Source organism: Streptomyces sp. NPDC045967, from assembly GCF_056430495.1.
In genome coordinates, this window is record NZ_JBWKLE010000004.1 from 338,396 (window position 1) to 396,066 (window position 57,671).

General features: G+C 70.3%; 50 protein-coding genes, 2 tRNA genes and 1 pseudogene (2 of these 53 running past the window's edge). 21 read left to right on the forward strand and 32 right to left on the reverse strand.

What is annotated here, in order from left to right; all coding sequences use genetic code 11:
• From AC07FY_RS11575 to pknB, 4 genes are all read left to right on the forward strand, one after another.
• On the forward strand, positions 1 to 1,374 hold the 3' portion of the coding sequence (locus AC07FY_RS11575; protein WP_479003998.1) for a PP2C family protein-serine/threonine phosphatase. 87 nt of this gene lie to the left of the window's left edge; the window shows 1,374 of its 1,461 coding nt (coding positions 88-1,461); its start codon lies off the left edge, out of view; the stop codon is at positions 1,372 to 1,374.
• 31 nt (positions 1,375 to 1,405) lie between these two features.
• Positions 1,406 to 2,842 (forward strand): FtsW/RodA/SpoVE family cell cycle protein, encoded by a 1,437-nt coding sequence (locus AC07FY_RS11580; protein WP_479004001.1) that lies wholly within the window; start codon positions 1,406 to 1,408, stop codon positions 2,840 to 2,842.
• Positions 2,839 to 4,302, forward strand: a complete 1,464-nt coding sequence (locus AC07FY_RS11585) for a peptidoglycan D,D-transpeptidase FtsI family protein (RefSeq protein WP_479004004.1) — start codon at positions 2,839 to 2,841, stop codon at positions 4,300 to 4,302. Before AC07FY_RS11580 ends, AC07FY_RS11585 begins: the two co-directional genes overlap by 4 nt.
• Positions 4,303 to 4,500: 198 nt before the next feature.
• Positions 4,501 to 6,537: a Stk1 family PASTA domain-containing Ser/Thr kinase gene (gene pknB / locus AC07FY_RS11590; protein WP_479004007.1), complete on the forward strand. Its 2,037-nt coding sequence runs from the start codon at positions 4,501 to 4,503 to the stop codon at positions 6,535 to 6,537.
• A gap of 177 nt (positions 6,538 to 6,714) precedes the next feature.
• On the opposite strand, the gene AC07FY_RS11595 is transcribed toward pknB, so the two are convergent.
• From AC07FY_RS11595 to AC07FY_RS11620, 6 genes and pseudogenes are all read right to left on the reverse strand, one after another.
• A complete protein-coding gene (locus tag AC07FY_RS11595) occupies positions 6,715 to 7,452 on the reverse strand; it encodes a class E sortase (RefSeq protein WP_479004010.1) in 738 nt (245 codons plus the stop codon).
• A 12-nt stretch (positions 7,453 to 7,464) separates the two neighbouring features.
• Positions 7,465 to 8,151 (reverse strand): annotated as a pseudogene (locus AC07FY_RS11600) (class E sortase); the annotation flags it as partial.
• A 140-nt stretch (positions 8,152 to 8,291) separates the two neighbouring features.
• Complete coding sequence (locus AC07FY_RS11605; protein WP_479004013.1) at positions 8,292 to 8,930, reverse strand: aminodeoxychorismate/anthranilate synthase component II; 639 nt, start codon at positions 8,928 to 8,930, stop codon at positions 8,292 to 8,294.
• Positions 8,927 to 9,127, reverse strand: coding sequence for a hypothetical protein (locus tag AC07FY_RS11610; RefSeq protein ID WP_215145083.1), 201 nt, complete (start codon positions 9,125 to 9,127; stop codon positions 8,927 to 8,929). The genes AC07FY_RS11605 and AC07FY_RS11610 overlap by 4 nt, the downstream gene beginning before the upstream one ends.
• 65 nt (positions 9,128 to 9,192) lie before the next feature.
• Complete coding sequence (locus AC07FY_RS11615) at positions 9,193 to 10,011, reverse strand: class E sortase (RefSeq protein WP_479004016.1); 819 nt, start codon at positions 10,009 to 10,011, stop codon at positions 9,193 to 9,195.
• Positions 9,983 to 10,756 carry a DUF881 domain-containing protein gene (locus AC07FY_RS11620; RefSeq protein ID WP_479004019.1) on the reverse strand — a complete coding sequence of 258 codons (774 nt, stop codon included), beginning with the start codon at positions 10,754 to 10,756 and terminating at the stop codon, positions 9,983 to 9,985. The genes AC07FY_RS11615 and AC07FY_RS11620 overlap by 29 nt, the downstream gene beginning before the upstream one ends.
• Positions 10,757 to 10,847: 91 nt before the next feature.
• Between AC07FY_RS11620 and crgA the strand changes: the two genes are divergently transcribed.
• Positions 10,848 to 11,102, forward strand: a complete 255-nt coding sequence (crgA, locus tag AC07FY_RS11625) for a cell division protein CrgA (protein ID WP_479004022.1) — start codon at positions 10,848 to 10,850, stop codon at positions 11,100 to 11,102.
• Between the two features lie 115 nt (positions 11,103 to 11,217).
• On the opposite strand, the gene AC07FY_RS11630 is transcribed toward crgA, so the two are convergent.
• Both AC07FY_RS11630 and AC07FY_RS11635 read right to left on the reverse strand, forming a co-directional pair.
• The gene (locus AC07FY_RS11630) at positions 11,218 to 12,093 is read right to left on the reverse strand and encodes a rhomboid family intramembrane serine protease (protein ID WP_479004025.1); all 876 of its coding nucleotides are present in this window, start codon (positions 12,091 to 12,093) and stop codon (positions 11,218 to 11,220) included.
• 119 nt (positions 12,094 to 12,212) lie between these two features.
• Positions 12,213 to 12,740, reverse strand: coding sequence for a peptidylprolyl isomerase (locus tag AC07FY_RS11635; protein ID WP_479004542.1), 528 nt, complete (start codon positions 12,738 to 12,740; stop codon positions 12,213 to 12,215).
• Between the two features lie 175 nt (positions 12,741 to 12,915).
• Here AC07FY_RS11635 and AC07FY_RS11640 point away from each other — a divergent pair, with 175 nt between their 5' ends.
• Complete coding sequence (locus tag AC07FY_RS11640; protein ID WP_479004028.1) at positions 12,916 to 13,605, forward strand: DUF5324 family protein; 690 nt, start codon at positions 12,916 to 12,918, stop codon at positions 13,603 to 13,605.
• Between the two features lie 85 nt (positions 13,606 to 13,690).
• On the opposite strand, the gene AC07FY_RS11645 is transcribed toward AC07FY_RS11640, so the two are convergent.
• Positions 13,691 to 14,266, reverse strand: coding sequence for a LysM peptidoglycan-binding domain-containing protein (locus AC07FY_RS11645; RefSeq protein WP_479004031.1), 576 nt, complete (start codon positions 14,264 to 14,266; stop codon positions 13,691 to 13,693).
• A gap of 196 nt (positions 14,267 to 14,462) precedes the next feature.
• Here AC07FY_RS11645 and AC07FY_RS11650 point away from each other — a divergent pair, with 196 nt between their 5' ends.
• On the forward strand, positions 14,463 to 14,987 hold the full coding sequence (locus AC07FY_RS11650) for a GNAT family N-acetyltransferase (protein ID WP_479004033.1): 525 nt from the start codon (positions 14,463 to 14,465) through the stop codon (positions 14,985 to 14,987).
• 84 nt (positions 14,988 to 15,071) lie between these two features.
• On the opposite strand, the gene AC07FY_RS11655 is transcribed toward AC07FY_RS11650, so the two are convergent.
• Positions 15,072 to 15,144 (reverse strand) — tRNA-Ala (locus AC07FY_RS11655).
• A gap of 161 nt (positions 15,145 to 15,305) precedes the next feature.
• On the opposite strand from AC07FY_RS11655, the gene AC07FY_RS11660 reads away from it, so the two are divergent.
• Positions 15,306 to 15,854, forward strand: coding sequence for a DNA-binding protein (locus AC07FY_RS11660; RefSeq protein ID WP_479004037.1), 549 nt, complete (start codon positions 15,306 to 15,308; stop codon positions 15,852 to 15,854).
• A gap of 49 nt (positions 15,855 to 15,903) precedes the next feature.
• Positions 15,904 to 17,109, forward strand: coding sequence for a serine/threonine-protein kinase (locus AC07FY_RS11665; protein ID WP_479004040.1), 1,206 nt, complete (start codon positions 15,904 to 15,906; stop codon positions 17,107 to 17,109).
• On the opposite strand, the gene AC07FY_RS11670 is transcribed toward AC07FY_RS11665, so the two are convergent.
• From AC07FY_RS11670 to dnaA, 11 genes are all read right to left on the reverse strand, one after another.
• Positions 17,096 to 18,421 (reverse strand): hypothetical protein, encoded by a 1,326-nt coding sequence (locus tag AC07FY_RS11670; protein ID WP_479004545.1) that lies wholly within the window; start codon positions 18,419 to 18,421, stop codon positions 17,096 to 17,098. The genes AC07FY_RS11665 and AC07FY_RS11670 overlap by 14 nt on opposite strands.
• Positions 18,422 to 18,542: 121 nt before the next feature.
• Positions 18,543 to 18,677: a DLW-39 family protein gene (locus AC07FY_RS11675; RefSeq protein WP_208809277.1), complete on the reverse strand. Its 135-nt coding sequence runs from the start codon at positions 18,675 to 18,677 to the stop codon at positions 18,543 to 18,545.
• A 145-nt stretch (positions 18,678 to 18,822) separates the two neighbouring features.
• Positions 18,823 to 18,896 (reverse strand) — tRNA-Ile (locus tag AC07FY_RS11680).
• A gap of 106 nt (positions 18,897 to 19,002) precedes the next feature.
• On the reverse strand, positions 19,003 to 19,626 hold the full coding sequence (locus AC07FY_RS11685; protein WP_479004042.1) for a DUF3566 domain-containing protein: 624 nt from the start codon (positions 19,624 to 19,626) through the stop codon (positions 19,003 to 19,005).
• Positions 19,627 to 19,629: 3 nt separating this feature from the next.
• Positions 19,630 to 22,236, reverse strand: coding sequence for a DNA gyrase subunit A (gene gyrA / locus AC07FY_RS11690; protein ID WP_479004045.1), 2,607 nt, complete (start codon positions 22,234 to 22,236; stop codon positions 19,630 to 19,632).
• Positions 22,237 to 22,276: 40 nt separating this feature from the next.
• Positions 22,277 to 24,298: a DNA topoisomerase (ATP-hydrolyzing) subunit B gene (gene gyrB / locus AC07FY_RS11695; RefSeq protein WP_479004548.1), complete on the reverse strand. Its 2,022-nt coding sequence runs from the start codon at positions 24,296 to 24,298 to the stop codon at positions 22,277 to 22,279.
• Positions 24,299 to 25,085: 787 nt separating this feature from the next.
• Positions 25,086 to 25,634 carry a DciA family protein gene (locus AC07FY_RS11700; protein ID WP_479004047.1) on the reverse strand — a complete coding sequence of 183 codons (549 nt, stop codon included), beginning with the start codon at positions 25,632 to 25,634 and terminating at the stop codon, positions 25,086 to 25,088.
• Entirely contained in the window at positions 25,631 to 26,767 is a 1,137-nt protein-coding gene (gene recF / locus AC07FY_RS11705; RefSeq protein ID WP_479004050.1) for a DNA replication/repair protein RecF, read from the reverse strand. The genes AC07FY_RS11700 and recF overlap by 4 nt, the downstream gene beginning before the upstream one ends.
• 82 nt (positions 26,768 to 26,849) lie before the next feature.
• Positions 26,850 to 27,725 (reverse strand): phosphogluconate dehydrogenase (NAD(+)-dependent, decarboxylating), encoded by an 876-nt coding sequence (gene gnd / locus AC07FY_RS11710; RefSeq protein WP_479004053.1) that lies wholly within the window; start codon positions 27,723 to 27,725, stop codon positions 26,850 to 26,852.
• 187 nt (positions 27,726 to 27,912) lie between these two features.
• Positions 27,913 to 29,043 carry a DNA polymerase III subunit beta gene (gene dnaN, locus AC07FY_RS11715; RefSeq protein ID WP_136210318.1) on the reverse strand — a complete coding sequence of 377 codons (1,131 nt, stop codon included), beginning with the start codon at positions 29,041 to 29,043 and terminating at the stop codon, positions 27,913 to 27,915.
• Positions 29,044 to 29,893: 850 nt separating this feature from the next.
• Positions 29,894 to 31,690 carry a chromosomal replication initiator protein DnaA gene (dnaA, locus tag AC07FY_RS11720; protein WP_479004057.1) on the reverse strand — a complete coding sequence of 599 codons (1,797 nt, stop codon included), beginning with the start codon at positions 31,688 to 31,690 and terminating at the stop codon, positions 29,894 to 29,896.
• Between the two features lie 357 nt (positions 31,691 to 32,047).
• Between dnaA and rpmH the strand changes: the two genes are divergently transcribed.
• The 9 genes from rpmH to AC07FY_RS11765 all read left to right on the forward strand — a co-directional run bounded on the left by rpmH (position 32,048) and on the right by AC07FY_RS11765 (position 38,521).
• Positions 32,048 to 32,185 (forward strand): 50S ribosomal protein L34, encoded by a 138-nt coding sequence (gene rpmH / locus AC07FY_RS11725; RefSeq protein ID WP_008741645.1) that lies wholly within the window; start codon positions 32,048 to 32,050, stop codon positions 32,183 to 32,185.
• 21 nt (positions 32,186 to 32,206) lie between these two features.
• Positions 32,207 to 32,581 (forward strand): ribonuclease P protein component, encoded by a 375-nt coding sequence (gene rnpA / locus AC07FY_RS11730; RefSeq protein ID WP_479004060.1) that lies wholly within the window; start codon positions 32,207 to 32,209, stop codon positions 32,579 to 32,581.
• Complete coding sequence (gene yidD, locus AC07FY_RS11735) at positions 32,578 to 32,859, forward strand: membrane protein insertion efficiency factor YidD (RefSeq protein WP_479004063.1); 282 nt, start codon at positions 32,578 to 32,580, stop codon at positions 32,857 to 32,859. Before rnpA ends, yidD begins: the two co-directional genes overlap by 4 nt.
• Positions 32,860 to 32,862: 3 nt before the next feature.
• Positions 32,863 to 33,969: a membrane protein insertase YidC gene (gene yidC, locus AC07FY_RS11740; RefSeq protein ID WP_479004065.1), complete on the forward strand. Its 1,107-nt coding sequence runs from the start codon at positions 32,863 to 32,865 to the stop codon at positions 33,967 to 33,969.
• Between the two features lie 15 nt (positions 33,970 to 33,984).
• Positions 33,985 to 34,497 carry a Jag family protein gene (locus AC07FY_RS11745; protein WP_479004068.1) on the forward strand — a complete coding sequence of 171 codons (513 nt, stop codon included), beginning with the start codon at positions 33,985 to 33,987 and terminating at the stop codon, positions 34,495 to 34,497.
• A 131-nt stretch (positions 34,498 to 34,628) separates the two neighbouring features.
• The gene (gene rsmG / locus AC07FY_RS11750; protein WP_479004070.1) at positions 34,629 to 35,345 is read left to right on the forward strand and encodes a 16S rRNA (guanine(527)-N(7))-methyltransferase RsmG; all 717 of its coding nucleotides are present in this window, start codon (positions 34,629 to 34,631) and stop codon (positions 35,343 to 35,345) included.
• A gap of 264 nt (positions 35,346 to 35,609) precedes the next feature.
• Positions 35,610 to 36,698, forward strand: a complete 1,089-nt coding sequence (locus tag AC07FY_RS11755; RefSeq protein WP_479004073.1) for a ParA family protein — start codon at positions 35,610 to 35,612, stop codon at positions 36,696 to 36,698.
• Positions 36,695 to 37,786, forward strand: coding sequence for a ParB/RepB/Spo0J family partition protein (locus tag AC07FY_RS11760; RefSeq protein ID WP_479004076.1), 1,092 nt, complete (start codon positions 36,695 to 36,697; stop codon positions 37,784 to 37,786). The genes AC07FY_RS11755 and AC07FY_RS11760 overlap by 4 nt, the downstream gene beginning before the upstream one ends.
• Before the next feature lie 117 nt (positions 37,787 to 37,903).
• Complete coding sequence (locus AC07FY_RS11765) at positions 37,904 to 38,521, forward strand: GNAT family N-acetyltransferase (RefSeq protein WP_479004079.1); 618 nt, start codon at positions 37,904 to 37,906, stop codon at positions 38,519 to 38,521.
• A 93-nt stretch (positions 38,522 to 38,614) separates the two neighbouring features.
• On the opposite strand, the gene trxA is transcribed toward AC07FY_RS11765, so the two are convergent.
• The 7 genes from trxA to AC07FY_RS11800 all read right to left on the reverse strand — a co-directional run bounded on the left by trxA (position 38,615) and on the right by AC07FY_RS11800 (position 48,099).
• Complete coding sequence (gene trxA, locus AC07FY_RS11770; RefSeq protein WP_479004082.1) at positions 38,615 to 38,956, reverse strand: thioredoxin; 342 nt, start codon at positions 38,954 to 38,956, stop codon at positions 38,615 to 38,617.
• A gap of 47 nt (positions 38,957 to 39,003) precedes the next feature.
• Positions 39,004 to 39,963, reverse strand: coding sequence for a thioredoxin-disulfide reductase (gene trxB, locus AC07FY_RS11775; RefSeq protein ID WP_479004085.1), 960 nt, complete (start codon positions 39,961 to 39,963; stop codon positions 39,004 to 39,006).
• Positions 39,964 to 40,086: 123 nt separating this feature from the next.
• Positions 40,087 to 41,019 (reverse strand): anti-sigma factor family protein, encoded by a 933-nt coding sequence (locus tag AC07FY_RS11780; protein WP_479004088.1) that lies wholly within the window; start codon positions 41,017 to 41,019, stop codon positions 40,087 to 40,089.
• Entirely contained in the window at positions 41,016 to 41,711 is a 696-nt protein-coding gene (sigM, locus tag AC07FY_RS11785; RefSeq protein WP_479004091.1) for an RNA polymerase sigma factor SigM, read from the reverse strand. The genes AC07FY_RS11780 and sigM overlap by 4 nt, the downstream gene beginning before the upstream one ends.
• 51 nt (positions 41,712 to 41,762) lie before the next feature.
• Complete coding sequence (locus AC07FY_RS11790) at positions 41,763 to 43,496, reverse strand: protein kinase family protein (RefSeq protein ID WP_479004093.1); 1,734 nt, start codon at positions 43,494 to 43,496, stop codon at positions 41,763 to 41,765.
• Positions 43,497 to 43,613: 117 nt separating this feature from the next.
• Entirely contained in the window at positions 43,614 to 45,788 is a 2,175-nt protein-coding gene (gene murJ / locus AC07FY_RS11795; protein ID WP_479004096.1) for a murein biosynthesis integral membrane protein MurJ, read from the reverse strand.
• Positions 45,789 to 45,834: 46 nt separating this feature from the next.
• Positions 45,835 to 48,099, reverse strand: coding sequence for a DUF6049 family protein (locus AC07FY_RS11800; protein WP_479004098.1), 2,265 nt, complete (start codon positions 48,097 to 48,099; stop codon positions 45,835 to 45,837).
• 185 nt (positions 48,100 to 48,284) lie between these two features.
• Between AC07FY_RS11800 and AC07FY_RS11805 the strand changes: the two genes are divergently transcribed.
• Positions 48,285 to 49,751: a CCA tRNA nucleotidyltransferase gene (locus AC07FY_RS11805; protein ID WP_479004101.1), complete on the forward strand. Its 1,467-nt coding sequence runs from the start codon at positions 48,285 to 48,287 to the stop codon at positions 49,749 to 49,751.
• Positions 49,752 to 49,826: 75 nt separating this feature from the next.
• On the opposite strand, the gene AC07FY_RS11810 is transcribed toward AC07FY_RS11805, so the two are convergent.
• The 3 genes from AC07FY_RS11810 to AC07FY_RS11820 all read right to left on the reverse strand — a co-directional run bounded on the left by AC07FY_RS11810 (position 49,827) and on the right by AC07FY_RS11820 (position 52,933).
• Positions 49,827 to 51,095, reverse strand: coding sequence for an MFS transporter (locus AC07FY_RS11810; protein WP_479004104.1), 1,269 nt, complete (start codon positions 51,093 to 51,095; stop codon positions 49,827 to 49,829).
• Positions 51,096 to 51,198: 103 nt separating this feature from the next.
• The gene (locus AC07FY_RS11815) at positions 51,199 to 52,281 is read right to left on the reverse strand and encodes an inositol-3-phosphate synthase (RefSeq protein ID WP_479004107.1); all 1,083 of its coding nucleotides are present in this window, start codon (positions 52,279 to 52,281) and stop codon (positions 51,199 to 51,201) included.
• A 49-nt stretch (positions 52,282 to 52,330) separates the two neighbouring features.
• Positions 52,331 to 52,933 (reverse strand): PadR family transcriptional regulator, encoded by a 603-nt coding sequence (locus AC07FY_RS11820; RefSeq protein ID WP_069921079.1) that lies wholly within the window; start codon positions 52,931 to 52,933, stop codon positions 52,331 to 52,333.
• Positions 52,934 to 53,229: 296 nt separating this feature from the next.
• Between AC07FY_RS11820 and AC07FY_RS11825 the strand changes: the two genes are divergently transcribed.
• Positions 53,230 to 55,830: a transglycosylase domain-containing protein gene (locus tag AC07FY_RS11825; RefSeq protein WP_479004112.1), complete on the forward strand. Its 2,601-nt coding sequence runs from the start codon at positions 53,230 to 53,232 to the stop codon at positions 55,828 to 55,830.
• A 79-nt stretch (positions 55,831 to 55,909) separates the two neighbouring features.
• A complete protein-coding gene (locus AC07FY_RS11830; protein ID WP_479004115.1) occupies positions 55,910 to 57,385 on the forward strand; it encodes a glycosyltransferase family 87 protein in 1,476 nt (491 codons plus the stop codon).
• A gap of 51 nt (positions 57,386 to 57,436) precedes the next feature.
• Here AC07FY_RS11830 and AC07FY_RS11835 read toward each other — a convergent pair whose 3' ends face one another.
• A protein-coding gene (locus AC07FY_RS11835) for an alanine racemase (protein ID WP_479004118.1) crosses the window boundary here: on the reverse strand, positions 57,437 to 57,671 show its final stretch. Its footprint extends 797 nt past the window's final position; only the last 235 of its 1,032 coding nucleotides appear in the window; its start codon lies beyond the right edge, outside the window; its stop codon occupies positions 57,437 to 57,439.

Here is a 57,671-nt window from a genome sequence, read left to right on the forward strand (position 1 = left end):
CTCCTCGCGATCGCCGACGGCATGGGAGGCCAGGCCGCCGGCGAGGTCGCGAGCTCCGAGGTGATCTCCACCCTGGTGCAGCTCGACGACGACGTCCCGGGCTCGGACCTGCTCACCTCCCTGGCGACGGCCGTGCAGCGCGCCAACGACCAGCTGCGCGTGATGGTCGAGGAGGACCCCCAGCTCGAGGGCATGGGCACGACGCTGACCGCCCTGCTGTGGACCGGCCAGCGCCTGGGTCTGGTCCACGTCGGCGACTCCCGCGCCTACCTGCTCCGCGACGGCGTCCTCACCCAGATCACCCAGGACCACACCTGGGTGCAGCGCCTGGTCGACGAGGGCCGGATCACCGAAGAGGAAGCCACCACCCACCCGCAGCGCTCCCTGCTGATGCGCGCGCTGGGCAGCGGCGACATCGTCGAACCCGACCTCTCCATCCGCGAGGTCCGTGCCGGCGACCGCTACCTCATCTGCTCCGACGGGCTCTCCGGCGTGGTCTCCCACCAGACCCTCGAAGAGACCCTCGCCGACTACCACGGCCCCCGCGAGACCGTGCAGTCGCTCATCCAGCTCGCCCTGCGCGGCGGCGGACCCGACAACATCACCTGCATCGTCGCCGACGTCCTCGACACCGACAGCGGGGACACCCTCGCCGCCCAGGTCAACGACACGCCCGTCGTCGTGGGCGCGGTCGCCGAGAACCAGCACCAGCTCTTCGACGGCGGCAACGCCATGCAGACCCCGGCCGGCCGCGCCTCGGGCCTCGGCCGCCAGGCCGCCCCGCCCGCCGGCGCCTTCGGCCCGCCCGGCAGCGGCGAGGCCGGCGGCTACGGGTACGCCGAGCAGGGCCAGGGCGGCGGCGGATACGGCAGCTTCGGCGAGGCCGAGGGCTACGACGGTGACGCCGAGTACGACGACACGTACGACCGCCCCCGCAGGCGCCGCAGCAAAGGGCGCAAGTGGGCCACCCGCACGCTGACCCTCCTGCTGGTCGTCGGCGTCGTCGGCGGCGGCCTCTACGCGGGCTGGCGCTGGACCCAGACCCAGTACTACGTCGGGGTCAAGGGCGAGCACGTCGCGCTCTTCCGCGGCATCAGCCAGAAGCTCGGGCCGCTGGAGCTCTCCACGGTGGAGAGCGACCGCCCCGACATCGAACTGAAGTACCTCCCGCCCTTCAAGCGCAAGCAGGTCGAGGCCACCATCAGCGAGGGCAGCCTCGACGGCGCCCGCGAGAAGCTGGACGACCTCGGCGTGCAGGTCTCGGCCTGCAAGAAGGACGAGGAGCGCCGGGGCGCCGAGGCGCAGAACCAGACACCCGGCGCCACTCTGACTCCCGCGGAGCAGCAAGTGGTCAGCCTGTGCGGAAAGCAGTAGACACCCGCGGGCGCAGGGGGCCTGCCACACCATGAGCGTTGTCACCAACACGACCACCATCGGCGCCATCGAGGCGCCGAGCCGGCGGAACACCGAGCTGATGCTGCTCGGTTTCGCCGTGGTCATCCCGATGTTCGCCTACGCCAACGTGGGCCTCGCGATCAACGGCAGCCTGCCGCCCGGCATGCTGCTCTACGGCCTGGGCCTCGGCGCCCTCGCCGGGATCGCGCACGTCGTCGTACGCCGCTACGCCAAGTACGCCGACCCGCTGCTGCTGCCGCTGGCGACGCTGCTCAACGGGCTGGGTCTGGTGCTGATCTGGCGGCTGGACCAGTCCGATCGGCTGCAGAACCTCGCCAAGCGCTCGTACGGCGCTTTCTCCCCCTCCGCGCCCAACCAAATGCTCTACACGGCGCTGGCCATCGCCCTGTTCGCGGGCGTCCTGCTCGTCCTCAAGGACCACCGCGTCCTGCAGCGCTTCACGTACATCTCCATGGTCGTCGCCCTGGTCCTGCTCCTTCTGCCGCTCGTCCCCGGCCTCGGCGCGGACGTCTTCGGCGCCAAGATCTGGATCCGCGTCGCCGGTTTCTCCATCCAGCCCGGCGAGTTCGCGAAGATCGTCCTCGCGGTGTTCTTCGCCGGCTACCTGATGGTCAAGCGTGACGCCCTGGCCCTGGCCTCCCGCCGGTTCATGGGCCTCTACCTGCCGCGCGGCCGCGACCTCGGCCCGATCCTGGTGATCTGGGCGATGAGCCTGCTCATCCTGATCTTCGAGAACGACCTCGGCTCCTCGCTGCTGTTCTTCGGCATGTTCGTGATCATGCTGTACGTGGCCACCGAGCGGACCAGCTGGATCGTCATCGGCCTCCTGATGTCGGTCGGTGGCGCCGTGGTGGTCGCCTCCTTCTCCAGCCACGTCGGGGCCCGGGTCAGCGCCTGGCTGGATCCCTTCGGCTGCTGGCAGCGGAACGGCGCCGATGCCGGTGCCTGTGAGCAGATCGCCCAGTCGATCATGAGCTTCGGCTCCGGCGGCGTCCTCGGCGCCGGATGGGGCCAGGGCAACTCCGACCTCATCGGCTTCGCCGCCAACTCCGACTTCATCTTCTCCACCGTCGGCGAGGAACTCGGCCTCACCGGCGTGATGGCCTTCCTGCTGCTCTACGGCCTGATCATCGAGCGGGGCGTCCGCACCGCCCTCGCCGCCCGCGACCCGTTCGGCAAGCTCTTCGCCATCGGCCTCTCCGGCGCCTTCGCCCTGCAGATCTTCGTCGTCGCCGGCGGGGTCATGGGCCTCATCCCGCTCACCGGCATGACGATGCCCTTCCTCGCGTCCGGCGGTTCCTCCGTCCTCGCGAACTGGATCCTCATCGCCGTGCTCATCCGGATCAGCGACACCGCACGCCGGCCCGCCCCGGCCCCCGCCCCGTCCCCCGACGCCGAGATGACCCAGGTGGTCCGCCCGTCATGAACAAGCCCCTGCGCCGCATCTCGCTGTTCTGCGGGCTGCTCGTCCTCGCGCTGCTGATCCGGACCAACTGGCTGCAGTACGTCCAGGCCGAGGAACTCAGCACCCGCAAGGAGAACCGCCGGGTCCAGATCGCCCAGTACGCCACCGAACGCGGCAACATCATCGTCGCGGGCAAGCCCATCACCGGCTCCGCGGTCACCGACGGCAGCGACTACAAGTTCAAGCGCACCTACGAGGAGGGCGCTCTGTGGGCGCCCGTCACCGGCTACGCCTCGCAGGCCTTCGGCTCCACGCAGCTGGAGTCGCTCGAGGACGGCATCCTCACCGGCAACGACGACCGGCTGTTCTTCGACCGCACCATCGGCATGTTCACGGGGGAGAAGAAGCAGGGCGGCAACGTCGTCACCACGCTCAACCCCGACGCCCAGAGGGCCGCCTTCAAGGCCCTGGGCAACAACAAGGGCGCGGCCGCCGCCATCGACCCGCGCACCGGCGCCGTCCTCGCGCTCGTCTCCACCCCGTCGTACGACCCCTCGCGCTTCGCCGGCAACTCCAAGGACGACGAGAAGGCGTGGGTCGAGCTCAAGGACAGCGAGGACAAGAACCTCGTCAACCGCGCCCTGCGCGAGACCTACCCGCCGGGCTCGACCTTCAAGGTCGTCACCGCGGCCGCCGCCCTGGAACACGGCGTGGTCAAGGAGATCAACGACCCGACGGACACCCCGGACCCCTACTTCCTGCCCGGCACGAAGACCGAGATGGTCAACCACGCCAGCGGCTGCAAGCAGGCGAGCCTCAACGAGGCCCTGCGCGTCTCGTGCAACTCCGTCTTCGCGAACCTCGGCGACAAGGTCACCCGCGACAAGATGGTGGAGACCGCCGAGAAGTTCGGCTTCAACAACGACAAGATCGACATTCCGGTCCGCGCCTTCGCCAGCGTCTACGACAAGAAGATGGGCAAGGACGGCAACGCCCAGAGCTCCATCGGGCAGTTCAACACCGCCGCCACCCCGCTGCAGATGGCCATGGTCACCGCCGCGATCGCCAACGACGGCAAGCTGATGAAGCCGTACATGGTCGACCAGCTCACCGCGCCCAACCTCGACATCATCGAGAAGCACACGCCGCAGGAGATGAGCCGCCCCCTCACCGCCGCCAACGCGCAGAAGGTGCAGGAGATGATGGTCAATGTCGTCGAGAAGGGCACCGGCACGAAGGCGCAGATCAAGGACGTGAAGGTCGGCGGCAAGACCGGCACCGCCCAGCACGGCGAGGGGAACAAGAAGCGCCCGTACGCCTGGTTCATCTCCTACGCCGAAGCCTCGGACGGCACCTCGCCCGTCGCGGTCGCCGTCGTCATCGAGGACAGCAACGCGGACCGCGAGGACATCAGCGGCGGCGGCCTCGCCGCCCCGGTCGCGAAGGCCGTCATGGAAGCGGTGCTGAAGACGCAGGGATGAGCCGCCGGACGGCGGACGGCCGCGGAGACGTGATCCGCGTCACCGCTCCCGGCGGGGTGCGCGCACACGGTACCGGTCCTGTATCAGCCTGTGGCCGCGAACCGATCACAGACGATCGGCCGGTAGCCTTTGCGCGAACAGCACACCGCCGGACCACACACAGGTGCGGTCGGGACTGACGGAGAGGGCTGCAACGTTATGGAAGAGCCGCGTCGCCTCGGCGGCCGGTACGAGCTGAGCCACGTGCTCGGCCGCGGTGGCATGGCCGAGGTCTACCTCGCCCACGACACCCGGCTCGGCCGTACCGTCGCCGTCAAGACCCTGCGCGCCGATCTCGCACGCGACCCGTCCTTCCAGGCCCGGTTCCGCCGTGAGGCCCAGTCGGCCGCGTCGCTGAACCACCCCGCGATCGTCGCCGTCTACGACACCGGCGAGGACTACGTCGACAACATCTCCATCCCGTACATCGTGATGGAGTACGTCGACGGCTCCACCCTGCGCGAGCTGCTGCACTCCGGGCGCAAGCTGCTGCCCGAGCGCACCCTGGAGATGACCATCGGCATCCTCCAGGCCCTCGAGTACTCGCACCGTGCCGGCATCGTGCACCGCGACATCAAGCCCGCCAACGTGATGCTGACCCGCACCGGCCAGGTCAAGGTCATGGACTTCGGCATCGCCCGCGCCATGGGCGACTCCGGCATGACGATGACGCAGACGGCCGCCGTCATCGGCACCGCCCAGTACCTCTCCCCGGAGCAGGCCAAGGGCGAGCAGGTCGACGCGCGCTCCGACCTCTACTCCGCGGGCTGCCTGCTCTACGAACTCCTCTGCGTCCGGCCGCCGTTCGTCGGCGACTCCCCCGTGGCCGTCGCCTACCAGCACGTACGGGAAGAACCGCAGCCGCCGTCGAACTTCGACCCCGAGATCACGCCCGAGATGGACGCGATCGTCCTGAAGGCGCTGGTCAAGGACCCGGACTACCGCTACCAGTCCGCGGACGAGATGCGCGCCGACATCGAGGCGTGCCTCGACGGCCAGCCCGTCGCCGCCACCGCCGCCATGGGCGCGGCCGGTTACGGCTACCCGCACGACCAGTCCCACGGCTACGGGCACCAGGGCTACGACCAGCCCACCACCGCCCTGCGCACCGCCGATTCCGGCCAGACCTCGATGATGCCGCCGATGCCCCCGGGCGACGGCGGCTACGGGTACGGCGACCAGAACCACGGCGGCTACGACCAGGGGCCGCACCGGCGCCAGAAGAAGAGCAAGGCGTCCACGATCCTGCTCGTGGCGGCCGGCGTCCTCGTCCTGGTCGGCGCGATCCTGATCGGCCGCTCCCTCTTCAGCGGCACGGCCGACAACCGGCCCAGCGTGCCCAAGTTCATCGGCTCCACCCTGGAGCAGGCGCAGCGCAGCGGCGAGAACGTCGGCCTCAGGGTCGTCAAGGGCGCCGAGGCGCCCTGCGCGGACCAGCCCAAGGGCAGCATCTGCAAGCAGGACCCGGTGCCCGACACGAAGGTCGCCAAGGACTCCACGGTCACGGTGACCATCTCCTCGGGTGCGCCCAAGGAGCCGGTCCCCAGTGTGCTGAACCTGACCTTCGAGGACGCCGAGAAGGCGCTGAAGGACAAGGGCTTCCAGGTCGACCGCAAGGCCCAGGAGTCCGGACGGGCCCCGGGCACGGTCCTGGACCAGGACCCGAAGGCGGGCGGCGAGGCGGAGCGGAACTCCGTCGTCACGCTGACGGTGGCCAAGGAGCAGTCCAAGGCGATCGTCCCGGACCTCAAGGGCAGGACCAAGGACGACGCCGAGAAGGACCTCAAGGCCGTCAACCTCAAGCTCGGCAGCGTGACCGAGGTCGACGCCCCCGGTGTCCCGCCGAAGACGATCATCGACCAGCAGCCCCAGCCGGGGTCGCAGCTGGAGGTGGGCAAGACGGTCAACGTGACCATCGCCAAGGCCGCGCAGCAGGTGCAGGTGCCGAACCTGCTGGGCAAGACGGTCGCCCAGGCCAGGGCGGAACTGGCGTCCAAGGGCCTGACCTTCGGCGCCGTGCTCTCCGGTCCCTCGGACGAGAACGCCCGCGTGCTGTCCTCGGACCCGCAGGCCGGCCGTCCCGTCCCCGCGGGCACGGTGGTCAATGTGGTCACCATGCAGAGCGGCCAGCAGGACGGCGGCAACAACAACGGCGGCGGTGGCAACCGCGGCTTCATCGGAGGGCTCGGCGGCTGACGCCCCCCTCGGAACGCGCACACGGCTCCGGCCCCTCTCCCCGGGAGAGGGGCCGGAGCCGTTTCCCCCCGGGGCTGCGCGGCCGTCTGGGCCCTCACGGGCGAGGCCCGGCCCCCGGGGGGCCCGGGCGGGCCGCGGCCGCCCCCAGAACCGTGTGGGAGGCCCCCACGGGCGCGGTCAGCGCAGCTCGGCCGGCGGGGTCCGCTCCGCGTCCACCTTCTGCGTCCGCACCAGCTCGCCCCAGACGACGTAGCGGTACTTCGAGGTGTACACCGGCGTGCACGTGGTCAGCGTGATGTAGCGGCCCGGGGCGGTCCTGCCCGACTGCTTCGGGACCGGGCTGATCACGTCCACGTTGTACTTGGAGGTCTGGCGCAGCTCGGCGAAGACCTTGTACACGTACCAGGTGTCCTTGGTCTCGAAGACGATCGGGTCGCCGCGGTGCAGCTTGTCGATGTCGTGGAACTTCGCGCCGTGGCCGTCCCGGTGCGCGGCCAGCGAGAAGTTGCCCTTCTCGTCCCACGGCAGGGCCGACTTCACCGGCTCCGTGTAGTAGCCCGCGACCCCGTCGTCCAGGGTCTGCGGGTCGGTGCCGCGCTTGACCAGCACCTCGGCGTCGCCCATCGCGGGCACGTGCAGGAAGCCGATGCCGTCCCCGGTGTCCAGCGCCCCCGGTTCCGCCGGCTTCTGCGGCCCGGGCGCCGCCAGCCACTGCCGGCGGACCTGGTCGCCGCGCGCCGACGCCTGCCGGTCCGCGAGCACGTTCGTCCACCACAGCGAGTAGGCCACGAACAGGGCCAGCACCAGCCCCAGCGTGATCAGGAACTCGCCCAGCAGGCTGAGGAACCCGGCGAGCGCACTGCGGCTGCCGGCGGGGGCGGGCGGCGCCGCGGCGCGGCGGCGGGCACGGGACACGGCTGGTTCGTCCTAACTGGTCAGAGCGGGCGGAGGACCGTCGCCGCGGGGGCGTTCATCGGTCATCCTGCCCCATACGATCATCCGGTAGGTGCTGGTGAACTCCGGCGTGCAGGTCGTCAGCGTGATGTACCGGCCGGGCGCGGTGAACCCCGATCCCTCGGGCACCGGCTTGATCACCCCCACGTTCGTGGGCGGTGTCTGCGCCAGCGTCGAGGTCGTCTCGTACGTGTAGTACGCGTCCCGCGTCTCCACCACGACGGGATCGCCGGGCACCAGCCGGTTGATGTAGCGGAAGGGCTCCCCGTGGGTGTTGCGGTGGCCCGCCACCGCGAAGTTGCCCTGCGGGTCCCCGGGCATCGCCGTCTTCAGCGCGCCCTCGCCGTAGTGCCCGACCATGCCCCGGTCCAGCACCTTCGGCTTGCTGATCCCCTCGGCCACCGGCACCTTCACGTCCAGCTTGGGGATGTGCAGGACGGCGAAGCCCTGCCCGGGCTCGAACGCCGTCACCGGCGGGGGCGCCGCCGCGCCGGGGTCCGTGCCCGCGTCCCGCTGCCAGGTCTGCTGGAGGGTGCCCGCGGCGCCGTCCGCCGCCCGGTCCGCGACGATGTTCGTGTACCAGAGCTGGTAGGCGACGAACAGCAGCATCACCAGGCCGGCCGTGATGAACAGCTCCCCGCCCAGCCGGCTCGCCACGACCAGCGGCCCGCCCGACGCCGGCCGCCTGCGCCGCCGGCCGCCGCGCCTGCGCGAGCCCCGGGCGCCCCGTTTCGCGGCCTCCTGCGCCGCCCTGCGCCGCGCGGCCCGGCCCTCGGTGGGCGCGGACTGCGCGAGGGCGGTCACGCGACGGCCTTGCCCACCACCGGGGCCAGCCCCACCGAGCGCTCCACGGCGCCCGCGTCACCGCACCGCACCAGCCAGTTCGCGAGCATCCGGTGGCCCCACTCGGTCAGCACCGACTCGGGGTGGAACTGCACCCCCTCGACGTCGTGGTCCCGGTGGCGCAGGCCCATGATGATGCCGTCCTCGGTCCGGGCCGTGACCTCCAGCTCGGCGGGCAGGGTCTGGGGCTCGGCGGCCAGCGAGTGGTAGCGGGTGGCCGTGAAGGGCGAGGGCAGGCCGGTGAACACGCCGACGCCCTCGTGGACCACGGGCGAGGTCTTGCCGTGCAGCAGCTCGGGCGCCCGGTCCACGACCCCGCCGTAGGCGACCGCCATCGACTGCATGCCGAGGCACACGCCGAAGACGGGTACGCCCGCCTCGGCGCAGTGCCTGACCATGTCGACGCAGACCCCCGCCTCCTCCGGCGTCCCGGGCCCGGGGGAGAGCAGCACGCCGTCGAAGCCGTCCTGCGCGTGGGAGAGCTCGACCTCGTCGTTGCGCAGCACCTCGCACTCGGCGCCGAGCTGGTAGAGGTACTGGACCAGGTTGAAGACAAAGCTGTCGTAGTTGTCCACGACCAGAATGCGCGCGCTCACGGAGTGGCTCCCGATCCCTCGTCCACCGTCACGTCGTTGAACGGCAGGAGCGGCTCGGCCCACGGGAAGACGTACTGGAACAGTACGAACACCACCGCGAGGACCAGTACGAGTGAGATCAGCGCGCGTACCCACGCGTTGCCCGGCAGGTGCCGCCAGATCCAGCCGTACATGCCGCCTGTTTCCTTTTCGTCCACGTTGGTTCCCCGTACCGCGGAGGCGGTACGCCAACAGACTAAAGCCAGCGGCCCGGCCGGGTGGGTCAGCTCGGCGAACCCTCCGGTCCGCCCCGCCCCACCGCGCGGGTGCCGGTCAGCTCCGCCCAGACGACCAGCCGGTGGCTGTGGCCCCACTCCGGGTCGCAGGTCGTCAGCGTGAGGTAGCGGCCGGGCAGCGTGAACGGCGACCTCCGGGGCACCGGGTCCACCACCCCGATGTCGGTGGGCAGGGTGCGCAGCGGCCCGCCGCGCACCGTGTACGTGTACCGGGTGGTCGCGTCCTTGAGGATCACCTCGTCCCCGGGGCGCAGCGCGGGGAAGTCCTTGAAGGGGTCGCCGTAGGTGCGCCGGTGGCCCGCCACCGAGAAGTTCCCGGTGGCGCCGAGCGCGGCGGTGCCGCGGTAGTGGCCCAGGCCCCTCTTCAGCAGCTCGGTGCCGGTGCCTTCCAGGACGGGCTTCTTCCAGTCCTTGCCGAAGCGCGGGACGTACATCTCGGCGAAGGGCCGGCCGGCGGGGTAGGGGGAGGGCTCGGGAGGCCCGGGGGCCCGGCCCGGCCCGGGCGCCGCCTCCGGGGCAGGCGCGGGGGGCTGGGCGGGTGCGGGACCGGGGGCGGATGCGGAACCGGGGGTCGCTGCGGGACCGGGGGCCGGTGCGCCGGCCGCAGCCCAGTCGTCGCGCAGCCGGGTCATCTCGCCGTCCATGGCGCGGTCGGCCTTCACCCCGGTCCACAGCAGGAGGTAGGCCACGAAGAGCACGATGAGGCTGCCCGCCGTCAGGCACAGCTCGCTGAACGTCCGTACCACCAGGCCCAGTACGACGTCGGGCCGCAATGCCTCAGGACGAGGGCTCCACCGGCTTCGCATAGTGGAGGTCCACTGTGCCGGAGTAGCCGGGCAGTGTCAGCGCCCGGTGCTCGTCGACTTTCCAGCCGAGCCCGTAGGCGTTCACGTACAGCTGGTAGTTCTGCAGGGCCGGCGAGGCGGCGAGGGCCTTGCGCAGCGCGCCCGGGTCGCCGACCGCCGAGACCTTGTAGGGCGGCGAGTACACCCGGCCCTGGAGGATCAGCGTGTTGCCGACGCACCGGACCGCGCTGGTGGAGATGAGCCGCTGGTCCATGACCTGGATGCCCTGCGCTCCGCCCTGCCAGAGCGCGTTCACCACGGCCTGGAGGTCCTGCTGGTGGATCACCAGGTCGTTGGGCTGCGGCTCGGGCACGTTGGGGATCCGGGCGGTGGCGCCGGGCGGGGCGTCGTTCAGGGTGACGCTCAGACCCTTGCCGGCGAGTTCCTCGGTGCCCGAGGCCACGCGCAGGGCGGCCAGCTTCGCGTCCTCGGCCTTGGTGCTGCCGTCGTCCCGCTCGGCGAGCGCGTCGACGCGGCGGCGCACCGGCCCGAGGCTCTCCTCGAGGCCGGCGTTGCTCTGACTGCGCTCCTCGATGAGATCGGTCAGTTTCAACAGGGACGCGTCGGTCCGGATGTTCGTACCCTTGGACGTGTTGAAACTGGTGACGAAGAGCAGCCCGGCCAGGGCGAAGACGGCGGCCGTCAGCAGCCGGACCGGTCTGGCACGGCGACGGGGACCCGCGGAGGAGTCGTCGGAATCGCTCAACGTACCCTTCTCCTTCAACGCCACAGGTCCACTACGCTAACGGACGCCCGGGGCAGGCAAGGTCCCCAGCGCATCGACAGGAGAGCCCCTCGTGCCGAAGTCACGTATCCGCAAGAAGGACGACTACACGCCGCCGCCCTCGCGGCAGCCGCAGTCGATCAGGCTGACCAACCGCAGCTGGGTCGCCCCGGTCATGCTGGCCCTGTTCCTGATCGGTCTCGCGTGGATCGTCGTCTTCTACGTGACCGAGACCCAGATGCCGATCGAATCGCTGGGCAATTGGAACATCGTGGTCGGTTTCGGCTTCATCGCTGCGGGATTCGGCGTCTCGACGCAGTGGAAGTAGCACTGATCCTGCCCGGATGAAAGCTCTCCCCATGAGTTATCCACAGCGTCATCCACACCTGAGGAAAAGACAGAAGATCTGTGGATAACTCTGTGGAGAGTTGACGCCGGTGTGATCAGGTGAGTTCCGCCGTCCGCAGCAGGACGACCGCTGCGACCAGCGCGAACACCACCGCGCAGGTCCCCCACTGGAGAAGCGTGCGGCGGCGGCCGGGGGTCGGCCGGAGCATGCCCGCGCCCACCAGGGCGCCGGTGACCAGACCTCCCACGTGCGCCTGCCAGGACACGCTGAGGCTGCCGCCCAGCGGTACGAAGGTCAGGACCAGCATGAGCACCACCATGACGATCACCGGCCGCATCTCGTAGCGCAGCCGCCGCGCCAGGACGGCGGTGGCGCCGAGCAGTCCGAAGACCGCGCCGGACGCGCCGAGGGTCGGGGTGTTCGGTTCGGTCAGCAGATAGACGAGGGCGCTGCCGCCGAGCCCCGAGAGCAGGTAGACGGCCAGATAGCGGGAGCGGCCCAGCGCCGCCTCCAGCGGGCCGCCGATCACCCACAGGCCGATCATGTTGCCGATGATGTGCCACCACTCGACGTGCAGGAACACCGAGGTCAGCAGGCGGTCGTACTGGCCGGTGGAGACGCCCTCGACGGGGGCGCCGAAGTACTCCACGTACCGTCCGAGCAGCTCCAGCCGCAGCACCACGGCCGGGGCCAGGAGACCGGCGAGGAACACGGCGGCGTTCAGCCCGATCAGGATCTTGGTGACCAGCTGGGGATCGGCGGTGACCACTCCGCCCGCGAGGGTGCGCGCCGCGTTCGCGCCCGGCCGGTGGCCGGTGCCGGAGCCCGTGCTGACGCATGCGGGGCACTGGAAGCCGACCGAGGCGCTGACCATGCACTCGGGGCAGATCGGGCGCTCGCAGCGGGTGCAGCTGATCCCCGTGGCGCGGTTCGGGTGGCGGTAGCAGCCCGGCAGACGGTCGGTGTCCATCGGTCCCCTCGATCGGCGGCGGGGGCGGGGACGCCCCGCCGGTCCGGTACGTATCCAGGACGGACGGGCAGGGCGGAAAGGTTCCCCGCCCGGCGCCGCGCACGGGCGGGCGGGCGGCGTCAGCGCTTCTCGATGACGACCGACTTGATGATCACGTCCTCCACCGGGCGCTCGGTGCGCGCGTTGGTGGGGATCGAGGCGATCTTGTCCACGACGGCCTGGCTGGCCTTGTCGGCGACCTCGCCGAAGATCGTGTGCTTGCGGGTCAGCCAGGCCGTGGGCGCGACCGTGATGAAGAACTGCGAGCCGTTGGTGCCCGGGCCGGCGTTGGCCATGGCGAGCAGGTAGGGCTTGGTGAAGGCCAGATCGGGGTGGAACTCGTCGGCGAACTGGTAACCCGGGCCGCCGGTGCCGTTGCCCAGCGGGTCACCGCCCTGGATCATGAAGCCGCTGATGACGCGGTGGAAGACGGTGCCGTCGTACAGCGGGTCCGTGGTCTTCTGGCCGTCGGTGGGACGGGTCCACTCGCGGGAACCGGTGGCCAGCTCGGTGAAGTTGCGCACGGTTTTCGGGGCGAAGTTCGGCAGCAGCTCGATCTCGATGTCGCCGTGGCTGGTCTTCAGGGTGGCGTAGAGCTTCTCGGCCACTGATCTGCCTTCCCTAGTCGTCATTGTCGGTTCAGATCCTCCCACGGGGGGAAGCAGTGGACGGAAATGCTCCACCCGTGTGCCCTGTCGTGCATGCCCGGGGGTGTGTTGCCAGGCATGATCCGACCAAGGGTGGAAAGGTGAACTGTGTCCGCCACCTAGAAGGAGGAATCCTGTGACCCGCAAGGACAGCGTGCTCGCGGCAGCGGAAAGCGCCCGGGAGACCGTGCGGCACGCGTCGGAAGTGGTGGCACCGTACGCTGGGACCGCCAAGGACGCCGTGGCCCACTATGCGCACGAGGCCAATGAGCTGCTCGCGCCGATGGTTTCGCAGGCGGCCAACGAGGCCGCCCGGCAGGCCCGGACGACCTATGACACCCACCTGCATCCCCGGATGAAGGCGGCGCGTGCACACGTGCCGCCGAACGTGGACCGGGCGGCGACCAACGCCGTGAAGCAGACCCGCCGGGCGGCGCGCCAGGCCGCCGACTACACGCAGCCGCGGATCGAGAGCGCGATCGCGGCGGCCACGCCCGTGGCCGAGGAGGCCGCCTCGCGGTCGGTGGCGGCGTTCGCGGCGCTGCGCGGCCAGGTGACCCCCAAGGAGATCCAGCGGCTGGTGCGGCGTCAGGAACGACGGGCGCGCTGCGGCCGGGCCCTGCGCGGGATCGCCGTGGCCGGTCTCCTGGCGGGCGCCGCCTACGCCGCGTGGAAGTGGTGGGACCAGCAGTCGAACCCGGACTGGCTCGTCGAGCCGCCGGCGGCCACCGAGGTTCCGGCGGGCGAGGCGGAGGCCAGCTTCGACGACGAGCTGGCGGCCAAGGAGCGCGAGGCGGACTCGGCGACGGACGACAAGCAGCTCTGACCGGCGGCACGTCGCGCACGGCGAGAAGGGCCCGGATCCCCTGGGATCCGGGCCCTTTCCGTGCGTCCGCCCTGCGGGCGGGGTCTCAGTGGGGGAGCGTCAGCACCATGCCCGGGCGGATGAGGTCGGGATTGGCGCCGATGACGCCCCGGTTCACGGCGTAGAGCTCGCGCCAGCGGGCCTCGTTGCCGAGCTCGCGGCGGGCGATCGCGGAAAGGGAGTCACCGGCCTTGACCGTGTAGGTGCGCTTCTCGGCGGCGGCCGCCGCCCTGGGGGCCGCCGCCTTGGGGGCCGCCGTCTCGGGGGCCGCCGCGGCTGCCCGCTCGGGCGCCGGCTTGGCCGTCGGCCTGGGCGCTGCCGGCACCGCCTTGTGCGCCGCGGACGCGGGCGTCGGGGTGTGTGCCGCGCCGGGCGCCGACGAGGCCGCCGCCCCGGGCTTGGGCAGCGGGGTGGGCTTGGGGGGCGCGGGCACTGCCTTGTGCGCGGCCGAGGCGGGGGTGGGCTTCACGGGGGTGGGCTTGGCCGGCGCGGTCGCCGCCGCCCGGGTGGCCGGGCCCGCGGAGCGCGACGCCGACCCCTGCTGCTCCACCTGCTCCCGGGTCTTCTCGGCGGCCTCGTGTGCCTTCTTCTTGTCGGACTTCAGGAAGTCGAAGAGTCCCATGTGCGTACGCCTCCGGCGTGGTCATACCCCCTGGGCGGCGCCTCGGGGCGCGACGCCTCCCCCCACTGTCGGCCACGGGACCGCGGGCGGCCCTGTGACGGGTCCGTCCGGGGGACCGGTGTTTCACGTGAAACATCCGCCGGCCGCGGGCGCCGACGCCCGTGGCGGGTTCTGGAGCGGCTGATAGCGTCCGGGCATGTCCGAGCTGATACCACCCACCCCCCGGCTGCACTCCTCCTGGCTCGCCGCCCGCGCGGAGTGGGGTGACGAGAGCCACCTGGACGGGGCGGGCCTCGACGCGGACGACGACGTGGACAGCCCCGAGGGCTTCGCCGCCTGGGTGGCGAAGGTGCACCGCCGCGCGGACCGCACGCTGCCGATCGAACAGGGCCGGGTCCACGCGACCTCCTGGTGGATCACCGAAGGCGACACCTACTTCGGCACGATAGACCTGCGCCACTACCTGAACGCGTTCCTCCTCGACGCCGGCGGCCACATCGGCTACAGCGTGCGACCCTCGGCACGGGGCCGCGGTCTGGCCGGCCGGGCCCTGGAATCGGTCCTGCACGAGGCGCGGGTCATGGGGATGGACCGGGTCCTGCTGACCTGCGACCCGGACAACACCGCCTCGGTGCGCACGATCGAGCGCGGCGGCGGTGTCCTCGAAGACGTCCGGGACACCCTTATCGGTCCCAAGCGCCGCTACTGGATCGACCTCTGACCGTCCCCGCCGAACGGGGTGCCCCCGGCATGGAAAAGACCCCCCTCGACTGCGATCACCGCAGGTCAAGGGGGGTCTTGCACGTGGAGCCTAGGAGATTCGAACTCCTGACATCTGCCTTGCAAAGGCAGCGCTCTACCAACTGAGCTAAGGCCCCATGGGTACGGACGTGCCCGTCCCCTTGCGGAGAGCGGGTGTTCCGCAGAACAGAGTACCGGGTGTACCCCCTCATCCCGCAAAATGATAGGGACTCCCGCCCCGCGACCACGCTCCGTAAGATGCTCGCGAGGTTCGCACCAGCGAAGGGGAGTCATGAGCGTGGACGCAGTACAGCAAGAGGCCACCGCCAGAGCCAGAGAGCTTCAGCGCAGTTGGTACGGGGAGCCGCTGGGAGCCCTCTTCCGCCGGCTCATAGATGACCTCGGCCTCAACCAGGCCCGCCTCGCTGCCGTCCTCGGACTGTCGGCGCCCATGCTGTCCCAGCTGATGAGCGGCCAGCGCGCCAAGATCGGTAACCCCGCCGTGGTGCAGCGCGTCCAGGCCCTCCAGGACCTCGCCGGCCAGGTGGCCGACGGCAGCGTCAGCGCCGCGGAGGCCACCGACCGGATGGACGAGATCAAGAAGACCCAGGGCGGCTCCGTCCTCAGCAACAGCGGCCAGACCCCGACCGGTTCGGGCGCACCCACCGTCAAGCGCGTGGTCCGCGAGATCCAGTCGCTGCTGCGCTCGGTGTCCGCGGCGGGCGACATCATCGACGCGGCGGACACGCTCGCCGTCAGCCATCCGGAACTGGCAGAGTTCCTCCGGGTCTACGGCGCGGGCCGCACCGGGGACGCGGTGGCCCACTACGAGGCCCACCAGAACTGACGCGCACGGAAGCGGTCGGTGGCAACGGGGGACGGGGGACGGCACAGCGATGGGTGAGGTCTTCGCCGGCCGGTACGAGCTGGTCGATCCGATCGGGCGCGGGGGCGCGGGCGCCGTGTGGCGCGCCTGGGACCACCGGCGACGCCGGTACGTCGCCGCCAAGGTGCTCCTCCAGAGCGACGCCCACACGCTGCTGAGGTTCGTCCGGGAACAGGCCCTGCGGATCGATCACCCGCACGTCCTGGCCCCCGCCAGCTGGGCGGCCGACGACGACAAGGTCCTGTTCACCATGGACCTGGTCGGCGGCGGCTCCCTCGGCCACGTGATCGGGGACTACGGTCCCCTCCCGCCCCGCTTCGTGTGCACGCTGCTCGACCAGCTCCTGTCGGGGCTGGCGGCGGTGCACGCGGAAGGCGTCGTCCACCGCGACATCAAACCGGCCAACATCCTGATGGAGGCCACCGGAACCGGGCGGCCGCACCTGCGGCTGTCCGATTTCGGCATCTCCATGCGCAAGGGCGAGCCCCGCCTGACCGAGACCGACCTGGTGGTCGGCACACCGGGCTACTTCGCCCCCGAGCAACTGATGGGCTCCGAGCCGGACTTCCCCGCGGACCTCTTCGCCGTCGGACTGGTCGCCCTCTATCTGCTCCAGGGCCGCAAGCCCGACTCCCGGCCCCTCGTGGAGCACTTCCTCGCGCACGGCACCCCCGGCGCACCGGAGGGCGTTCCCGCGCCGCTGTGGGAGGTCATCGCCGGCCTGCTGCAGCCCCGTCCCCACAGCCGGTTCAAGACCGCCACAGGGGCGCGCAAGGCCCTTGCCGAGGCCGTCGAGATGCTGCCCCCGCCGGCGCCGGACGAGGCCGTGGTGGAGGTGTTCGACCAACTCGGTCCGCTGCCCGCCGGATTCGGGCCCCAGGGTCCGTCCGCGACGCCCCACGGGCAGGCACACACGGAACCGGCCACACCCGCCGCGGCCACACCCGTCGCGACCCCGGCCGCCACGCCCCCGCCCGGACCCGCCCCCCTGGCCGCCTACGGACCGCCCGGGACGGGGAGTTTCCACCTCGCGCCGCCCGCACCACCGGCCGCCGCACCACTCGCCCCCGTCCCGGCCCCCATACCGGCTCCCGTCCCGGCCCCCGCGCGGACCGGTGGCGGCATCGCCCCGCCGCCGGCCGGGGTCCGTGCCGGGATGCTCGCCGCCGCGCTGCTCTGCTTCGCCGTCGGGGTGTGGGCCCTCACCCGGTTGTAGCGGCGCCCCGGCCCCGCCGGGCGAGCAGCGTCCAGCCGCCCAGGACGAGCAGCAGCAGCGTCCCGGTACCGAACCCCGCGCCCGCCACCACCCGCATCATCGAACCGTTCCTGGCCGCGGCGGCGGCCTCGGGGGCCGTGAGCCCCTCCTTCGCGGCGGCGCGCTCCTCGGGCCCGATCCCGAACCCGCCCGCGGCCAGCCCCTCGGCGTAGGCGGGCGGCTTCGCCGGGGAGCCGCTCACCTCCGCGCGCAGGGTCAGCGGCACGGGTGTGGCGTCCTCGGTGAACTCGGCGACCTTCGAGCCCATGGTCACCACGACGTAGTACCAGCCGGCGATCCCCACCGCGTGGACGCTCCTGTCGCTCGCGAAGCGGTTGCCGTAGGCGACGGGCGGGGTCTTCTCCAGCGTGGCTGCGGCCTGCTTGCCGTCGTAGGAGACGTCCTCGTACGCGACCAGGCCCCGGTAGGGACTGTAGAGCGAGACGGTGAGCCCGCTGGAGGCCGAGCCGTAACTCCTGGTCAGTCTGGCCGCGGACAGCTCGGCGCTCAGGCCCAGTTGCTGCCCCCAGTCCAGCGGCACCCGGTAGAAGCGGGTCTCCCCCGGGCGCAGTTCGTCGCGCCACACCCCGGCGCCCAGGGCGCGGGCGTCGTTGAATCCGGTCCCGCCGGTGCGGGCCACCGCGTCGGTGCCCGGCAGGACCGGGGGGCCCGAGGCCCAGCCGCTGGGGGCGGTGGTGGGTGTCGCGGAGCCCTGGCCGGGTTCGCGCTGCACCTTGAGCTCCATCGGCCACGGGCTCTGGTCGGAGCCCTTGGCCGACGTGCGGGTGACCTTCACGTAGTAGGTGCCGGCCGGTGCGCACTCGGTGTCCTCCGCGCCCCAGCGGACGCCCACGGCGCTGACGGGGACGGGGTCGTAGCCGAAACCCGCCCGCCCGGGGCGTCCGGGGCAGGGCCGGCCGGCGATGGTCATGACCTCCACCTCGATGCCGTCACCGGCCGTGACCTTGGCTCCCGGGCCGGGCCGGACCACGGCGGAGACGTAGACGTTGGACCGGTCCTGCCGCAGGGCCAGCCGGTAGACGCGCTCTCCCGGCGGCATCTCGTCCCGGTAGACACCGCCCGCTTCCAGGAGCGGGGCGTCCGCCGTGGAGGGCTTCCCCGTCACGGCCTTCGCCCCGTCCGCCACCCGGTAGGCCGGCGGCTCCGGCGCCGTCCCCGCCGCACGGGCGGGCCCCGCCGGGCCCGCCACCGCGGCCAGAACCGCCGCCCCCGCCACGGCCGCCCTCCGCACGCTCCTGCGCACCCGCCCCATCACGCCACCCCGAATGTGCTCGTGCAATCGAAATATTTGCATACCGCAATTTTTTGTCACAGAACAGCACAAAGCCCCGGCCGCAACGGCAGCCGGGGCTTCATGGGATCAGCCTGGGGTCTCACACACCGGAACCAGAGGGCACGGAGTCGGTTGCCTCCGTCCACAGGTCCTGCTCGGCGCGGTCCGCCTGGATCTGGCGGTACACGAGGAGCCCGCCGATGGCGGCCAGTGCGACCAGGAGCAGCTTCTTCACCGCGCGACCTCGTCTTTCGTTGACGTAGGGGACTTCTGGCAGCCAACAATACACACCGACCGATACCGATCGGTTATCTGGGAACCGGTCAACTGCCCCTACGCAGAAGACCCCCGGGCCTGGGGCCCGGGGGTCTTCCACACTGTGGGGCTAACAGGATTTGAACCTGTGGCCTCATCCTTATCAGGGATGCGCTCTAACCAACTGAGCTATAGCCCCATCCGCGCTGCGCGCTGACTCCTGAAGATTAGCGCACAGACCCGGGAGGTCCAAAATCGCCCGGGGCGAAGCCCCTACGGACCCTCCCGGGACACGTCTGCGCAGGTCATTCGTCCTCGGCGAGGGTGAGCTCCACACCGCCGACGAAGCCCGCCGACAGGTTGTAGATGAACGCGCCCAGCGTCGCCAGAGCCGTCGCCAGCACCACGTCGATCACCGCGATGACCGAGGTGAAGACCAGCACGCGCGGCAGCGACATGAACGACTGGAGGTCGAACCCGTTGCCCTCGTTCGAGCCGGTCGCCTCGCTGATCGTGCCGCCGACGGTCGAGAAGACGCCCATGGCGTCCATGACCATCCACAGCACCGCCGCCGCCACGATCGTGCAGATGCCGAGCGCGATCGACAGCAGGAAGCTGACCTTCATCACCGACCACGGGTCGGCCTTGGCCACCCGCAGCCGCGCCTTGCGCGTCCTCGGCGCCGTACGGACCACCGTACGGGCCTTGCGCTGCGCGGTGCCCGTCCCTCCGGCCCGCGGCGCCCCGGCGCCCGAGGGCGCCGGGTAGGACTGCGGCGGCTGGTACGGCTGCGCGGGGGCCGCGCCGGCCTGCGGCTGCTGCTGCGGTTCTCGGGTATCCGTCACAGTCCCCCCCTGGGAGTCCGCGGCAGGGCCACGGGCACCGTTCTTTCCAGTCTTGGCCGGTCCGGCGCCCGTGGCTCCACTCACGACTTACTCCTCGTGCTCCCCAGCCGGGGGCTGTGTGCCCTCGGCGGCCTCGGCGGCCTGTTCGTCGGCCACCTCGGTCTCGATCTCGTCGCCCACGACCTCGTCGGCTTCCTGACCGGCCTCGGCGTTGCGGGCGATGCCGACCACGGCATCGCGCTTCCCCAGGTTGATCAGCTGGACGCCCATGGTGTCACGGCCGGTCTCCCTGACTTCGTTGACTCGCGTACGAATCACACCACCGCCGAGGGTGATGGCGAGAATCTCGTCCGTTTCGTCCACCACGAGCGCCCCGACGAGCGACCCGCGGTCCTCCACGATCTTCGCCGCCTTGATGCCCAGCCCGCCACGACCCTGGACGCGGTACTCGTCGACCGGCGTCCGCTTGGCGTAGCCGCCGTCGGTGGCGGTGAAGACGAACGTACCCGGCCGCACCACGCTCATGGAGAGCAGCTCGTCCCCTTCACGGAAACTCATGCCCTTCACGCCCGAGGTGGCCCGGCCCATCGGGCGCAGCGCGTCGTCGGTCGCCGTGAAGCGGATCGACTGCGCCTTCTTGCTGATCAGCAGCAGGTCGTCCTCGGCGGACACCAGCTCGGCGCCGATCAGCTCGTCGTCGCTGCCGTCCTCGGTCTCCCGAAGGTTGATCGCGATGACACCGCCCGACCGCGGCGAGTCGTAGTCCTTCAGCGCCGTCTTCTTCACCAGGCCGCCCTTGGTGGCGAGGATCAGGTACGGCGCGGCCTCGTAGTCGCGGATGGCGAGGATCTGCGCGATCTTCTCGTCCGGCTGGAAGGCCATCAGGTTCGCCACGTGCTGCCCGCGCGCGTCCCGGCCGGCGTCGGGGAGCTCGTACGCCTTGGAGCGGTAGACCCGGCCCTTGTTCGTGAAGAACAGCAGCCAGTGGTGCGTGGTGGAGACGAAGAAGTGGTCGACCAGGTCGTCCTGCTTCAGCTTCGTGCCGCGCACGCCCTTGCCGCCGCGCTTCTGCGAGCGGTAGTCCTCGGTCTTCGTGCGCTTGACGTAGCCGCCGTGCGTGATGGTGACGACGATGTCCTCTTCGGCGATCAGGTCCTCCATGGACATGTCGCCGTCGAAGGGCACCAGCTTGGAACGCCGGTCGTCCCCGTACTTCTCGACGATGGCCGCCAGCTCCTCGCTGACGATGGAGCGCTGCTTCTCCGGCGAGGCGAGGATCGCGTTGTACTCGTTGATCTTCGCCTGGAGCTCGTCGTGCTCGGCGACGATCTTCTGCCGCTCCAGTGCCGCCAGGCGCCGCAGCTGCATCTCCAGGATCGCGTTCGCCTGGATCTCGTCGATCTCCAGCAGGCCCATCAGGCCCTCGCGCGCGATCTCGACGGTGTTGCTGCGCCGGATCAGCGCGATGACCTCGTCGATCGCGTCCAGCGCCTTGAGCAGGCCGCGCAGGATGTGCGCGCGCTCCTCCGCCTTGCGCAGGCGGAAGCGGGTACGCCGGACGATGACCTCGATCTGGTGCGTCACCCAGTGGCGGATGAAGGCGTCGATCGACAGCGTGCGCGGCACGCCGTCCACCAGAGCCAGCATGTTCGCGCCGAAGTTCGTCTGCAGGTCGGTGTGCTTGTACAGGTTGTTCAGCACGACCTTGGCGACGGCGTCGCGCTTGAGGACGATCACCAGGCGCTGGCCGGTGCGCGACGAGGTCTCGTCGCGGACGTCGGCGATGCCGCCGATCTTCCCGTCCTTCACCAGGTCCGCGATCTTCTGCGCGAGGTTGTCGGGGTTGGTCTGGTACGGAAGCTCCGTCACCACCAGGCACTGGCGGTTCTGGATCTCCTCGACCTCGACCACCGCGCGCATCGTGATGGAGCCGCGACCGGTCCGGTACGCCTCCTCGATGCCCTTGCGGCCCACGACCAGCGCACCGGAGGGGAAGTCCGGGCCCTTGATCCGCTCCAGGAGCGCGTCGAGCAGCTCCTCGTGCGTGGCCTCGGGGTGCTCCAGCGCCCACTGCGCGCCGGCCGCGACCTCGCGCAGGTTGTGCGGAGGGATGTTGGTGGCCATGCCGACCGCGATACCGGCGCTGCCGTTGACCAGCAGGTTCGGGAACCGGGCCGGCAGGACCGTCGGCTCCTGGTTGCGGCCGTCGTAGTTGTCCGTGAAGTCGACGGTCTCCTCGTCGATGTCCCGGAGCATCTCCATGGCCAGCGGCATCAGCTTGCACTCGGTGTAGCGCATGGCGGCCGCCGGGTCGTTGCCCGGGGAGCCGAAGTTGCCGTTGCTGTCCACCAGCGGCATGCGCATCGACCACGGCTGGGCCAGGCGGACCAGGGCATCGTAGATCGAGGAGTCGCCGTGCGGGTGGTAGGTGCCCATGACGTCACCGACGACGCGGGCGCACTTGTAGAAGCCCTTCTCGGGCCGGTAGCCGCCGTCGTACATCGCGTACAGCACGCGGCGGTGGACCGGCTTGAGGCCGTCCCGCACGTCGGGCAGGGCACGCGAGACGATGACGGACATCGCGTAGTCGAGGTAGGAGCGCTGCATCTCCGTCTCGAGCCCGACGGGCTCGATGCGCAGCACGGGCTGCTCCTCCGCGGGATTCTCGGCGGTGGGGGTGGTTTCGTCGGCCATTGCTGGTCAGAAATCCTTTCAGGCGGTCAGCTGAGCCGACTCAGATGTCGAGGAAGCGAACGTCCTTGGCGTTGCGCTGGATGAAGGAGCGCCGGGCCTCGACGTCCTCACCCATCAGCACCGAGAACAGGTCGTCGGCCTGCGCCGCGTCGTCCAGGGTGACCTGGCCGAGCACGCGGTGGTCCACGTCCATGGTGGTGACGCGCAGCTCCTCGGCGTTCATCTCGCCCAGACCCTTGAAGCGCTGGATCGAGTCTTCCCTGATCCGCTTGCCGTTCTGCTTGCCGAGCTCGACCAGGGCGTCGCGCTCGCGGTCCGAGTACGCGTACTCGAAGTCGTCGCGGCCCCACTTGATCTTGTAGAGCGGCGGGCGGGACAGGTACACGTGACCCGCCTCGACCAGCGGCCGCATGAAGCGGAACAGGAAGGTCAGCAGCAGGGTGTTGATGTGCTGGCCGTCGACGTCGGCGTCCGCCATCAGAATGATCTTGTGATAGCGGAGCTTCTCGATGTCGAAGTCCTCGTGCACACCCGTGCCGAAGGCACTGATCAGCGCCTGGACCTCGGTGTTCTGCAGGATCTTGTCGATGCGGGCCTTCTCGACGTTCAGGATCTTGCCGCGGATCGGCAGGATGGCCTGGTACATCGGGTTGCGGCCGGACTTCGCGCTGCCGCCGGCGGAGTCGCCCTCGACGATGAAGATCTCGCACTTCGTCGGGTCGTTCGACTGGCAGTCGGACAGCTTGCCCGGCAGCGAGGCGCTCTCCAGCAAGCCCTTGCGGCGGGTCAGGTCACGGGCCTTGCGGGCCGCGACGCGCGCGGTGGCCGCGTTGATCGACTTGCGGACGATGTCCGCCGCCTCGACCGGGTTCCGGTCGAACCAGTCGTTCAGGTGCTCGTGCACGACCTTCTGCACGAAGGTCTTGGCCTCCGTGTTGCCCAGCTTGGTCTTCGTCTGGCCCTCGAACTGCGGCTCGCCCAGCTTGATCGAGATGATCGCCGTCAGACCCTCGCGGATGTCCTCGCCAGCGAGGTTGTCGTCCTTCTCGCGCAGCAGCTTCTTGTCGCGCGCGTAGCGGTTGACCAGTCCGGTCAGCGCCGCGCGGAAGCCCTCCTCGTGGGTGCCGCCCTCGTGCGTGTGGATCGTGTTCGCGAAGGAGTAGACCCCCTCCGTGTACTGCGAGTTCCACTGCATCGCGATCTCGACCGAGAGCATCCGCTCCTTGTCCTCGGCCTCGACGTCGATGACGGTCGGGTGGATCATCTCGCCCTTGCGCGAGTTGAGGTACTTCACGAAGTCGACGATGCCGCCCTCGTAGTGGTACTTCACCGTGCGCGCCACGGGCTCGGACGCCTCGGCGTCCGGGTCGTCGGCACCGACCGTGGCCTTCGCCGAATCCCGCTCGTCGGTCAGCGTCAGGGTCAGGCCCTTGTTGAGGAAGGCCATCTCCTGGAAGCGCCGCGAGAGCGTCTCGAAGGAGTAGTCGGTCGTCTCGAAGACGTCGGGGTCGGCCCAGAACGTCACCGACGTGCCGTGCTCGTCGGTCGCCTCGTTCTTGGCGAGCGGGGCCGTCGGCACGCCCAGCTTGTAGTCCTGGGTCCAGCGGTAACCGTCCGTCTTGACCTCGACCGCGACCCTGGTCGACAGGGCGTTCACGACGGACACGCCGACGCCGTGCAGACCGCCGGAGACCGCGTAGCCGCCGCCCCCGAACTTGCCGCCGGCGTGCAGCACCGTGAGGACGACCTCGACCGCCGGCTTGCCCTCGGAGGGCACGATGCCGACCGGGATGCCGCGGCCGTTGTCGACCACACGCACCCCGCCGTCGGCCAGGATCGTCACGTCGATCGTGTCCGCGTGCCCGGCCATGGCCTCGTCGACGGAGTTGTCCACGACCTCCTGCACGAGGTGGTGCAGGCCACGTTCACCGGTCGAGCCGATGTACATACCCGGCCGCTTGCGGACCGCATCCAGGCCCTCGAGGACCTGGATGGCACTGGCGTCGTAATTCTTCTCGTTGGAGTCGCCGGAATCGGCCACGAAGCGCCCTTTCTGGCACAGCGCAGCCCGTACTCCGGACCAGCGTGTGCGCCGGAGGAGCGGCCGCGTCGATCTGCGTTGTCTGCTGATCCCGCGATCGGGCGGGATTCCCTCCAGTCTACCGGTACCACTGACATGAATGGGGGTTTGCCGGTACCTGAGTCCGCATGTGCCGCCCTGAACCTCCACCTTCCGACTCCCCATATCCGGGAAGGGGCTCAAAGAGGCTCACACGGGCATCCAGAGCTTCGGGCTGTCAACCTCCCACTACCGTGAGGGACACCACCCGCCACCGGCTCCCCACCCACCCCCGGACACCCCCCGGCCGGGCCCGCCGGGCCCGGGCTCCAAGGGGCGCGGGAGCCCCGGAGCCCCGGGAACCGGGAGGGCGGGAGACCGGTGAGCCCGGGGCATCCGGGACGCGGAGCCCGGGCACCGCGGTCGGGGCGGGTACGGGGCCGGTACGGGCCGGTCGCGCCAGGCCCGTGGGACGTGCGGAGGTCGGTGAGCGCGGGCCGTGACCTGAGTGCGGAGCCCGGCAACCGGACAGCCATGTGCGAAGGCCGGCCGGTGACGCGGAGGCGCGGGGCGACCGGTGACGCGGGGGCGCGGGGCGACCGGTGACGCGGGGGCGCGGGGCGACCGGTGACGCGGGGGCGCGGGGCGACCGGGCGCTGCGCTCGCACGGGAGTACCGGCCGAACCGGACGCTGCCGGAGGACAGTGACCGGGGGACCTGCCGCGGAGCCGGGCGGCCGGGGAGCCGGCCCGCCGCCGAACGGCCCGCCGCGGAGCCGGCGGCCGCCGGGTTATCCGTACGTGTCCCCCGGGCCCGTGCTGCCCGGGGCGCGCCACGGCCCGTAACCGCCCCCGCGCGCACGGCCGCCCCCCGGCCCCCGCACCTTGAGCAGCCGGACCGTCCCCTGTCCCAGGTCCGCGTTGAGCCGCGCCACGAGTTGCGGGGCCAGCAGCTTCAGCTGCGCCGCCCACGCCGAGGAGTCGCAGCGGACCGACAGCTCCCGGTCCTCGTACCGTTCCGGTTCGCAGTGCGCCGCGATCTCCGGGCCGACGATCTCCGGCCAGCGCTCCATCACGCCCGCCACCGCCATCGGCATCTCCCAGCCGCGCTCCGTGCGCAACCGGTCCAGCGCCGCCATCAGCGGCATCGGGTCCCGGCCGTCGGCCCGCGCGCCCGAGCGCAGCCCCGGACCCTGCTGCCGCTTCTTTCCGCCCGCCGCGTTCCCCCGCGCCCGCGCCTGCTCGCGCGCCGCCGCGAGCGCCTGCCGGGCCAGGTCCACTCCGGAGGGTTCCGGCGCCCTGCGGGCCTCGCCCCGCGGCGCCTTGTCCTGATCGTTCACAGCCGGGTCACCTCACCGCCGGACACCCCGAACCGCACCCCCGTCAGCACCCCGGGGACGTCATCGTCCACCGCGGCGGTCACCAGTACCTGCTCGCCGGGCGCCACGAGCTCGGCCAGCCGCTCCCGCCGCCGCACGTCCAGCTCGGCGAACACGTCGTCCAGGATCAGCACCGGCTCGGCGCCCTCGGAGCGCAGCAGCTCGTAGGAGGCCAGCCGCAGCGCCAGCGCGTACGACCACGACTCCCCGTGGCTGGCGTACCCCTTCGCCGGCAGCTCGCCGAGCCTCAGCAGCAGGTCGTCGCGGTGCGGGCCGACCAGGGTCACGCCCCGCTCGATCTCCTGCTTGCGCACCTGCGCGAGGGCCGCCAGCAGCACCTCGTAGACCGCCTCGCGGGTGCGCGCCGACCCGCTGTCCACCGGCTCACCCGCGGAGGACCGGTAGGCCAGCCCCAGCGGGCCGCCACCGGGCGCGAGCTGCTCGTACGCCTTGTCCGCCAGCGGCATCAGCGTCGCGATCAGGTCCAGCCGCTGGGTCAGCAACTCAGCCCCCACCCGCGCGAGGTGCTGGTCCCACACGTCCAGCGTCGACAAATCCATGGACCGGCCGCCGTGCCGGCGGGCCATCGCCGCCGACTTCAGCAGGGTGTTGCGCTGCTTCAGCACCCGCTCGTAGTCCGAGCGGACCGCCGCCATCCGCGGCGAGCGCGCGGTGACGAGCTCGTCCAGGAACCGGCGCCGCTCACCCGGGTCGCCCTTCACCAGCGCCAGGTCCTCGGGGGCGAACAGCACCGTCCGTACGATCCCCAGTACGTCCCTGGGCTTGACCTGCGAGGACCGGTTGATGCGGGCCCGGTTCGCCCGGCCCGGGTTCAGCTCCAGCTCCACCAGCTGCCGGCGCTCGCCCTGGGTGACGGCCGCCCGGATGACCGCCCGCTCCGCGCCCATCCGTACGAGCGGCGCGTCCGAGGAGACCCGGTGGCTGCCCAGCGTGGACAGGTAGCCGATCGCCTCGACCAGATTGGTCTTGCCCTGGCCGTTGGGGCCCACGAAGGCCGTGACGCCCGGGTCGAGGGCGACCTCGGCCCGGGCGTACGAGCGGAAGTCGGCCAGCGAGAGATGCGAAACGTGCATACGGCGCCGACCTCCCCCGGCTTCCTGCTGCTCTGTGTGGTGCTGTGTGCGGCCGCTACGGGCCGCACGGTGTCCGTTGCCGCTACTTCTTCTCGACCGCGTGGCCGCCGAACTGGTTGCGCAGCGCGGCGATCATCTTCATCTGCGGGGAGTCGTCCTGGCGCGAGGCGAACCGCGCGAACAGCGAGGCGGTGATCGCGGGCAGCGGCACGGCGTTGTCGATCGCCGCCTCCACCGTCCACCGGCCCTCGCCCGAGTCCTGGGCGAAGCCGCGCAGCTGCTCGAGGTGCTCGTCCTCGTCCAGGGCGTTCACCGCCAGGTCCAGCAGCCAGGAGCGGATGACCGTGCCCTCCTGCCAGGAGCGGAAGACCTCGCGGACGTCGGTGACCGAGTCGACCTTCTCCAGCAGCTCCCAGCCCTCGGCGTAGGCCTGCATCATGGCGTACTCGATGCCGTTGTGGACCATCTTCGCGAAGTGACCCGCACCGACCTTGCCGGCGTGCACGGCGCCGAAGTCGCCCTCGGGCTTGAGGGCGTCGAAGATCGGCTGCACGGTCGCGACGTGCTCCTTCTCCCCGCCGTACATGAGGGCGTAGCCGTTCTCCAGGCCCCAGACGCCGCCGGAGACGCCGCAGTCGACGAAGCCGATGCCCTTGGCCTTCAGCTCCTCGGCGTGCTTCTCGTCGTCCGTCCAGCGCGAGTTGCCGCCGTCGACCACGATGTCCCCCGGCGACAGCAGCTCGCCGAGCTCGTCGACCGTGGACTGGGTGGCCGCACCGGCCGGGACCATGACCCACACCACGCGGGGGGTCTGCAGACCGTCCACAAGCTCCCGCAGGCTGTGGACATCCGCCAGGTCCGGGTTGCGGTCGTATCCGATGACGGTGTGGCCTGCGCGGCGGATGCGCTCGCGCATGTTGCCGCCCATCTTGCCGAGACCGACGAGACCAAGCTCCATCAACTGATTCCTTAAGCGTTGTGGCCGTCTTTGCCGGGGCCTCCTGCTACCCGGAGGACATCCCAGGCCCCGAGCCTACGCCCGGCCGAGCGACCGGGCGCCATGGGGCGCGCCTGTTCCCGGAGTGGGGGAGAACGCGGTCAGGCCCGGCCTCGCGAGCCGCGAAACCGGGCCTGACCTGCGAACATCAACCGGAGAGGCGCACCGGCATGATCAGGTACTTGTACGCCTCGTCGGCCTCCGCGTCCACCGCGGGACGGCCGCTGAGCAGCGCGGGCTTGGTGGAGGTGGTGAAGCTGAGCTGCGCCGCGGGCGAATCGATCGCGCTCAGCCCGTCGAGCAGGAAGGTGGGGTTGAAGGCGATCGAGATGTCGTCGCCCTCCAGCTTGGCGTCGACGCGCTCCACAGCCTGTGCGTCGTCGGAGGAGCCGGCCTCCAGGATCAGCACGCCCTGCTCGAAGCTCAGGCGGACCGGGGTGTTGCGCTCCGCGACCAGCGCCACGCGCTTGACGGCCTCGACGAACGGGGCGGTCTCGATCACCGCGATGGAGTTGAACTCCGTCGGGAAGAGCGTGCGGTACTTCGGCAGGTCACCCTCGAGGAGGCGGGTGGTGGTGCGGCGGCCGGCGCCCTCGAAGCCGATCAGGCCCTCGCCGGCACCGGAGCCGGACAGGGCCAGGGTGACCGTGTCACCGCTGGTCAGGGACTTGGCGGTGTCCAGGAGGGTCTTCGCGGGCACCAGGGCCACGGCGGAGGCGTCCGGGTTCTCCGGCTTCCACAGGAACTCGCGGACCGCGAAGCGGTAGCGGTCGGTGGAGGCGAGCGTCACGCGGTCGCCCTCGATCTCGATGCGCACACCGGTCAGCACGGGGAGCGTGTCGTCGCGGCCGGCGGCGATGGCGACCTGGGCGGCGGCGGAGGCGAAGACCTCACCGGGCACGGTGCCGGTCGCGGTCGGCATCTGCGGCAGGGCCGGGTACTCCTCCACAGGCAGGGTGTGGAGTGTGAACCGCGAGGAGCCGCAGACCACGGTCGCCCGTACACCGTCTGTGGAAATCTCCACCGGGCGGTTGGGGAGGGCGCGGCAGATGTCGGCGAGCAGCCGGCCGGAGACCAGGACGGTGCCGTCCTCCTCGACGTCCGCCTCGACGGAGACGCGGGCCGAGACCTCGTAGTCGAAGCCGGAGAGGCTGAGGGTGCCGTCTTCGGCCTTCAGCAGCAGGCCCGCGAGAACGGGCACCGGCGGCCGGGCCGGGAGGCTGCGGGCAGCCCAGGCCACCGCCTCCGCGAGTACGTCGCGCTCCACCCGGATCTTCACCGGAACCGCCTCCTGCTGTTGCTCGCTCGTCTGCCGGCCTTCGTCGTCGGCTGGTCGATGGCTCGAGTGCCGGGGACCAGTCTGACGTACGGCGCCGACAGCCGTTGCGGCTGGCGGTCAAGTCGGTGGCACGGCGGCGGCGAGCCCGTCCACCGAGTTGTGCACAGGACCTGCTTGAAAACCGAAACCGGGCTCACTCTCTATGGGGGTAGTAGTAGGGCCTGTGGAAACGGTGGATAACCCTGTTCGCGCAGGTCAGATCCTGTTTTTTATCCCCACACCCTGTGGGTGGCACCGGTGGACAACACGGTGTCCCTGTGGAGAACGAAAAGTTCTGCACAGGCCGTCCCCAGGCGACCTCGACTACTCCACAGGTGTGTCCCCAGCTTTTCCCCAGTACTCCACAGCCCAAACGTCCACCTCCATGTGACCGCTTTCACTCGGGGCGGTGATGGGGGGTGGCATGTTGCCGAACAGTGGACAACGGTGTGGAGAAGGCGTCCGATCCTGTGCACAGGATCGGCGAACCTGTGGGTGGGCGGTGGACAACGCCGTGGACAGCGCTGTGGATGAATATTCTGTCCACAGCCTGTGGATGACGGTTGCGCACAATTCCACAGGGTGCTGACCTGCCCTGATGGATCCTCACCCGGCACCCCTGTGGACAGATTGTGGGCGACGGGGGCCGTCCCCAGGGTGTGGACGGCAGAAAGTCCGTGAATCTGTGGATGAGTTGCTCCTGCGGGGGCGTATTCGAACAAGTCAGGGGCGCGCGAACGAAGAAGGGCGCCCCCGGAGTGGACCGGGAGCGCCCTCTGACCGCGTGGGGAAGAGCCCGCGGAGAGCCGCCTCAGCCGTTCTTGATGCGGTTGGTGAGCTCGGTGACCTGGTTGTAGATGGAGCGGCGCTCGGCCATCAGAGCGCGGATCTTGCGGTCGGCGTGCATCACCGTGGTGTGGTCCCGCCCGCCGAACTGCGCCCCGATCTTGGGCAGGGACAGGTCGGTGAGCTCCCGGCACAGGTACATGGCGATCTGCCGCGCGGTGACCAGCACCCGGCTGCGGGAGGAGCCGCACAGGTCGTCCACCGTGAGCCCGAAGTAGTCCGCGGTGGCCGCCATGATGTCGGTCGCGGTGATCTCCGGAGCACTGTCCTCGCCGCCGGGAATCAGGTTCTTGAGGACGTCCTCGGTCAGACCCAGGTCGACCGGCTGCCGGTTGAGGCTCGCGAAGGCCGTCACCCGGATCAGGGCCCCCTCCAGCTCGCGGATGTTGCGCGAGATGCGGGAGGCGATGAACTCCAGTACCTCCGGAGGGGCGTTGAGCTGCTCTTGCACCGCCTTCTTGCGCAGGATCGCGATGCGGGTCTCCAGCTCGGGCGGCTGGACGTCGGTGATCAGGCCCCACTCGAAGCGGTTGCGCAGCCGGTCCTCCAGGGTGACGAGCTGCTTGGGCGGCCGGTCGGAGGAGAGGACGATCTGCTTGTTGGCGTTGTGGAGCGTGTTGAAGGTGTGGAAGAACTCCTCCTGTGTCGACTCCTTGCTCGCGAGGAACTGGATGTCGTCGACGAGCAGGATGTCCATCTCGCGGTAGCGCTTGCGGAACGCGTCGCCCTTGCCGTCGCGGATGGAGTTGATGAACTCGTTGGTGAACTCTTCGGAACTCACGTACCGCACGCGGGTGCCGGGGTACAGGCTCCGCGCGTAGTGCCCGATCGCGTGCAGCAGGTGCGTCTTGCCGAGCCCCGACTCCCCGTAGATGAAGAGCGGGTTGTACGCCTTCGCGGGCGCTTCGGCGACGGCCACCGCGGCGGCGTGCGCGAAGCGGTTGGAGGCGCCGATGACGAAGGTGTCGAACAGGTACTTGGGGTTCAGCCGGGCGGTCGGCTCGAGCGGGCCGGAGGTGGAGCCGCCGGACGGCGCGGGGGCGGCGGAGGACCGGCCGGGGGCCTGCCGGGGCGAGGGCTGCTCGTACTGGCGTGACGAGTGCGACGGGCGCTGCTGGGATTCGTACGGGGGCTGCTCGTACTGCTGCTGCTCGTACTTCTGCTCGTACTTCTGCTCGTAGGACCCCTGCTCGTAGGCCGGGGGCTCGGACTGCTGCAGGTAGCCCGGCTGCGGCGAGGCGTACGGATCGCGCTCGGGGAAACCGCCGAGGCGGGGCTGCTGCCAGCCGTAGTCGTCCTGCTGGCCGCCCCGGGGCCAGGCGCCGGGCTCCGAGCGCTGCTGCTGGTAGTCCGGGTAGGCCGGACGCGCGGTGGGGAGCTGGTCGTCGGAGGAGCCGCCCTGACCGCCGGAGCCGCCGGGCCGCTGGCCGGGGTAGGGCTCGTACGCGCCCTGCTGCTGCGTGGTCGGCCCCGGGGGCGAGGGCTCGCCGGCGGAGTCGTCCACGGTGATGGCGATCCGGATAGGGCGGCCGCACTCACGGCTGAGGGCGTCGCTGATCAAGGGCGCGAGGCGGCCCTCTAGCACGCGCTTGCCCCATTCGTTGGGGACGGCGAGCAGGGCCGTGTCGGCGACGAGTGCCAGGGGCTGGCAGCGTTCGACCCACTGCTTGTCCTTGGACTCGATCCCCGGCTGTCCCTCCCCGAGGAGCTTCTCGAGCACCCTTGGCCACACTGCGGCAAGATCGGCAGGTACGTCAGCCACAGAGCACGCTCTCTCACAGGGGGTCCCACGAATGTGTGGTTCTTTGGGACGGTCGGGACAAAAAATCCGGGATCAGACAACGGTAGTCAGGCCAGCGGGTACGGTTCAAGTCGTTGTCCACAGCCTGTGCACAGTGTGGGGCAGCGTCGGCTCGGTTTGACCGGATGGCGTAGCCGCGCGTACCGTAACGAGGTCGAGTTGTCGATGGCTGCTGCCGCCTGCCTACCGATGGGCGAAGATCACTGACCGTGATCGTTTAGCGGTGCCACTCGGGCGAACACGCGAGTTTCCTCGTGGGCGCACGGTGACAGCCAGGCGATGTCCCGCCACAACGATTTCATTCTCTGGAGCCCCCGAGTGAGCAAGCGCACCTTCCAGCCGAACAACCGCCGTCGTGCCAAGACCCACGGCTTCCGTCTGCGGATGCGGACCCGCGCCGGTCGCGCGATCCTCGCGAACCGTCGTGGCAAGGGCCGCGCCGCCCTTTCCGCGTAACAACACGCAGGTCGTGACGTCGTGCTGTCTCCCGAAAATCGGCTGAGGCGGCGCGAGGACTTCGCGAGCGCGGTACGCCGAGGGCGTCGGGCTGGTCGCCCGCTCCTCGTCGTCCACCTACGTACAAGCGGTGCAACGGACCCGCACGAGCCGGGGGAGATCGATCCCTCGACGCGTGCGGGTTTCGTCGTCAGCAAAGCTGTCGGCAACGCCGTCGTACGCAACCGGGTCAAGCGCCGTCTGCGCCATCTGGTCCGGGAGCGGCTGCCCCAGCTGCCCGCCGGTAGCCTGGTGGTGGTACGCGCGTTGCCCGGAGCGGCTGATGCCGGCCCCGAGGAACTGGCCCGGGACCTGGATGCCGCTCTGGCGCGGCTCCTGGGAGGCGTCGCCCGATGAAGTACCCGCTGCTCGCTTTGATCAAGCTGTACCAGTGGACGATCAGTCCGCTGCTCGGGCCGGTGTGCCGCTACTACCCGTCGTGCTCGCACTACGGGTACGCGGCCATCGACCGGCATGGTGCGGTGAAGGGGACGTTCCTCACCGCCTGGCGGATCCTGCGGTGCAATCCGTGGTCCCCGGGCGGCGTGGACCATGTCCCACCCCGTAAACGCCCGCGTTGGCACGAGCAGCTGCGCAGTGCGTTGCGTAGATCTCGCAATGCTCAAGGAGCCTGATTAGTGGACACGATTGCCAGTCTGTTCAGCTTTATCACCACACCCGTTTCGTGGATCATCGTCCAGTTCCACAAGCTGTACGGGGCGGTCTTCGGTGCGGACAGTGGGTGGGCCTGGGGCCTGTCCATCGTGTCCCTGGTGGTTTTGATCCGTATCTGCCTGATCCCGCTCTTCGTGAAGCAGATCAAGGCGACGCGCGGCATGCAGGCGCTCCAGCCGAAGATGAAGGCGATCCAGGAGCGCTACAAGAACGACAAGCAGCGTCAGTCCGAAGAGATGATGAAGCTGTACAAGGAGACGGGTACCAACCCGCTCTCCTCGTGCCTTCCCATCCTGGCGCAGTCCCCGTTCTTCTTCGCGCTCTACCACGTGCTGGCCAACATCGCCGACGGCAAGAAGATCGGCGCGATGGACCAGCAGCTGGTCGACAGCGCTCGTGAGGCCAAGATCTTCGGTGCGCCCATCGCCGCCAAGTTCATGGACAGCCCGGAGAAGGTCGAGGCGCTGGGCGCCACGCTGACGGACGTCCGGATCGTGACCGCCGTCATGATCGTCCTGATGTCGCTGTCGCAGTTCTACACCCAGCGTCAGCTGATGCAGAAGAACGTCGACCTGTCGGTGAAGACGCCGTTCATGCAGCAGCAGAAGATGCTGATGTACATCTTCCCCGTGATCTTCGCGGTCATGGGCATCAACTTCCCCGTCGGTGTCCTCGTCTACTGGATGACCACCAACGTGTGGACCATGGGCCAGCAGATGTACGTGATCAACCAGAACCCGACGCCGGGCAGCAAGGCCCAGGACCAGTACCTGACCCGCCTGCTCAAGCACGTCGGCTCGCACGGTGAGCTCAAGAGCCGGGGCAAGAAGAAGGTCGTCGCGGCGATCGTGGCCAAGGGTCCGGACCGCAACGACAACGAGCGCAAGTTCATCTCCGCCCTGACCAAGCAGGGGATGGCCGCCCAGGCGGACGGCTCGGTCGTCAAGAGTGTTGAAGCCACCGTCGACTCCGACGCGGCGAGCGGCGGTGTCGCCACGAAGCGGCAGCAGCCCAAGCGGCAGTCGAAGTCGAAGCGTCAGACACCCCCCAGCAAGTCCTCCAAGAAGTAAGAAGGAGTCCCTCCCGTGACGGAAGGCACCACCACCGCCGCCGCTGAGAGTGGCGACACCCTGACCCGCCTCGAGCAGGAGGGTGAGATCGCGGCCGACTACCTTGAGGGTCTGCTGGACATCGCCGACCTGGACGGCGACATCGACATGGACGTCGAGGCCGACCGGGCCGCGGTGTCGATCGTCAGTGACGCGGCGGGCCGCGACCTGCAGAAGCTCGTGGGCCGTGACGGTGAGGTTCTGGAGGCTCTGCAGGAGCTGACCCGCCTCGCCGTGCACCGGGAGACCGGGGACCGCAGCCGGCTGATGCTGGACATCGCCGGGTTCCGCGCGCGCAAGCGCGAGGAGCTGGCGGCGCTGGGCGCTCAGGCCGCGGCGGACGTGAAGGCGTCCGGTGAGCCCCTGAAGCTCGCCCCGATGACCCCCTTCGAGCGCAAGGTCGTCCACGACGCCGTGGCGGCGGCGGGTCTGCGCAGCGAATCCGAGGGCGAGGAGCCGAAGCGCTTCGTCGTCGTGCTCCCGGCCTGACCGGTAGCGAGAGTGTTCGGCCCCGTCTGTGTCGCAGACGGGGCCGAAGTTTGTCAGCCTGGCATGTGAACGACGCGCCATTTTGAAGACGTGGTTCTTCAGAACCATGCGGTACGGAAGGGACGGTCCCCGTGACCGAGGCAGCTGAGCTTCCCCCGGCGCCTGACGAGGCGCGCGCGGTGTTCGGTGAGTTTTTCCCGGAAGCTGTGCGCTATGCGGAGCTGCTGGCGGATGCGGGAGTGAAGCGGGGCCTGATCGGGCCGCGTGAGGTGCCGCGGCTGTGGGAGCGGCATCTGCTGAACTGCGCAGTGCTCTCGGAGGTGGTTCCCCAGGGAGTCACCGTGTGCGACGTGGGTTCGGGTGCGGGTCTGCCCGGTATCCCCCTGGCCCTGGTGCGGCGCGATTTGAAGATCACGCTGCTCGAGCCGCTGCTGCGCCGGACCACGTTCCTGCAGGAGGCGGTGGAGCTGCTGGGCCTGGACCACGTGACGGTGGTGCGCGGGCGGGCCGAGGAGGTCCTCGGGAAGGTCCAGCCGGTCCACGTGGTGACGGCGCGGGCGGTGGCTCCGCTGGACCGGCTGGCCGGCTGGGGTGTCCCCCTGCTGCGTCCCTACGGGGAGATGCTGGCACTCAAGGGTGACACCGCCGAGGAGGAGCTGGTGTCTGCGAAGACCGCACTGGCCAAGCTCGGTGTGGTGAAGACCTCGGTGCTGCATGTGGGCAAGGGCGTGGTGGATCCCCTGTCGACGGTGGTGCGGGTCGAGGTCGGGGAGAGCCCCGGTGGGGTGAGGTTCGCGGCCAAGCGGGCTAAGGCGGCCCGGACGTCGCGCACGCGCCGACGTCGCTGAAGCCCTGCTGCTCGGCCTCCGGCGGGCGATTTCGGCTGCGTTGGGCCCTATAGGTATGGATTTCGGAGTGTCGTAGCGGCCTGCCGTCCTCCCCCGGGCATCGTGTTTCACGTGAAACGTCGCTCTCTGCTGCACGGAATCATCAGCCGCGGTCGTGCGGCCACGTCCCCCCGCCTCCGCAAGGACGAGAGGGGGACGGAGTTGTCCACATCGGTGGATTCATCCACAGGAGTACGGGCCCCGCTGGTTCGCGAGCCCGGTGACATGGCAGGCTCTGTGCATCGCGAGCCTGATGTCGAGGAGAGTGACACCGTGCGGTCCGACGCCAACCTCGCGGGGCCGATGGCCGATCCGGTCCCCGGTCCCCGCTCTGAATCGGCGGGGGACGATGTTTCACGTGAAACATCGCCTCCTCCCCTTGTGGACAACGACACCCCCATCGGGCGAGCCGCCCAGCTGGCGGTCGAGGCGATGGGACGCGCCGGCGAGCGTCTGCCCCGTCCGGAGCAGACCCGGGTCATCGTGGTCGCCAACCAGAAGGGCGGCGTGGGCAAGACCACGACGACCGTGAACCTGGCGGCCTCGCTGGCACTGCACGGGGCGCGGGTCCTGGTGGTCGACCTCGACCCGCAGGGCAATGCCTCCACCGCTCTGGGTATCGACCACCACGCGGATGTGCCCTCCATCTACGACGTGCTGGTGGACAGCCGGCCGCTGCTGGAGGTCGTCCAGCCCGTCGTGGACGTGGAGGGGCTCTTCTGTGCCCCGGCCACGATCGACCTCGCGGGTGCGGAGATCGAGCTGGTCTCGCTGGTGGCCCGGGAGAGCCGCCTCCAGCGGGCGATCCAGGCGTACGAGCAGCCGCTCGACTACATCCTGATCGACTGCCCGCCCTCGCTGGGGCTGCTCACGGTCAACGCCCTGGTGGCGGGCGCGGAGGTACTCATCCCGATCCAGTGCGAGTACTACGCGCTGGAGGGGCTGGGACAGCTGTTGCGCAATGTCGATCTGGTGCGGGCGCATCTGAACCCGACGCTGCACGTGTCGACGATCCTGCTGACGATGTATGACGGCAGGACCCGGCTGGCCTCGCAGGTTGCGGACGAGGTGCGCAGTCACTTCGGCAAGGAGGTACTGCGGACGAGCATCCCGCGGTCGGTCCGTATCTCCGAGGCGCCGAGTTATGGACAGACGGTCCTCACGTACGATCCGGGGTCCAGCGGCTCGCTCTCCTACCTGGAGGCGGCACGGGAGATCGCGTTCCGTGGGGTTGGAATGCAGTACGACGCCCAGCAGGCCCATCTGGGCGCGGGTGGGAACAGCACGCAGAGTGTGGCGGAGGGGATCCAGTGAGCGAGCGACGTAGAGGTCTGGGGCGGGGGCTCGGTGCGCTGATTCCGGCGGCTCCGCAGGAGAAGTCACCGTCGGTGGCGGGCGGCGGTTCGACGTCACCGTCGGCGGTGCCGGTGCTGACCTCGGAGCGCGGGGTCGCGGCGGCGAAGCTGGCTTCGCTGACCCAGGCCGATGTTTCACGTGAAACATCGTTCGCGGCTCCGGCCGTGAGCGAGCCGGTGCCGGCGGTGCCCGAGGCGAACAAGGTCGCCGGGGCGTCCTTCGCGGAGCTTCCGATGGACGCGATCACGCCGAACCCGCGGCAGCCGCGCGAGGTGTTCGACGAGGACGCGCTGGCGGAGCTCGTCACCTCCATCCAGGAGGTGGGCCTGCTCCAGCCGGTGGTGGTACGTCAGTCGACACCCGGCCGCTACGAGCTGATCATGGGCGAGCGGCGTTGGCGGGCCTGCCGGGAGGCCGGCCTGGAGACCATTCCGGCGATCATTCGGGCGACGGACGACGAGAAGCTGCTGCTGGACGCGCTGCTGGAGAACCTGCACCGGGCTCAGCTCAATCCCCTGGAGGAGGCCGCGGCGTACGACCAGCTGCTCCAGGACTTCCACTGCACCCACGATCAGCTTGCGGACCGGATCGGGCGTTCGCGTCCCCAGGTGTCCAACACGCTGCGCCTGTTGAAGCTGTCGCCGTCGGTGCAGCGGCGGGTGGCGGCGGGTGTGCTGTCGGCAGGGCATGCACGGGCGCTGCTCTCGGTGGAGGATTCCGAGGAGCAGGACCGCCTGGCGCACCGGATCGTGGCCGAGGGCCTGTCGGTGCGTGCCGTGGAGGAGATCGTGACGCTGATGGCGTCGGAGCCCTCCAGTGCCGTGAAGCCGAAGGGCCCGCGTGCGGGGACCCGGGTGTCCCCGGCGCTCAATGAGCTGGCGACGCGGCTGTCGGACCGCTTCGAGACGCGGGTGAAGGTCGATCTGGGCCAGAAGAAGGGAAAGATCACCGTCGAGTTCGCCTCGATGGAGGATCTGGAGCGGATTCTGGGAACGCTGGCACCGGGCGAGGGCCGCGTGCTGGAACAGGGTGTGTCCGGGGAGTGATCCCAAGACCGCCGAGGGGCGGGCCGGGTCGGCGAGAGCCGGGCCGGTCCGCCCCTTTGTCGTCATGTCGCGGCGGCGCCTGTCGAAAGCGGGCGAGGCAGTGGTTACGATGCGTTCATGGGTCGTCGGCTGGTACCGCTCACGCTGGACAACCTCCAGGATCTGCCGCGTCGTTGCCGCTCCTGTGTCTTCTGGGAGCTCGATCCGGTCAGCGGTGAGGCCGCCGTGAAAGCGGGAACCTCCGAGTCGGAGAAAGAGGCGTGGATCTCCGCCGTCCTCCTGGAGTGGGGGTCGTGCGGCCGGGTGGTCTACGTGGACGACGTCCCGGTCGGGTTCGTGCTGTACGCACCCCCGGCCTACGTGCCGCGGGCGACCGCGTTCCCCACCAGTCCGGTGTCACCGGACGCCGTACAGCTGATCACCGCGTGGATCATGCCGGGGTACCAGGGGCAGGGACTGGGCCGGGTGATGGTCCAGACGGTGGCGAAGGATCTGCTGCGGAGGGGGTTCCGGGCCATCGAGGCGTTCGGGGACGCGCGGTGGGAGGGGCCGGCCTGCCTGCTTCCGGCCGACCACCTGCTGGCGGTCGGCTTCAAGACGGTACGGCCCCATCCCGCCCATCCGCGGTTGCGGTTGGAGCTGCGCTCCACGCTGTCCTGGAAGGAAGACGTGGAGCTGGCTCTGGACCGGCTGCTGGGTGCAGCGCGCAAGGAGCCGGCGCTGCGCCCGCTGTGAGCGGACAAGCGGACGGGGCCGCCCCCCGGGAGGGACGGCCCCGCTGCTCCGCCGACTGCCGCTGGAGGTATGTCCAGCGGAAGAGGTGGCTCGTCAGGCGGACTTGACCTGGACGAAGTCCGCGAGGTCGCGCAGGATGGCGGCCTTCGGCTTGGCGCCCACGATGGTCTTGGCGACCTCGCCGCCCTGGTACACGTTCAGGGTCGGGATGGACATGACGCCGTACTTGGCCGCCGTCGCCGGGTTTTCGTCGATGTTCAGCTTGACGATCTCGATCTGGTCGCCGTACTCGGCGGCGATGGCCTCGAGGGACGGCGCGATCTGGCGGCACGGTCCGCACCAGGCGGCCCAGAAGTCCACCAGTACGGGCTTGTCGCTCTTGAGGACCTCGGCGTCGAAGTCAGCGTCGGTCACGTTCTTGAGGGTGCCGGCCACAGCGGCCTCCTTCTTCCTGCGGGGTGTGGGTGGGCTGGTACGGGGGGTCAGACGGCCGCGTGGGCCTTCTCGGCGTCCGCGAGGGCGGCGAGGAAGCGCTCGGCGTCCAGGGCGGCGGAGCAGCCGGTGCCCGCGGCGGTGATCGCCTGGCGGTAGGTGTGGTCCACGACGTCGCCGGCGCCGAAGACACCCGTCACGTTCGTGCGGGTGGAGGGGGCGTCGACCTTGAGGTAGCCCTCGTCGTCGAGCTCCAGCTGGTCCTTGAACAGCTCGGTGCGCGGGTCGTGGCCGACGGCGATGAACAGGCCGGTCACGGGCAGCGCGGAGGTCTCGCCCGTCTTGGTGTTGCGCAGGGTGAGACCGGAGAGCTTCTGGTCGCCGTGGATCTCCGCTACCTCGCTGTCCCAGGCGAACTTGATCTTCGGGTCGGCGAAGGCGCGGTCCTGCATGGCCTTGGAAGCGCGCAGGCTGTCGCGACGGTGGACGATCGTGACGGACTTGGCGAACCGGGAGAGGAAGGTCGCTTCCTCGATCGCGGTGTCGCCGCCGCCGACGACGGCGATGTCGTGGTCCTTGAAGAAGAACCCGTCGCAGGTGGCGCACCAGGAGACGCCGCGGCCGGAGAGCGCGTCCTCGTTCGGCAGGCCCAGCTTGCGGTGCTGCGAGCCGGTGGTGACGATGACGGCCTTGGCGCGGTGCACGGTACCGGCGGTGTCGGTGACGGTTTTGATCTCACCGGTGAGGTCCACGGACACGATGTCGTCCGGGACGAGCTCGGCGCCGAACCGCTCGGCCTGGCCGCGCATGTTGTCCATGAGGTCGGGGCCCATGATGCCGTCCCGGAACCCGGGGAAGTTCTCCACCTCGGTGGTGTTCATCAGCGCGCCACCGGCGGTGACGGCGCCTTCGAAGACCAGGGGCTTGAGCGAAGCACGTGCGGTGTACAGGGCGGCGGTGTAGCCGGCCGGTCCGGATCCGATGATGATCACGTTTCGGACGTCGCTCACGGGTTTCTTCCTCGTCTCTGCGGACTGCGTACTGCCTACCGGGGGCCGGTGCGGACTCTCACCCCACCCAACGGATCCTACGGCGCGTGCATTCCCGGCCCGCCCCCTGCGGGGCACGATGTGTCAGCTTCGGGCATAGGTGTGCGCGAGCAGGACCTTCCCGGCGGTGTCCGGGGCGTTCTCGCACCCGCTGTCGACGAGGTAGGCGTCCACACGGGAGGCGTCGCCGGGATGGGGCAGGACCAGCAGGAGGACGGGAGTGCCCTGATAGCTGCCCCGTTCGACCGCGATCGGCGGATCCGGGCGGCCGGTCGCCTTCTGGGCGCAGGTCGGGACGGGGGCCGCCCTGCGGTCTTCGGGTGCGATCTTCGGGCCCGGGGAGGTGTTCTCCATCCCGTAGGTGTTGTTCTGCTCCTTCGGGGCGGTACCGGGCGTCTCGGCGGAGGCGAGGAGCCGGTGGACCGTGCCCTGGAGGCCCTGCGCGGTGTAGGAGCCGTCGGTGGCCGGGGGCTCGGCGGCGGAGCTCGCCGTGTCGCGGGCCGTCTGGGCGGGCGGACCGGCCGGGCCGCCGAACAGGAAGATACCCACAGCGCAGGCGGCTGCCCCGGTCAATGCCGCCAGAACGGCGACGCGACGGCGGGCACGGCGCCGACCCGGACCGGTGGGGCCGGCCGGGTGGCCGGCCGGCTGGGTACCCCGCCCTGATGTTTCACGTGAAACATCGCGGTTCGCGGGGCGGGGGCGGGCCGCTTCGAAGGAGCGCCCGCCCGGCTGGGAGGGGCGGGGCGAGGTGGAGTCGAGGAGGGCCTCGGCGGCCAGGGCCGCGTCGATGCGGCCGGCGATGTCGGCGGGCATCCGGGCGGGTCCGGGAAGGGTGCCGAGCAGCGCGCGGATCTCCTCCAGGGAGGTGAGCACGTCGGCGCACAGGGCGCAGTCGCCGAGATGGCGGCGGACTTCGGCGCTCCGCGCCGGGGAGAGGAGCCCTTCGGTCAGGTCGGAGATCTCCGAGACGTCCGGGTGCCGGATCGTGCCGGTCGTGCCGGTGCTGGGGCTCACGGTCGTCCACCTCCGCCCTTCACTGCGTCTGGGTCTGGATGCCTGGGTTCTGCCGCTGGTGGGACGGCTGTCCCCGGCGTCCGGTTCCTTCCCCGCTCAGTGGCGGTGTTATCCCCGGCATTCGAGCGCAGATGAGTGAGCATCGGGAGGAGTTTCGCCCGGCCACGGGCGCACCGGCTCTTCACGGTGCCGGTGGGCACGTCCAGGAGGTCGGCGGCCTCGGCGACGGGGTATCCCTGCATGTCGACGAGGACGAGAGCGGCCCGCTGCTCGGCCGGGAGGGTGTCGAGGGCGGCGAGGAGCTGGCGGTGGAGGTCCTGGCGCTCCGCCGGGGCCTCGGCGGACTCGTGCGGCTCGAGCAGGCGCTCCAGGCGCTCGGTGTCATCGAGCGGCGAGGTCTTGCGGGAGGCGGCCTTGCGGGCCCGGTCGAGGCAGGCGTTGACCGTGATGCGGTGGAGCCAGGTGGTGACGGCGGACTCCCCGCGGAAGGTGTGTGCGGCCCGGTAGGCGGACACGAGGGCGTCCTGCACCGCGTCGGCGGCCTCCTCCCGGTCACCGAGCGTCCGCAGCGCCACGGCCCAGAGCCGGTCCCGATGGCGCCGTACGAGTTCCCCGAACGCGTCGGCGTCCCCGGCGACGTGCCGGGCCAGGAGCTCCGCGTCGCCGACACCCTCGGCCCTCGCGTCGTGCATCACACCTCGCCTCCGCGGAGATCTGCGGCTCAGGGCTCTCGGGCAGGACGGTCAGGAAGCCCGGCCGAGAACCGTGATCTCGTCGATGCCTCCGCGGTAGCCCCCGTCGCCGTCCGAAGGCAGGTCCATGATGTGGATCAGTACATACCGGGTGCGGACGGGGGCCGCGAGGGTGGTCTCCAGCTTCTTCTGCGCGACTTCGGGCTGCGTGAGGTGCTGGGAGAAGGCGGACAGGGAGTCCGCACCGGCGGCTTCCTCGGGTGCTGCGAGCACCTGGACCTTCTGCCCGGCGACGTAGAGGTCCACGCTGACACCGGTGACGGTCTGGACGCTGCCGAGGTCCACCACGATCCCGGTGCCGTCCTTCCGGCCGGGCAGATTGCCGAAGTTCGAGAAGCTCCGGTACTGCGGGGTCACCCAACCCGGTTTCCCACTGCCGTCGATGGTCTTGGCGGCCAGTTCCGGCTTGACCTGGTCCTCGCTGCCTATGGCGAGCACCGTGGCCTGAGTCGGCTTCAACTGCCCGATCGACTCGTTCTTCACGCTCTCGTCGGTGTTGGTCCGGATGTCGTTGCTGGTTCCGTTGCTGCCCTTGCGGTTGACGCGGTCCAGGAGGGTGTCGGCCAGCTGCCAGCTGCCCAGGCCCAGAGCGGCGATCAGGAGGGCGGCCACACCCCACTTCAGGACACGGCCGGTACGGCTCTGCAGGGGCGGTGGCGGAGGCGCCACCGGCCGGGACTGGACGGCCGTCACCCCCGAAGAGGTGGGCCGGCCGTAGCTGCCCTGCTGGTAGGTGGTGTTCTGGTACTCGGGCGGAGCCGTGAACGCGGGCTCCGGGGGCCGGATGCGCGGCATCGCGGCGACGGCCTTGGCCAGCTCCTCGGGGGTGGTGCAGGCGGGTTCCTGCCGGGAGGCGGTGGCGCCGTCGTTGGCGAGGGCGCGCATGGCGAGCTCCCCCAGGCCCCGGTGGACTCCGGCACGGACCTGGTCGGGGGCGATCAGGCCGACGCCCTTGGGGAGGCCGGTGAGGCCGTAGGCGTCGTTCTCGTACGGCCAGCGCTGGGTGAGGGCGGCGTACAGCAGGGCGCCGATGGCCTCGGTGTCGGCCCGCTGCGGCGTCTCGCTGGTGATGCCCCGCAGGGCCGCGTTCACGGCGAGGCCGCGGATGCGGTACTGGCCCGTCGAGGTGCGCAGTATCGCGCTGGGCGTCAGCCGCAGGTGGGCGAGGCCTTCGCGGTGGGCCGCGGTCATCGCCTGGGAGACCTGGCTGACGAGCTGATAGGCCTCGTGGGGCTCCAGGGGGCCCGCGGCGAGGAGCGCGGTCAGTTCGGTGGCGTCGGGCAGCCATTCGTGGACGACGTAGACGAGGTCGTTCTCCTCCACGGCGTCGAGGACCTGGACGAAGCGGGGGTCGCCCAGCAAGGCGGAGGAGCGGGCGGCGGCGAGGACGGATCGTGCCCGGGGATGGTCGGCGGGCAGCAGGTGGACTCCGACGGCCCGGCGCAGCTTCTCGTCCATCGCACGCCAGCTGCTGAAGCCGTCCACACGGGTGACGCACTCTTCGAGCCGATAGCGTCTGGCGAGCTTGTGGCCGCTGTGGAGTTCGGGTGCGGCCGCGGGTGCCGCGCTCGTGCGATCGCCGTCCGTTTCGGTCATGGGTCCGTCCGCGGCTCGTCCGTTCTGGGTGTCCACCCCGTCGGCCGTGGCCTTGTCCGCTTTCGCGGCCAGCGGCTCGTCGCCACTGTTGTCGGCCACGTCGACGGCAGCCGTGCTACGTTCCGCCACCGTCGTTCCCGCCTCCCCATCCGTTGCGCGCTGTAGGCCAGTCTGCGAAGCCATGCCAATTGTGCCCACAGTCCGACGCTATGCACGACACACGAAGGGGGGCGACGGTTGTGCGCATCAGCGCCCCAGTCGTCCGCGGACCATCCCGACCATCGCGTTGAGCTCTTCGATCCGCATCCGCTTGGCGGCGATGAGGAACACGCCCGCCAGGGCGATTCCGCCGGCCACGAGGGAGGCAGCGGAGCCGGCGACTCCGGTACCGAGCCACCGGGTGACTCCGTAGGCGACGGCCCCGGCCACCGCGGCGGCGGGGACGCAGGCGCCGGTGAGACGGGCGTAGGTGCGCATGACGTGGGCACCGTCGAGGTCGCCGCCGAGGCGGGACTTCAGGCGGCGCCAGGCGACGCCCACACCGACGGCGTATCCGAGGCCGTAGGCGGCGGCCATGCCGACCACGGCCCACCGGGCGGGCAGCAGGAAGAAGGAGGCCGCGGAGCCCGCCGCGTTGACGGCCGCGACGATGACCGTGTTGTAGAAGGGCGTCCGGGTGTCCTCGTAGGCGTAGAAGCCGCGCAGGACGACGTACTGGACCGAGTACGGGATGAGTCCGAGGCCGAAGGCCATCAGGACGTAGCCGATGTTCTGCGCGCCGGCGCCGGAACCGGCGTAGAGCAGCGTGGCCATGGGCACGCCGAGGGCGAGGAATGCGAAGGAGCAGGGCACGATCGCGACGGCCGAGGTGCGCAGCCCGTAGGAGATGTCGTCGCGGACGGCGGCGGCGTCCCCGTCGTGCGCGGAGCGGGAGATGCGCGGCAGGACGGCCGTCATGACGGAGACGGTGATGATGGCCTGCGGCATCTGCCACAGCAGCAGTGCGTAGTTGTAGGCGGTGATGCCGGTGCCCGGGTGGCCCTGCTTCTCGGCGACGGATCCGGCCCACGTGGCGAGCTGGGTGACGACGACGAGCCCGATCTGGTTGGCCAGGACGAAGAAGAACGTCCACTTGGCCAGGCGGGCGGCCTTGCCCAGGCCGTGGCCCTTCCAGTCGAAGCGCAGGCGCGGCTTGAAGCCGGCGTCGCGCAGGTACGGCAGCATGGCGAGGGCCTGCACGGTGAGGCCCAGCAGGGTGCCGATGCCCAGGAGCCGGACGCCGTCGGCGGTGACGGTGGAGGCGTTGACGCCCGAGGTGGTGAAGCCGCCGAAGGCCCAGATGAAGGCGCCGAAGGTGGCGATGACGACGACGTTGTTGAGGACCGGGGTCCACATCATCGCGCCGAAGCGGCCGCGGGCGTTGAGGATCTGACCGAGGACCACGTGGACGCCCATGAAGAACATGGTGGGCAGGCAGTAGCGGGCGAAGGCGACCGCGACGTCCATCTGCTGGGGATCCGACGCGATCTTGGGCGACATCATCGTGATGAACACGGGTGCGGCCAGGACGCAGATGGTCGTGATGCCGGCCAGCAGGACGACGACGAGGGTCAGCAGCCGGTTGGCGTACGCCTGACCGCCGTCGCTGTCGTTCTTCATGGCCCGGACCAGCTGCGGGATGAAGACGGCGTTGAGGGCGCCGCCGCCGACCAGCACGTAGATCATCGTCGGCAGGGTGTTGGCGATCTGGTAGGTGTCGTTGAAGGTGCCCACGCCGATGGCACCGGCGATGACGAGCGTCCGCAGGAAGCCGGTGATACGGGAGACGATCGTGCCGGCGGCCATCAGCGCGCTGGACTTCAGCAGGCTGGAGGCGCGCCCGGCGGGCTTGGCCGGGGCCGGGGTGGCGACCGGGGCCTCCTCGACCGGGGTGCGGGGGGCCGCCTCCTGGTCCCGGTAGAGGTGCGCGAAGGCGTCGGGTTCGGCCTGCTCGTCCGCTGCCGTGCTGACGAGGGCGTCCACGCCGACGAACTGGGTCGTGTGGGCCTGGTCGCCGTACGGCAGGTGGCGCGAGGGACCGTCCGGCTCGGGCGGCGGGGTCTGCGCCCAGACCCGCGGATCGGGAGCGTAGGAGGGCGCCGTGGGCGCTCCGTAGAGCGGACCGGCCTCCTGGTACGTGCCGGGCGGCGGCGGGGGGTGCGCGGCCCTGTCGTAGAGGACCTCGGCGACGGGGTCCTGCGCGGACAGGTCCTGCGACCGGTACGGGTCGTAGTCGTAGGCGTCCTGGACATACGGGTCGCGGTCCGGCGCGGGCGCAGGCGCGGGAACCTGCCCCGGCACCTGGGCGCCCGGGGCAGAGCCCTGGGAGGGCGCGGGCCCACCAGTGTCCTGCGCGCGGTCACCCTCGTACGGCGCGTTCATCGAAACCCCACCTCATCGTCCCCAGGCCGACCGGCCACGGCATCGCTCAACGGTCCACTGTCTCACTCGTGCCGGACCCGTCCGCGCTTTGCGGTCCGGTGTCCGGGGACTCGTCACTCTGGTGCGTGCTCTCCTCGGCGGCCGCGCGTGCCGCGACCCGCTTGCGGCTGGCGTACATCTTGACGCCCGCGAGGACGAGCAGGAGCACCCCGCCGGCGATGACGAGCATGACGGTGGGGGTGACCTCGGTGGCGTCGACGGTGAACTTGCGTTCCTTGCCGTAGGGGACGCCGTTCTTGGTGAAGAGCTGCGCGGTGACCTCGACGGGGCCGCTCGCGGTGGCGTTCGCCGGGAACTTGATCGTCTGGGTGTGGTCCCCCTGCACGGTGACCTGCTGCTCCGCCTCGCCCTTGTCGCCGAACATCAGGCGGGTGGGGTTGGCCGACTTGACCCTCAGGACGAGGTTGTGGACGTCCTGGACGAGGCTGTTCTGGACGCTCACCGGGATGGTGGCGCTGTGGCCGGACAAGGTGGCGTCCGACTTGGGGATGATCTTGACCTTCTCGGTCAGGCCGATCAGGTACTCCTGGGCCTGGTCCCGGTAGAGGGCGGCCTCCGCGGGGCGGCCGCGCCAGGAGGTGGACATCTCCCGGTTCGTGGTGTTGCCGAAGGGGATCTCGACGCGGTCGGGTGCGGCGAGGATGACCTTGAAGTTGTCGAGGGTGCTCTGGGTGGTCCGGATCTTCTCGAAGGCGGTCACCGGGAGCTCCTGCTTGCGCAGCTCCTCGGGGTACAGCCCGGCGCCGGGCACCTGTGTGGCCGCCGCGGGGTCCGGCTTGGCGGCGGCCGCGGTCTCGAGGTCGCCGGGCTGGGACCAGCGGCCGGGCTGGAGGGCGCGGAGGGCGGCGGCCATCGTCTCCACCTGGCTGGCGGTGGGCATCCGCTGCGGGGTCACGACGAGGCTGCGCTGCTCGTCGGGCCTCTGGAGGTTCAGGGTGAGGGTGTGGGCGAGGAACCGCTGCACCGCGAGGGTGGAGTTCCCGGCGTTCAGCATGTCGCCCTCGAAGGCGGTGGAGAGTTCCGCGTCGGCGACGATGGCGGTGGCGCCCGCGCCGATGGGGCGGGCGGCCGAGGGGGTGTACCCGAGAGCGCCGCTCTCCGAGAGGCTGTCGCTGCGGGTGAGGATGTTGTGGGCGCCGGCCGAGGTGGCGACATTGACGATCGAAGGGTCGACGGCGCCTTCCACGGGCCAGGAGAAGTCGGTGGACGCCGGTACGTGCAGCACCGTCTCCACGGCCTGCTTGGCCTTGTCGGTGGCGGGCCGCAGCTGGCCCAGGGTGCCCGAGACGTCCTTGCCGCGGTGGGCGAGGGAGGCGAGGTCGGGATCGCCGAAGGGCAGGGCCACGACCTTCTTGCCCTGGACGGCCGCTTCCAGGGAGCTCAGCCACTGTTCGGCGACGGCCTTGTTCTTGCCCTGGACGGGCTTTCCACCGGGGACGCGGACCCGGTAGCCCTTGGTCATCGCGTCGACCGTGTACAGCAGGTCGGGATCGATGACCCAGGTGATGGGCAGCTCCTTGCCGAGAGCGACCATCCGTTCCAGCCGGCCCCCGGTCCTCAGCTCCTCGGCGAGGGAGTCGTCGAGGAAGACGGGGGTCTGGGTCTCGTCCGAGCCGGTCTCCGCCGTCACGTGCGTGGTGGAGATCAGCGGCCAGACGTAGGTGAGCTGGGCGCGCTTCGCGGCGGCCTCCGGCTGCCAGGGCAGGAAGGTGCGCTTGATGCCGAGGACCTGCTCGGACGGGCGGCTCTCGGTCACCCCGGACAGGGAGACGCCGAGCTGGTAGACGCCTTCCTTGTCCAGCTCCAGCTTGTTCACCGGCACCGTGAGCGTGAAGTCCTGGTTGACCTTCGACGGCAACGAGGCGATCTTCACGGCATGGGCCGGATCGATCTCCCCCGGGTCCGAGCCGGCTCGGAAACCGGTGCGGTCCGCCGCCTCCTCGATCGAGGACCGGTCGGCGAGCAGCGACCCCACCCGCAGGCCCACGTGCGCGTTGTTGATCGTCTCGGAGCCGTTGTTGACCACCGTGCCCGTGATGGTCAGGGTGTCGCCCTTGATCGGGGCGGCGGGGGTCATCGAGGTCAGCTGGACGTCGACGGAGGCCGCCTGTGCGGCCTGCGCCTCGGGGGCGGGAGAGTAGACCAGGGCGGCGAGGACGGGCGTCCCGGCGAGCAGGACCACCGTGCGCCGCAGCCAGCGGCGCCGGACAGGAGTGGGGGAGGCCCCCAGGGTGTCTGCCGCTTCGGCCACGCGCTAGCCCGTCCCTCGAAGTGTCAGTGGTCGTCGTCAATGCGTCCACGCATGGTAACGAGACCCGCTGTGCGCGAGTGCCGCCCCTTGCTCCACATGATCGGGTCAGCCCCGGGGCGGCCGTATACCGGGGTGGCGATAAAGGAGGAAGCCCGCGGTGAGCGGGACACGTACCCTTTTCTGTTGTGCCGAACGCCAACGAAGACAACCCCAGTGCCCTGAGTCAGGTGCAGCGCCGCGCGGTGAGTGAACTGCTGCGGGTCGCTCCTGTCGCCGACGAGCTCGGCCGCCGTTTCCAGGAGGCCGGCTTCCGCCTCGCCCTGGTCGGCGGGTCCGTCCGCGACGCGCTGCTCGGGCGTCTCGGCAACGACCTCGACTTCACCACCGACGCCCGCCCCGAGGACGTCCTGAAGATCGTCCGGCCGTGGGCGGACTCGGTGTGGGACGTCGGCATCGCCTTCGGCACCGTCGGAGCCCAGAAGAGCGCCCGGGTCGAAGGCGAGGTGCTGAGCTTCCAGATCGAGGTGACCACCTACCGCTCGGAGGCCTACGACCGGACCTCGCGCAAGCCCGAGGTCTCCTACGGCGACTCCATCGAGGACGACCTGGTCCGGCGCGACTTCACGGTCAACGCCATGGCGCTGGCCCTGCCGGAGCAGGAGTTCATCGACCCGCACGGCGGCCTGGAGGACCTGGCCGCGGGCGTGCTGCGCACTCCGGGCACCCCTGAGGACTCCTTCTCCGACGATCCCCTGCGCATGCTGCGGGCGGCACGGTTCGCAGCGCAGCTGGGTTTCGAGGTCGCTCCCGAGGTGGTCGCGGCGATGAAGGCCATGTCAGAGCGGATCGAGATCGTCTCGGCGGAGCGGGTGCAGGGCGAGCTGAACAAGCTGATCCTGTCCGCCGGCCCGCGTAAGGGCCTGGGCCTGCTCGTCGACACCGGGCTGGCCGACCGCGTCCTGCCCGAGCTGCCCGCTCTGCGGCTGGAGAGTGACGAGCACCACCGCCACAAGGACGTGTACGACCACTCGCTGATCGTGCTGGAGCAGGCGATCGCGCTGGAGCAGGACGGCCCGGACCTGGTGCTGCGGCTCGCCGCCCTGCTGCACGACATCGGCAAGCCCCGTACCCGGCGCTTCGAGAGCGACGGCCGGGTCTCCTTCCACCACCACGAGGTGGTGGGCGCCAAGATGACCAAGAAGCGCCTGACGGCCCTGAAGTACTCCAACGACATCATCCGGGACGTGTCCCGCCTGGTGGAGCTGCACCTGCGCTTCCACGGCTACGGTGACGGCGAGTGGACGGACTCGGCGGTGCGGCGCTACGTCCGCGACGCCGGCCCGCTGCTGGAGCGCCTCCACAAGCTGACCCGGTCGGACTGCACCACCCGCAACAAGCGCAAGGCCAACGCGCTCTCCCGGACCTATGACGGCCTGGAGGAACGCATCGCGCAGCTCCAGGAGCAGGAGGAGCTGGACGCGATCCGGCCCGACCTGGACGGCAACGAGATCATGCGGGTGCTGGACGTGGGACCCGGTCCGGTGATCGGCAAGGCGTACGCCTTCCTGCTGGAGCTGCGGCTGGAGAACGGGCCGATGGGCCGCGACGCGGCTGTCGCCGCCCTCAAGGAGTGGTGGGCCGCGCAGGCGTGACGCGGTCGTGCCGGAGGCGATGTTTCACGTGAAACATCGCCTCCCGCTCCTCCCGCTCCTCCCGCCTCCGATGTTTCACGTGAAACGTCGTCCCTGCCGGCTCAGGAGTACCGCCGTGACGGCGTAGAGAGCGGCCACGCAGAGGATCAGCGGCACGGAACGTCCGTCGGCGGGGAGCATCAGGGAGGCCACCGCCGCGGCGCCGACGAACGCGATGTTGAAGAGCACGTCGTAGACGGAGAAGACGCGGCCCCGGTAATCGTCGTCGACCCGCGACTGCACGACCGTGTCGGTGGAGATCTTGGCGCCCTGGGTGGCGAGGCCGAGGACGAACGCGGCGGCCAGCATCGGACCGGGGGCGAAGGACAGGCCGAGGGCGGGAACCAGGACCGCCGCACCCGCCGAGCAGGCGGTGATCCAGCTCAGGGGGCCGAGCCGGTGCACCATCCAGGGGGTGACGACGGCGGCCGCGAAGAACCCTGCCCCCGAGACCCCGACGGCGATCCCCAAGAGGGCCAGCCCGTCGGCCTCGCTCCCGGACCACGCGTAGCGGCAGAGCATGAGCAGGGTGACGAACAGCGCCCCGTAGCAGAACCTCATCGCGGTCATCGCGGTGAGCGCCAGGGCCGCCTCCCGGCGGGAGGCGAGATGCCGCAGGCCCTCGGCCATGCCACGGACGGTCAGCGCGAGGCCCTCGGCGACCGACGGGTGCAGGACGCCCGGTCGGTGGTCGGGACCGAGGAGGTCGACGGCCAGCCGCAGGGAGGCCAGGGCCGCGGTCAGGTAGAGGCCGGCCCCGAGCAGGACCACCAGGCCGTCGGCGTCGTCGGCCAGGAACCGGGTGAGGAAGGCCAGTCCCCCGCCGGCGGTCGCCGCGAGGGTTCCGGCGGTCGGGGAGAGTGCGTTCGCGGTGACCAGCTGGTGGGGCCCGACCACCCGGGGCAGGGATGCGGCGAGTCCCGCCAGGACGAAGCGGTTGACGGCGGTCACGGACAGCGCCGACGCGTAGAACAGCCAGTCGGGGACCTGGGTGACGATCAGCATGCCGGTCACGCAGGCGAGGAAGGCGCGCAGCAGGTTGCCGTAGAGGAAGACCTGGCGGCGGCGCCAGCGGTCCAGTAGCACCCCGGCGAACGGGCCGATCGCCGAGTACGGCAGCAGGAGCACCGCCATCGCGGAGGCGATGGCCGCCGGTGAGGTCTGTTTCTCGGGGGAGAACACGACATAGGCGGCGAGCGCGACCTGGTAGACGCCGTCCGCCGCCTGGGAGAGCAGCCGTACGGCGAGCAGATTGCGGAAGTCCCTCAGGCGCAGGAGTACGCGCAGATCACCTACGACGGGCATGAGGGCAAGGGTCACACACGCGGAGGGTCCCCGGGCACACAGCCCGGGGACCCTCCGCGGAAGAACGGCCGAAGTCCAGGTGTCCTGGCGGACCCTGGCGCGACTAGCGCTCGACCTCGCCCTTGATGAACTTCTCGACGTTCGCGTAGGCCTCGTCGTCGAAGTACTGCACCGGCGGGGACTTCATGAAGTAGCTGGACGCCGACAGGATCGGGCCGCCGATGCCGCGGTCCTTGGCGATCTTCGCGGCGCGCAGGGCGTCGATGATGACACCGGCGGAGTTCGGGGAGTCCCATACCTCGAGCTTGTACTCGAGGTTCAGCGGCACGTCGCCGAAGGCACGGCCTTCGAGGCGGACGTAGGCCCACTTGCGGTCGTCGAGCCACGCGACGTAGTCGGACGGGCCGATGTGGACGTTCTTCTCGCCGAGCTCGCGGTCGGGGATCTGCGAGGTGACGGCCTGCGTCTTGGAGATCTTCTTCGACTCCAGGCGGTCGCGCTCGAGCATGTTCTTGAAGTCCATGTTGCCGCCGACGTTGAGCTGCATGGTGCGCTCAAGACGGACACCGCGGTCCTCGAACAGCTTGGCCATCACGCGGTGCGTGATCGTGGCGCCGACCTGCGACTTGATGTCGTCGCCGACGATCGGGACACCGGCCTCGGTGAACTTGTCCGCCCACTCCTTGGTACCGGCGATGAAGACCGGGAGGGCGTTGACGAAGGCGACCTTGGCGTCGATGGCGCACTGGGCGTAGAACTTCGCCGCGTCCTCGGAACCGACGGGCAGGTAGCAGATCAGGACGTCGACCTGGCGGTCCTTGAGGATCTGGACCACGTCGACCGGGGCCTCGGCGGACTCCTCGATCGTCTGGCGGTAGTACTTGCCCAGACCGTCGTAGGTGTGGCCGCGCTGGACGGTCACACCGGCGTTCGGGACGTCGCAGATCTTGATGGTGTTGTTCTCGCTGGCGCCGATGGCGTCCGAAAGGTCGAGGCCGACCTTCTTCGCGTCGACGTCGAACGCGGCGACGAACTCGATGTCACGCACGTGGTAGTCGCCGAACTGGACGTGCATCAGACCGGGGACCTTGGCCGCCGGGTCGGCGTCCTTGTAGTACTCGACGCCCTGCACCAGCGAGGCGGCGCAGTTGCCCACGCCGACGATGGCTACGCGAACCGAACCCATTCCGGTTGCTCCCTGTTTGTTCTCGGACGAGGTCTGCGAGATGCAGACCTCATTTTTCAGTTTCGTCGGACGGTCCGGGTCGTCTCCGATCCCGTCCCGCCCGCTCACTCTCGATGAGCTCGTTCAGCCAGCGCACTTCGCGCTCCACGGACTCCATGCCGTGCCGCTGCAGCTCGAGCGTGTAGTCGTCGAGGCGTTCCCGCGTGCGGGCCAGTGAGGCACGCATCTTCTCCAGACGCTCCTCCAGCCGGCTGCGGCGGCCCTCCAGAACCCGCATGCGCACGTCTCGTTCGGTCTGGCCGAAGAAGGCGAAGCGCGCGGCGAAGGACTCGTCCTCCCAGGTATCCGGTCCCGTGTGGGAGAGGAGCTCCTCGAAGTGCTCCTTGCCCGCGGCCGTCAACCGGTAGACGATCTTGGCGCGCCGCCCTGCGAGTGAAGCGGCGAGCGCGTCCTCCGGGGCGTTGCCCGGCTCTTCGATCAACCAGCCGTTGGCGACGAGCGTCTTGAGGCAGGGGTAGAGGGTCCCGTAGCTGAAGGCCCTGAACACCCCGAGCGAGGTGTTGAGCCGCTTGCGCAGCTCATACCCGTGCATGGGGGATTCGCGCAGCAGGCCGAGGACGGCGAATTCGAGGATGCCTGAGCGCCTGCTCATCCGCCTGCCTCTCCTCCGACCTCGACTCCGAGCTCCGGGGCTCTGAGTCCATTATGCCGAGCTGATGTATCGACTCGATACATCCAGACGATAGAACGGTGTGCGTCCGACGACAAGGGGTGACGTGGTGACCGGTGTCACATCACCAATTCGTACGATGCAAGTTGCCTGATTTGGGGTGAACTTCGGCACTGTGCGGGTTTTGAGCGTGCGTAGTCTGTGCGCCAGGACACCGGGGGGACCGGAATTGATCTGCCGCTTCCAGGCCACTCGCCTGCCCGAGGAGTAGTCGTTCGATGAGCGAGCACCGCCGTAAACCGTCGCAGCCCCAAGGTGGTGGGCGAGCCTCGGCCCGCCGGGCTGCCCAGCAACGTCCCGGCCGGGGCGCCGGATCCGGGCGCGACGTCCCCACCGCCTCCCCCAGCGGGCCGTACGCGGAACCCTCCGCGCCGGGCAGCCGCGCCGAGGCCCGCAGAGCCGCCCAGAGAGGGTCTGCCGGCCGCGGCAGAGGCTCCGGCCGGGCGGCGCGCGGCGCCGCCGCAGGCCCCGACAAGCGCCTCGTCAACTACCCCCGCTCCGACCGGGACGGCTGGAAGCGCTTCGTGCCCTCCTGGAAGCTGGTGTCCGGCACGGCACTGGGCTTCTGCGCGGTGGTCACCGCCGGGGCGGGCATCGGCATCGCCATGGTGGGCACGCCCGACCCGCACAAGGCGGCCCAGGCCCAGAACAACGTCTTCTTGTGGGCCGACGGCACTCAGATGGTGGCGACCGGCGGTTCCATGAACCGCCAGATCGTCCCCATCTCGGACATCCCCCGCACCATGAGGGACGCGGTCATCGCCGCGGAGAACGAGTCCTTCGAAACGGACAAGGGCGTCGACCCGATGGGCATCGGCCGGGCCGTGTGGAACATGGCCACCGGCGGCTCCACCCAGGGCGGCTCGACGATCACCCAGCAGTACGTGAAGAACACCTACCTGGACTCCGACCAGACGCTCAAGCGCAAGGTCACCGAGCTGTTCATCGCCATCAGGCTGGGTGTCACCGAGGAGAAGGACACGGTCCTCGCGGGCTACCTGAACACGGCCTACTACGGCCGCGACGCCTACGGCATCCAGGCCGCCGCCCGCGCCTACTTCGGCAAGGACTGCAAGGACCTGAACCCCGCCGAGAGCGCCTTCCTGGCCTCCGTGCTCAAGGGACCGAACCTCTACAACCCCGACGGCGGCATCGGCGCCGCCGCCACCCCCGCCCTCAACGAGCAGCGGGCCAGGAAGCGCTGGGCCTGGGTGCTCGACCGCGAGGTCGAGGTCGGCCGGATGGACAAGGCGGAGCGCGCCAAGTACACGGACGCGGAGTTCCCGGCGCGCATCGAGTCGGAACAGGCCCGCGGCATGACCGGTCAGATCGGCTACCTGGTCGACACGGCCAAGGCGTACGTGATGAAGAACGCGCGCATCACCGCCGAAGAGATGGCCCTGGGCGGCTACACGATCAGGACGACTTTCGAGAAGCCGAAGGTCGACGCCCTGGCCAAGGCCGTCGAGGACACCAGCAACGAGTTCCTCGACGAGAAGAAGCGCCCGGAGTACGACACGTTCGTGCAGTTCGGCGCTTCCTCCATCGACGTGAAGACCGGGAAGATCGTCGCGCTGTACGGCGGACCGGGCTGGGACAAGAAGTACTTCAGCAACAACGCCAACACGAGCGGTGTCCCGGTCGGCTCGACCTGGAAGCCGTACGTGCTGGCGGCGGCGATGGAGTACGGCACGCAGAACTCCAAGGGCCAGGGCATCTCGGTCGACAGCAAGTACCAGGCCAACGACCTCACCGTGATCAACAACCGTGAGGGCAGGCCGCTGCGCGACGCTTCCGGCGCCCCGTTCCGGCAGAAGAACGAGAGTCCCACCCCCTACGGCTACGTGACCCTCACCGAGGCGATGGAGAAGTCCATCAACGTCCCGTTCGCCCAGTTGGTCTTCGACGTCGGCCACGAGAAGGTGCGCAACGTGGCCAAGGCCACGGGCATCCTCGAAGAGTCGCTGAACCCGAACAACGACGCCTCCTTCGCACTGGGAACCTCGACGCCCAGCGCCATCCGGATGGCCGACTCCTACGCCACCTTCGCCGCCTCCGGCACGCACCGAGAGCCGTACTCGGTGACCGAGGTCAAGAAGAACGGCGACAAGCTGCCCGGCTTCGGGGCCCCCACGGCCCAGCGGGCCATGGACAGCGCCGTCGCGGACAACGTCACCAAGGTCCTGGAGAACGTCGTCCAGAACGGCACCGGAACCAAGGCCAAGAAGCTGGGCCGGCCGGCCGCGGGCAAGACCGGAACCACCGACCAGAACAAGTCGGCCTGGTTCGTCGGCTACACGCCGGAGCTGTCCACCTCCGTGGTCCTCTTCCGCTCCAACCCCAATTCGAAGGACAAGGAACTGCAGTCCATGAACGGCGTGGGCGGCACCGACTCCATCCACGGTGGTGACATCCCGGCCGTGATCTGGACCGAGTACATGCGCGAGGCGCTCAAGGGTGCCCCGCCCTCGAAGTTCCCGGAGGCCGAGGACATCGGCGTGCGGGCCGACTCGGCCGGAGCCCCCTCCCCGACGCCGTCCGCGCCCCCGCCGCCGTCGACGTCGCCCTCGCCCTCCCCGTCGAGCAGCCCGCCCCCGGTCTCCCCGAGCCCGTCCAAGGGCGGCAAGCCGTCCTGCAGGCCGTGGGAGCTCTGCGAGCCGGACACCACCGGCGGCACCACCACCGGCGGAGCCGACGGCGGCGGGAACACCGGCGGGATCATCGGGGGGCCCAGCGGGTCGCCGTCGCCGACGGACACCAGCAGGCCCGGACGCCCCGGTGGCACGACCGGCTGGCCCACCGGCGCGGCGGCCGACTGACCGGGCCCGCCCCCGACTCGAGGAAGGCCGTCGCACGGGGTGCGACGGCCTTCCCCCGTGTCGGGTCCCGTACGGCAGGATGAGCCCCATGACGAAGGTGCACGAGGTCGAGGACCGCCCCGTACTGCCCACCCAGCAGGACGAGGTCTCCGCAGCGGGCAGTGAGTTCCTCGGTGGCCCCCTCGGCCGCCACGCCCGGCTCGGCGGCCACTGGCTCGGCCCCGTCCGCGTGGTGGCCCTGCTCGCCATCGGCGTGTTCGCCCTGGGCATGGTGCAGAAACTGCCCTGCTACAACTGGGCGTGGTTCCGGGGGGCGACGTCCCAGTACACCCACGCCTGCTACTCCGACATCCCGCACCTCTACGCGGTACGCGGCTTCGCCGACAACCTGACCCCGTACTTCGACCGGCTTCCCGGCGACATGCAGTACCTGGAGTACCCGGTGCTCACCGGGCTCTTCATGGAGATCGCCTCCTGGCTCACGCCCGGCAGCGGCTCCATGCAGCACCGCGAGCAGATGTACTGGATGGTCAACGCGGGCATGCTGATGGCCTGCGCCGCCGTCATCGCCGTGTGCGTCGCCCGGACCCACCGCCGCCGCCCCTGGGACGCCCTGCTCTTCGCCCTCGCACCGGCCTTCGCCCTGACCGCGACGATCAACTGGGACCTGCTGGCCATCGCCCTGACCGCCGCCGGAATGCTCATGTGGTCCCGGGGCCGCACGGTGCTCTTCGGAGTCCTCATCGGCCTGGCCACCGCGGCGAAGCTGTACCCGGTGCTGCTGCTCGGGGTGCTGTTCGTGCTGTGCTGGCGGGCCGGGACGTGGCGGGCGTTCGGTGCGGCGGTGCTCGGCGCGGCCGGATCCTGGCTGCTGGTGAACCTGCCGGTCATGGTCGGGGCCTGGGAAGGCTGGTCGAAGTTCTACACGTTCAGCCAGGAACGGCCCATCGACTTCGGCTCCGTGTGGCTGCTGATCTCCCAGCGCTCGGGCAGCTCGCTGGAGGGCGCCAACACCTACGCGACCGGGCTGACCCTCCTGCTCTGCGGAGCCATCGGCCTGCTCACCCTGACCGCCCCGCGCCGACCCCGCTTCGCCCAGCTGGCCTTCCTGGTGGTCGCGGCGTTCATCCTGGCCAACAAGGTGTACTCACCGCAGTACGTCCTGTGGCTCATCCCGCTCGCGGCCCTCGCCCGGCCGCGCTGGCGCGACTTCCTGATCTGGCAGGCCACGGAGGTCGTGTACTACTTCGGGATCTGGTTCTACCTGGCCTACACGAGCAGCGGGGACAAGCACCAGGGCCTGCCCACGGAGGGCTACCAGCTGGCGATCGCCGCCCATCTGCTGGGCACCCTCTACCTGTGCGCGGTCATCGTCCGCGACATCCTGATGCCCGAACGGGACGTCGTGCGCCGGGGCGGTTCGGACGACCCCTCGGGCGGCGTCCTGGACGGGGCCGAGGACGTGTTCGTCCTGTCGGACGCGGCGAGGGCGCCGCGGGACGAGGAGCCCGCCGAGGGCCGCCGGGTCGACTGGGGCGCGCCCTCCCGGGACTGAGTCCCGGTGCCGCGCCGGCCGGTCCCGCAGACCGGCCGGCCGACGGGGGGGTCAGGCGTCGAGCACCCGGTCGAACTGCGTGGTGGTGTGCCGCAGATGCGCCACGAGTTCGTCGCCGACCTTGGGCTCGGGCGAGTCCGACGGCACGAACAGGATCGACACCTGCATGTGCGGCGGCTCCGCGAACCAGCGCTGCTTGCCCGCCCACACGAAGGGCGACAGGTTGCGGTTGACGGTGGCCAGGCCCGCCCGGGCCACGCCCTTGGCGCGCGGCATCACGCCGTGG

Bases quoted from the DNA above. Each gene is read 5' to 3' on its own strand.
- AC07FY_RS11580 (WP_479004001.1), top strand. From the start codon at position 1,406: ATGAGCGTTGTCACCAACACGACCACCATCGGCGCCATCGAGGCGCCG.
- AC07FY_RS11585 (WP_479004004.1), top strand. From the start codon at position 2,839: ATGAACAAGCCCCTGCGCCGCATCTCGCTGTTCTGCGGGCTGCTCGTC.
- pknB (WP_479004007.1), top strand. From the start codon at position 4,501: ATGGAAGAGCCGCGTCGCCTCGGCGGCCGGTACGAGCTGAGCCACGTG.
- AC07FY_RS11615 (WP_479004016.1), bottom strand. From the start codon at position 10,011: ATGCGAAGCCGGTGGAGCCCTCGTCCTGAGGCATTGCGGCCCGACGTC.
- AC07FY_RS11630 (WP_479004025.1), bottom strand. From the start codon at position 12,093: ATGGACACCGACCGTCTGCCGGGCTGCTACCGCCACCCGAACCGCGCC.
- AC07FY_RS11645 (WP_479004031.1), bottom strand. From the start codon at position 14,266: ATGGGACTCTTCGACTTCCTGAAGTCCGACAAGAAGAAGGCACACGAG.
- AC07FY_RS11650 (WP_479004033.1), top strand. From the start codon at position 14,463: ATGTCCGAGCTGATACCACCCACCCCCCGGCTGCACTCCTCCTGGCTC.
- AC07FY_RS11665 (WP_479004040.1), top strand. From the start codon at position 15,904: ATGGGTGAGGTCTTCGCCGGCCGGTACGAGCTGGTCGATCCGATCGGG.
- AC07FY_RS11670 (WP_479004545.1), bottom strand. From the start codon at position 18,421: ATGGGGCGGGTGCGCAGGAGCGTGCGGAGGGCGGCCGTGGCGGGGGCG.
- gyrA (WP_479004045.1), bottom strand. From the start codon at position 22,236: ATGGCCGACGAAACCACCCCCACCGCCGAGAATCCCGCGGAGGAGCAG.
- recF (WP_479004050.1), bottom strand. From the start codon at position 26,767: ATGCACGTTTCGCATCTCTCGCTGGCCGACTTCCGCTCGTACGCCCGG.
- gnd (WP_479004053.1), bottom strand. From the start codon at position 27,725: ATGGAGCTTGGTCTCGTCGGTCTCGGCAAGATGGGCGGCAACATGCGC.
- yidD (WP_479004063.1), top strand. From the start codon at position 32,578: ATGAAGTACCCGCTGCTCGCTTTGATCAAGCTGTACCAGTGGACGATC.
- AC07FY_RS11755 (WP_479004073.1), top strand. From the start codon at position 35,610: ATGGCAGGCTCTGTGCATCGCGAGCCTGATGTCGAGGAGAGTGACACC.
- AC07FY_RS11765 (WP_479004079.1), top strand. From the start codon at position 37,904: ATGGGTCGTCGGCTGGTACCGCTCACGCTGGACAACCTCCAGGATCTG.
- sigM (WP_479004091.1), bottom strand. From the start codon at position 41,711: ATGCACGACGCGAGGGCCGAGGGTGTCGGCGACGCGGAGCTCCTGGCC.
- murJ (WP_479004096.1), bottom strand. From the start codon at position 45,788: ATGAACGCGCCGTACGAGGGTGACCGCGCGCAGGACACTGGTGGGCCC.
- AC07FY_RS11810 (WP_479004104.1), bottom strand. From the start codon at position 51,095: ATGCCCGTCGTAGGTGATCTGCGCGTACTCCTGCGCCTGAGGGACTTC.
- AC07FY_RS11815 (WP_479004107.1), bottom strand. From the start codon at position 52,281: ATGGGTTCGGTTCGCGTAGCCATCGTCGGCGTGGGCAACTGCGCCGCC.
- AC07FY_RS11820 (WP_069921079.1), bottom strand. From the start codon at position 52,933: ATGAGCAGGCGCTCAGGCATCCTCGAATTCGCCGTCCTCGGCCTGCTG.
- AC07FY_RS11825 (WP_479004112.1), top strand. From the start codon at position 53,230: ATGAGCGAGCACCGCCGTAAACCGTCGCAGCCCCAAGGTGGTGGGCGA.
- AC07FY_RS11830 (WP_479004115.1), top strand. From the start codon at position 55,910: ATGAGCCCCATGACGAAGGTGCACGAGGTCGAGGACCGCCCCGTACTG.